At 49.6% G+C, this 46,619-nt stretch carries 43 protein-coding genes; 27 read left to right on the top strand and 16 right to left on the bottom strand.

The genetic code is table 11. The features are described from left to right. The first annotated feature begins 242 nt into the window (after window positions 1-242). The 4 genes from SU32_RS04310 (at window position 243) to SU32_RS04295 (ending at window position 3,402) form a co-directional block, all read left to right on the top strand. Window positions 243-566, top strand: a complete 324-nt coding sequence (locus SU32_RS04310; RefSeq protein ID WP_053998117.1) for a hypothetical protein — start codon at window positions 243-245, stop codon at window positions 564-566. Between the two features lie 37 nt (window positions 567-603). After that, entirely contained in the window at window positions 604-1,257 is a 654-nt protein-coding gene (msrA, locus tag SU32_RS04305; RefSeq protein WP_053998116.1) for a peptide-methionine (S)-S-oxide reductase MsrA, read from the top strand. Between the two features lie 196 nt (window positions 1,258-1,453). After that, window positions 1,454-2,440, top strand: a complete 987-nt coding sequence (locus tag SU32_RS04300) for a BMP family lipoprotein (protein WP_053998115.1) — start codon at window positions 1,454-1,456, stop codon at window positions 2,438-2,440. A 68-nt stretch (window positions 2,441-2,508) separates the two neighbouring features. Continuing rightward, complete coding sequence (locus SU32_RS04295; protein ID WP_053998114.1) at window positions 2,509-3,402, top strand: carbon-nitrogen hydrolase family protein; 894 nt, start codon at window positions 2,509-2,511, stop codon at window positions 3,400-3,402. Between the two features lie 48 nt (window positions 3,403-3,450). Here SU32_RS04295 and SU32_RS04290 read toward each other — a convergent pair whose 3' ends face one another. Beyond that, window positions 3,451-3,747, bottom strand: a complete 297-nt coding sequence (locus tag SU32_RS04290) for a hypothetical protein (RefSeq protein ID WP_053998113.1) — start codon at window positions 3,745-3,747, stop codon at window positions 3,451-3,453. Between the two features lie 105 nt (window positions 3,748-3,852). Between SU32_RS04290 and SU32_RS04285 the strand changes: the two genes are divergently transcribed. Continuing rightward, window positions 3,853-4,752, top strand: a complete 900-nt coding sequence (locus SU32_RS04285) for a LysR family transcriptional regulator (protein ID WP_053998112.1) — start codon at window positions 3,853-3,855, stop codon at window positions 4,750-4,752. Between the two features lie 11 nt (window positions 4,753-4,763). Here the strand turns inward: SU32_RS04285 and polA are convergent, their stop codons facing one another. Continuing rightward, a complete protein-coding gene (gene polA / locus SU32_RS04280; RefSeq protein ID WP_053998122.1) occupies window positions 4,764-7,703 on the bottom strand; it encodes a DNA polymerase I in 2,940 nt (979 codons plus the stop codon). A gap of 203 nt (window positions 7,704-7,906) precedes the next feature. On the opposite strand from polA, the gene SU32_RS04275 reads away from it, so the two are divergent. Continuing rightward, complete coding sequence (locus tag SU32_RS04275; RefSeq protein WP_053998111.1) at window positions 7,907-9,802, top strand: L,D-transpeptidase family protein; 1,896 nt, start codon at window positions 7,907-7,909, stop codon at window positions 9,800-9,802. A 58-nt stretch (window positions 9,803-9,860) separates the two neighbouring features. Here the strand turns inward: SU32_RS04275 and SU32_RS04270 are convergent, their stop codons facing one another. The 6 genes from SU32_RS04270 to SU32_RS04245 form a co-directional block, all read right to left on the bottom strand. Beyond that, window positions 9,861-10,235, bottom strand: a complete 375-nt coding sequence (locus tag SU32_RS04270) for a septal ring lytic transglycosylase RlpA family protein (RefSeq protein ID WP_053998110.1) — start codon at window positions 10,233-10,235, stop codon at window positions 9,861-9,863. A 21-nt stretch (window positions 10,236-10,256) separates the two neighbouring features. Continuing rightward, a complete protein-coding gene (locus SU32_RS04265) occupies window positions 10,257-11,138 on the bottom strand; it encodes an SDR family oxidoreductase (protein WP_053998109.1) in 882 nt (293 codons plus the stop codon). Next, window positions 11,135-12,295 carry a tRNA epoxyqueuosine(34) reductase QueG gene (gene queG, locus SU32_RS04260; RefSeq protein WP_053998108.1) on the bottom strand — a complete coding sequence of 387 codons (1,161 nt, stop codon included), beginning with the start codon at window positions 12,293-12,295 and terminating at the stop codon, window positions 11,135-11,137. Before queG ends, SU32_RS04265 begins: the two co-directional genes overlap by 4 nt. Before the next feature lie 17 nt (window positions 12,296-12,312). Further along, on the bottom strand, window positions 12,313-13,002 hold the full coding sequence (locus SU32_RS04255) for a glutathione S-transferase family protein (RefSeq protein ID WP_053998107.1): 690 nt from the start codon (window positions 13,000-13,002) through the stop codon (window positions 12,313-12,315). Between the two features lie 79 nt (window positions 13,003-13,081). Continuing rightward, window positions 13,082-14,026, bottom strand: a complete 945-nt coding sequence (locus SU32_RS04250; RefSeq protein ID WP_160316290.1) for a carbohydrate kinase family protein — start codon at window positions 14,024-14,026, stop codon at window positions 13,082-13,084. Window positions 14,027-14,061: 35 nt separating this feature from the next. Continuing rightward, window positions 14,062-15,171 (bottom strand): Gfo/Idh/MocA family protein, encoded by a 1,110-nt coding sequence (locus tag SU32_RS04245; protein ID WP_053998105.1) that lies wholly within the window; start codon window positions 15,169-15,171, stop codon window positions 14,062-14,064. A 131-nt stretch (window positions 15,172-15,302) separates the two neighbouring features. On the opposite strand from SU32_RS04245, the gene SU32_RS04240 reads away from it, so the two are divergent. Further along, window positions 15,303-16,070 (top strand): SDR family NAD(P)-dependent oxidoreductase, encoded by a 768-nt coding sequence (locus SU32_RS04240; RefSeq protein WP_053998104.1) that lies wholly within the window; start codon window positions 15,303-15,305, stop codon window positions 16,068-16,070. A gap of 62 nt (window positions 16,071-16,132) precedes the next feature. Here SU32_RS04240 and SU32_RS04235 read toward each other — a convergent pair whose 3' ends face one another. The 4 genes from SU32_RS04235 to SU32_RS04220 form a co-directional block, all read right to left on the bottom strand. Next, window positions 16,133-18,286: a malate synthase G gene (locus SU32_RS04235; protein WP_053998103.1), complete on the bottom strand. Its 2,154-nt coding sequence runs from the start codon at window positions 18,284-18,286 to the stop codon at window positions 16,133-16,135. Between the two features lie 115 nt (window positions 18,287-18,401). After that, entirely contained in the window at window positions 18,402-20,402 is a 2,001-nt protein-coding gene (locus tag SU32_RS04230) for a hydantoinase/oxoprolinase N-terminal domain-containing protein (protein WP_053998102.1), read from the bottom strand. Between the two features lie 61 nt (window positions 20,403-20,463). Continuing rightward, entirely contained in the window at window positions 20,464-21,852 is a 1,389-nt protein-coding gene (locus SU32_RS04225; RefSeq protein WP_053998101.1) for a cytochrome P450, read from the bottom strand. Window positions 21,853-21,880: 28 nt separating this feature from the next. After that, entirely contained in the window at window positions 21,881-22,522 is a 642-nt protein-coding gene (locus SU32_RS04220) for a glutathione S-transferase (protein WP_053998100.1), read from the bottom strand. 43 nt (window positions 22,523-22,565) lie between these two features. Between SU32_RS04220 and SU32_RS04215 the strand changes: the two genes are divergently transcribed. After that, a complete protein-coding gene (locus SU32_RS04215; RefSeq protein ID WP_053998099.1) occupies window positions 22,566-23,609 on the top strand; it encodes an aldo/keto reductase in 1,044 nt (347 codons plus the stop codon). 11 nt (window positions 23,610-23,620) lie between these two features. Here SU32_RS04215 and SU32_RS04210 read toward each other — a convergent pair whose 3' ends face one another. Further along, window positions 23,621-24,118, bottom strand: a complete 498-nt coding sequence (locus SU32_RS04210) for an acyl-CoA thioesterase (protein WP_160316289.1) — start codon at window positions 24,116-24,118, stop codon at window positions 23,621-23,623. Between the two features lie 219 nt (window positions 24,119-24,337). On the opposite strand from SU32_RS04210, the gene gyrB reads away from it, so the two are divergent. The 15 genes from gyrB (at window position 24,338) to urtE (ending at window position 40,550) form a co-directional block, all read left to right on the top strand. Next, window positions 24,338-26,788 (top strand): DNA topoisomerase (ATP-hydrolyzing) subunit B, encoded by a 2,451-nt coding sequence (gene gyrB / locus SU32_RS04205; RefSeq protein ID WP_053998121.1) that lies wholly within the window; start codon window positions 24,338-24,340, stop codon window positions 26,786-26,788. 216 nt (window positions 26,789-27,004) lie between these two features. After that, entirely contained in the window at window positions 27,005-27,424 is a 420-nt protein-coding gene (locus tag SU32_RS04200) for a hypothetical protein (RefSeq protein ID WP_053998097.1), read from the top strand. 273 nt (window positions 27,425-27,697) lie between these two features. Next, complete coding sequence (locus SU32_RS04195) at window positions 27,698-29,341, top strand: MFS transporter (RefSeq protein ID WP_053998096.1); 1,644 nt, start codon at window positions 27,698-27,700, stop codon at window positions 29,339-29,341. Between the two features lie 138 nt (window positions 29,342-29,479). After that, on the top strand, window positions 29,480-30,337 hold the full coding sequence (locus tag SU32_RS04190) for an urease accessory protein UreD (RefSeq protein ID WP_053998095.1): 858 nt from the start codon (window positions 29,480-29,482) through the stop codon (window positions 30,335-30,337). An 11-nt stretch (window positions 30,338-30,348) separates the two neighbouring features. Next, complete coding sequence (locus tag SU32_RS04185) at window positions 30,349-30,651, top strand: urease subunit gamma (RefSeq protein WP_053998120.1); 303 nt, start codon at window positions 30,349-30,351, stop codon at window positions 30,649-30,651. 9 nt (window positions 30,652-30,660) lie between these two features. Next, window positions 30,661-30,966, top strand: coding sequence for an urease subunit beta (locus SU32_RS04180; RefSeq protein ID WP_053998094.1), 306 nt, complete (start codon window positions 30,661-30,663; stop codon window positions 30,964-30,966). Beyond that, entirely contained in the window at window positions 30,966-32,678 is a 1,713-nt protein-coding gene (ureC, locus tag SU32_RS04175; RefSeq protein WP_053998093.1) for an urease subunit alpha, read from the top strand. Before SU32_RS04180 ends, ureC begins: the two co-directional genes overlap by 1 nt. Before the next feature lie 2 nt (window positions 32,679-32,680). Further along, the gene (locus tag SU32_RS04170; protein WP_053998092.1) at window positions 32,681-33,139 is read left to right on the top strand and encodes an urease accessory protein UreE; all 459 of its coding nucleotides are present in this window, start codon (window positions 32,681-32,683) and stop codon (window positions 33,137-33,139) included. Then, a complete protein-coding gene (locus SU32_RS04165) occupies window positions 33,129-33,794 on the top strand; it encodes an urease accessory protein UreF (protein WP_053998091.1) in 666 nt (221 codons plus the stop codon). Before SU32_RS04170 ends, SU32_RS04165 begins: the two co-directional genes overlap by 11 nt. After that, window positions 33,788-34,399: an urease accessory protein UreG gene (gene ureG / locus SU32_RS04160; protein WP_053998090.1), complete on the top strand. Its 612-nt coding sequence runs from the start codon at window positions 33,788-33,790 to the stop codon at window positions 34,397-34,399. Before SU32_RS04165 ends, ureG begins: the two co-directional genes overlap by 7 nt. A gap of 219 nt (window positions 34,400-34,618) precedes the next feature. Then, window positions 34,619-35,905 (top strand): urea ABC transporter substrate-binding protein, encoded by a 1,287-nt coding sequence (urtA, locus tag SU32_RS04155; RefSeq protein WP_053998089.1) that lies wholly within the window; start codon window positions 34,619-34,621, stop codon window positions 35,903-35,905. An 80-nt stretch (window positions 35,906-35,985) separates the two neighbouring features. Beyond that, window positions 35,986-37,935: an urea ABC transporter permease subunit UrtB gene (gene urtB / locus SU32_RS04150; RefSeq protein ID WP_053998088.1), complete on the top strand. Its 1,950-nt coding sequence runs from the start codon at window positions 35,986-35,988 to the stop codon at window positions 37,933-37,935. A gap of 2 nt (window positions 37,936-37,937) precedes the next feature. Further along, the gene (gene urtC, locus SU32_RS04145; protein WP_053998087.1) at window positions 37,938-39,107 is read left to right on the top strand and encodes an urea ABC transporter permease subunit UrtC; all 1,170 of its coding nucleotides are present in this window, start codon (window positions 37,938-37,940) and stop codon (window positions 39,105-39,107) included. Further along, window positions 39,104-39,853, top strand: coding sequence for an urea ABC transporter ATP-binding protein UrtD (gene urtD / locus SU32_RS04140; RefSeq protein WP_201454874.1), 750 nt, complete (start codon window positions 39,104-39,106; stop codon window positions 39,851-39,853). The genes urtC and urtD overlap by 4 nt, the downstream gene beginning before the upstream one ends. A 1-nt stretch (window position 39,854) precedes the next feature. Continuing rightward, on the top strand, window positions 39,855-40,550 hold the full coding sequence (urtE, locus tag SU32_RS04135; RefSeq protein WP_053998086.1) for an urea ABC transporter ATP-binding subunit UrtE: 696 nt from the start codon (window positions 39,855-39,857) through the stop codon (window positions 40,548-40,550). Between the two features lie 19 nt (window positions 40,551-40,569). Here urtE and SU32_RS04130 read toward each other — a convergent pair whose 3' ends face one another. Then, window positions 40,570-40,875: a DUF1294 domain-containing protein gene (locus tag SU32_RS04130; protein WP_201454873.1), complete on the bottom strand. Its 306-nt coding sequence runs from the start codon at window positions 40,873-40,875 to the stop codon at window positions 40,570-40,572. A gap of 108 nt (window positions 40,876-40,983) precedes the next feature. On the opposite strand from SU32_RS04130, the gene lysM reads away from it, so the two are divergent. The 3 genes from lysM (at window position 40,984) to SU32_RS04115 (ending at window position 43,427) form a co-directional block, all read left to right on the top strand. Beyond that, window positions 40,984-41,493 carry a peptidoglycan-binding protein LysM gene (lysM, locus tag SU32_RS04125; RefSeq protein ID WP_053998085.1) on the top strand — a complete coding sequence of 170 codons (510 nt, stop codon included), beginning with the start codon at window positions 40,984-40,986 and terminating at the stop codon, window positions 41,491-41,493. 162 nt (window positions 41,494-41,655) lie between these two features. Beyond that, entirely contained in the window at window positions 41,656-42,645 is a 990-nt protein-coding gene (locus SU32_RS04120; protein ID WP_053998084.1) for a complex I NDUFA9 subunit family protein, read from the top strand. Window positions 42,646-42,662: 17 nt separating this feature from the next. Continuing rightward, window positions 42,663-43,427: a sulfite exporter TauE/SafE family protein gene (locus SU32_RS04115; RefSeq protein ID WP_053998083.1), complete on the top strand. Its 765-nt coding sequence runs from the start codon at window positions 42,663-42,665 to the stop codon at window positions 43,425-43,427. Here the strand turns inward: SU32_RS04115 and SU32_RS04110 are convergent. After that, a complete protein-coding gene (locus SU32_RS04110) occupies window positions 43,424-44,230 on the bottom strand; it encodes an undecaprenyl-diphosphate phosphatase (protein WP_053998082.1) in 807 nt (268 codons plus the stop codon). The two genes, SU32_RS04115 and SU32_RS04110, sit on opposite strands and share 4 nt — an antisense overlap. A gap of 146 nt (window positions 44,231-44,376) precedes the next feature. Between SU32_RS04110 and SU32_RS04105 the strand changes: the two genes are divergently transcribed. After that, window positions 44,377-45,567 carry a BaiN/RdsA family NAD(P)/FAD-dependent oxidoreductase gene (locus SU32_RS04105; RefSeq protein WP_053998081.1) on the top strand — a complete coding sequence of 397 codons (1,191 nt, stop codon included), beginning with the start codon at window positions 44,377-44,379 and terminating at the stop codon, window positions 45,565-45,567. On the opposite strand, the gene SU32_RS04100 is transcribed toward SU32_RS04105, so the two are convergent. After that, window positions 45,568-46,341, bottom strand: a complete 774-nt coding sequence (locus SU32_RS04100; protein ID WP_160316288.1) for an alpha/beta hydrolase — start codon at window positions 46,339-46,341, stop codon at window positions 45,568-45,570. Between the last annotated feature and the right edge of the window lie 278 nt (window positions 46,342-46,619).

Below are 46,619 nucleotides of genomic sequence, written 5' to 3'. Positions count from 1 at the left end.
CCTTCAACCACTCGGCCACCTGTCCATTCCATTTATTATCCGACAATTTAGTCGGATAATACAACCGCCGCGAAAATTCTCGGAGGTCATTTGGTAGCGGACGTGTAGCGCGTGCTTTTTGTCGCTGCAAGAGTTAAGTGTGTGCAATAACGGATAAATCAGTTGTTTGTGTCGATTGCACTTTTCCCTAAGTCATCTATTTAATCTATATACTACTTGTTCAATCGCACCGTTGGGCTGGCATGTTTCGTTTTTTGATCCGTTTTATCGCTGTTATCTGCTTGGCTGTATCTGTCATGTTTCTAGTTTTGGATGCGACACGCTCTTTGGGGGTGTCCGAGCTTGTTTTTACACCGCTTGAGGTGAGTTGGAGACAGTTTTTCCCGGATACCTTGGACATGTTCTCGCTTTGGCTTACACAAAGCGTTCACTCATTTTTGAACGACCCCGTTCTTGTAACCTTGCTGACTGTGCCCACTTTCGCTGTATTCGCCGTTTTGTCGGCCCTATTTTATGTCATAGGTTATAGAAAAAGGCGGCACATGGATGGGTTTGCCAAAAGATAATCAACACTAAGCCGATCACTTGGAAAGGCGGAAAGCTATGTTTTTGACCGATATGTTTCGCAACAAGACCGACATGATTACTGCTGAAAAGGCCTTGCCGGGTCGTGATGAGCCTTTATCTCTATCTCCGGACCATTTCGTTAGCGGCGTCAATATGGTTGGTCCGCACCCCGAAGAAATGGAAGTCATTTATCTAGGTATGGGATGTTTTTGGGGAGCCGAGCGCATTTTCTGGCAGATGGATGGCGTCTATGTAACGGCCGTTGGTTATGCGGGCGGTTTTACAAAAAACCCGACTTACAATGAGACCTGCACCGGACAAACCGGCCATGCTGAAGTGGTCAAAATTGTCTATGATCCGGCTGAGATAAGTCTAGATGTGATTTTAAAAGAGTTTTGGGAGCAGCATGATCCGACACAAGGTATGCGGCAGGGCAATGACATTGGCACGACTTACCGCTCAGCAATTTATACCACGTCAGACGCACAGCTCGAACATGTGAAGAATAGTCGCGATAATTTCCAGAAAGCGCTGAAACAAGGTGGGCACCACGCCAAGATTACGACAGAAATTGCGCCATTAAACGCATTTTATTTCGCTGAAGATTATCATCAGCAATATTTGGCGAAAAATCCCGATGGTTATTGTGGCTTGCGCGGTACCGGCGTTAGCTGCCCTATTCCCCGTTAAACCGTCGTACGCTTACCTTTGCGGCATTTACGTTAATTTTCGATGCCGCAAAGATGCCTACATTTTTTGCGTGATTTTGCTGCAGCGGCGTGCCAAACTCTTTTTCAAGGCGAATAAAACGCCGCGAGGTTTCGTGCATTGTTTTTAGTGAATAATGCGCGGGGGAGAATAATAAACGTTTATAGGGTGATTTAGTATGAAGCGCATCGCTTTAGGCCTTTTGGCCGCAACAGCATTAACTTTTTCAGCACATGCCGAACCGGCAATCATTTATGATTTGGGCGGAAAATTCGACAAGTCGTTCAATGAAGCTGCTTACAACGGCGCTGAAAAATATAAAGAAGAAACCGGAACATCTTACCGCGAATTCGAGATTCAAAACGACGCGCAGCGCGAACAAGCTTTGCTGAAATTTGCTGAAGATGGCAATTCACCGATCGTGGTCGCGGGCTTTTCTTGGGCGCAAGCTCTAGAGCAAGTCGCGAAGGACTTCCCGGATACAAAATTTGCGATCATTGACATGGTTGTTGATCAGCCGAATGTACGTTCGGTTGTATTCAAAGAGCAGGAAGGCTCTTACCTTGCCGGAGTTATGGCTGCTAAAGCATCTGAAACAGGAACTGTCAGCTTTGTCGGCGGCATGGGTATTCCGCTTATTTCACGCTTTGCGTGCGGCTATGTTGGCGGCGTCAAGTCTGTCAATGCAGATGCCAAAGTGATCGAAAACATGACAGGTGACACACCTGCGGCATGGAATGATCCTGTTAAAGGCGGCGAGATTACCAAAGCGCAGATTGCTCAAGGGTCTGATGTTGTCTTCCATGCGGCCGGCGGTACGGGTGTAGGCGTTATTCAAGCGGCGGCAGATGCAGGCAAGCTTGCTATCGGCGTTGACTCAAACCAGAACGGTTTGCAGCCGGGCAGCGTTTTGACTTCTATGGTCAAAAAAGTGGATGTTGCTGTTTATGAAGCATTCAAAGACGGCGCTGAAGGCGGCACTTGGGAATCAGGTATCAACGTTCTTGGTCTGAAAGAAGGCGGTGTTGATGTTGCTATGGATGACAACAACAAAGAACTTGTTTCAGAGGAAATGATGAAAGCCGTGGAAGATGCGCGCGCTAAAATCGTTTCCGGCGACGTTGTTGTTCACGACTATATGAGCGATAACAATTGCCCGTATTAAGTTAAACAATATTGGACGATTCCAGCCGCCAGAGCTTTGTTCTGGCGGCTTTTTTATGAGGCTTTAAGATGAAACTTTTTCCGGATTATAAGTCGAAGATACGTGTGGCATCCGTACAAATGGCGCTGCTTCATACCTCTTCCTTTGATCATTTGTTCAAGCGTGTGCGTGCCTTTGCCGAAGAGGCGACGCGTCAAAAAGCCGACTTTATCTGTTTTCCTGAACATTTCACGCTTCAACTTTTGTCGGGAGCAGCGCAGAAAATGTCACCGGAGGCGTCAATCGAAAGTTTGACGGAAAAAACAGAGCGCATAGCTGCAGAATTTACAGCGCTGGCAAAAGAGCTCAGCATCAATATTGTTTGTGGTAGCCATGCAACGCGGACGGCTTCCGGCAAAACGGAAAATATCGCATTTGTGACACGGCGCGACGGAACAATGGCCAGCCAGCCAAAGCTTCACCCGACACCCGACGAACGGGAGGTCTGGGGCATTGAAGGGGGTGAAAGATTGGGGGCAATTGAAACAGATTGCGGCCCGATTGGCGTGCAAATCTGCTATGATAGTGAATTTCCGGAGCTTGGCCGTCGCCATGCAGAGCAGGGCGTTGGGTTGGTCTTTGTTCCTTATTGCACCGAAGCCAGAAGTGGTCATTTACGGGTGCGTTATTGCTGCCATGCCCGCACGGTCGAAAACCAGTGCTATATTGTAACGTCCGGTTTGGTTGGAACGATTGATAATGTAGAAAATCTTGACGAGGCCTATGCGCAATCGGCTGTTCTGACACCATCTGATGCCGGTTTTCCGCCTGATGGAATATTGACTCAAGCGCCTGTAAACGAAGAAAAGCTTATTGTTGCCGATCTCGATATGGCTTTGCTGGATAAAGCACGCACAGCAGGGTCGGTTCGAAATCTCGCAGACCGGCGCAGTGATCTTTATGATGTTAGGTGGAATTTATAAAGCAAACGCCTGCCGGCATATTCGCTGGCAGGCGTATAGAACACTGCATTACAAGTTCTTTCGGTTGCTTAATCTTATTTTTTCGAGCTCTCTGGCAGCGTTGACTTCAATTGGAAGTCTTGATGCCCAATAGACATCGCTTTCGCGAATGCCAATATCGTCATAAAGCCAGCTTTCCTGACCAACGAGATTCATAAAAGCCGCTCGATTTCGCCTTTGTTTGGCGCGTGCCACACGCGCGGCAAGAAAAGTTTTGAAGTAGGCTGAAATACCGAGCCAGCTGCGCTGGAGAATATTTCTGCGTTGATCAACAATGTCAAAATTCTGATTATCAATGCAAGTCATCTTTCCGTCTCCATTTGTGTGACTGGACATTGCGCGCGAATAATGCTTCAATCAAACGAATAGATATGTATTTATCATTCAAATATATTGATGATTGGAAATGATATGAATGTGCCGGACAAAAAATTTAATGCAGTGGCTCTTGCCGGCATTGATATTGATGTCTTGAAGACATTTGCCGCGATTGCAGAAACAGGCAGTTTTTCCAAGGCGGCGGAGAAAGTGTTTCGCACACCTTCAGCAGTGTCGATGCAAATAAAAAAACTGGAAGAGATATTGGGCGTATCGGTATTGCAGCGCGACAGCCGCTCCGTTGAACTTACGCAAGACGGTGAACTGCTTTTGTCTTACGCGCGGCGCATACTTGCATTGTCGAACGAGATGATGGCACGGTTTTTAATGCCTGATATTGAAGGTTCAGTCGTGCTTGGCGCACCCGATGATTATGGCAACAAGCTTCTGCCGACTGTTTTAAAACGCTTTGCTGAAACACATCCAAATGTGTCGGTCGATGTCGTCATGGATAGTTCTGCGAGCTTGCTCGAACGGTTTGATCGCGGTGAGCTCGATGTGGTCGTATATACATCTTCTGATAAACATGCGCTTGAAGATGGCGCGCATATAATGTTGGAAGAAGATCTTGTATGGGCTGGCCTTAAAGGTGGCTGTGCGTATGAGAAAGATCCTTTGCCAATTTCCATGTGGGAAAGCTCGTGTGCTTGGCGGGCCGGTGCGGTTGAGGCTCTCGACACAATTGGACGCTCTTACCGCGTTGCCTATAAAAGTGCTCAGGTGGTTGCCCAGCGTGCTGCGGTTTCTGCAGACCTTGCTGTTGCGCCAATGCCTTCATCGTTTATCGAACCGCCATTGATCGAATTAACGCATAAGAAACATGGTCTGCCGCCCTTGAAAAAATATCAGATACGCATGCGTTTAAAGTCCAACTCAGGCTGCTGTTCGCAAGCGGTGGCCGAGCATGTCATCGCCTGCTTTGAAGAGATGTGAGGCAAAGGCGCTTAATGCGCCTCATCCCAATTATTAGCAGCCTGTGCTTCCACGGCCAGTGGAACAGCCATATCGATGGCAGGCATAGCGGCATTTTCCATCACTTGCTTAACGCAAGTAATTGTTGCGTCGACCTCATTCTCCGGCACTTCAAAAATTAATTCGTCATGAACTTGAAGCAGCATTTGCCCCGATAGTTTTGCGGCATCCATGGCAGGCTCCATACGCACCATAGCGCGGCGGATTATGTCGGCAGCAGAACCTTGGATTGGGGCATTGATAGCCGCCCGTTCGTTAAATGCGCGTACTTGCGGATTGCTTGATTTAATCTCCGGATAGTGAATGCGGCGGCCGAAAATTGTCTCGACATAACCTTGTGCGCGCGCCGTGGCTTTTGTCTCGTCCATATAATCTTTGATGCCGGGAAAACGCTCAAAATATTTCTTGATATATTCAGAGGCTTCCGATCGGCTGATGCCGAGATTATTGGCAAGGCCAAAGGCGGAAATGCCGTAGATAATGCCAAAGTTGATCGCCTTGGCGCTGCGTCTTACATCTGACGGCATGCCTTCAACCGGCACGCCAAACATTTCAGAAGCAGTCATTGCATGAATGTCGATCCCGTCCGCAAATGCTTGGGTGAGTTGCGGAATGTTGGCAACATGCGCAAGCACACGCAATTCGATCTGGCTATAGTCCGCAGAAATGAGCGTCTTGCCTTTTTCAGCAACGAATGCTGTGCGGATTCGTCGGCCTTCAACTGTTCGAATCGGTATGTTTTGCAAATTGGGTTCAGACGAAGATAGTCGCCCGGTGGATGTTGCAGCCAGAGAATAAGATGTGTGAACGCGTTTTGTTTCGGTGTTGATATAGCCTGGCAAGGCGTCGGTGTAGGTCGATTTCAGCTTTGTAAGCTGGCGCCAGTCGACAATTTTACGTGGCAACTCATGGCCTTCCGCAGCAAGATCTTCCAGTGCCTGCGCGCCTGTTGCCCATTGCCCTGATTTTGTTTTTTTGCCGCCCGGCAGTTCCATCTTGCCAAATAGGATTTCGCCTAATTGTTTAGGCGAGCCGACATTGAATTTCTCGCCGGCAAGGTCGTAAATTTCTTCTTCATAGGCAGCTGCTTTCTGCGCAAATTCACCCGATAGCCGGCTAAGGATTTGCCTGTCGACAGATATGCCACGGCCTTCCATGCGTGCCAGAACAGCCATTAGTGGTCTTTCGAGTCGCTCATAAACAGATGCCAGTCCGTCGGCAATCAGGCGCGGCTTGAGCACCTGCCAAAGCCGGAGCGTAATATCTGCATCTTCAGCGGCGTATCCGGTAGCAACATCAATGGCTATGCGGTCAAAGGTAATCTGTTTTTTACCGGTACCGGCAATGTCCTTAAAGGCAATTGGCTGATGGCCTAGCCAGCGCTCTGATAAAGCATCCATACCATGTGCACCGCGCCCGCCATCAATGACATAGGACAGCAGCATCGTGTCATCATAGGACCGGATTGTGATGCCGTATCTTTGCATGATGAGATAGTCATATTTCAGATTCTGTCCGACTATCAGGATCGACGCGTCTTCGAGCAATGCTTTGAGTTTTTCAAGCGCGGTATCAAACTCGAGCTGGCCGCTGACGAGGCCGCCTTCACCAAGAAGATCGTCTTCGCCGTCACGATGTTGCAAGGGAATATAAGCGGCATGTCCGGCTTTATGACACAGAGAAAAGCCGACAAGATTGGCCTGATTTGCATCTAGTGAGTCGGTCTCGGTGTCAAACGCGACGACACCTTCTTCTATTGCTTTTGAAATCCATTCATCCAGCATCGCTGCATCGCGAATACAAACATAGCTATCGGCATCAAACTTGGCGCCTGACGCTTCTGCCGCCAGCTTTTCCGCAAGCGCTTGAGGTGTGTTGTCGCCGTTTTGTGCATCCTGCTGTTCAGGGTCAGCTTTGGCGTTTGAATCTGCGCTTTCCGGCACCGCACTATCAAGATCGGGACCACGCGCGCGTCCGGCATTTTCTACCGGTATATCAGCGGCATCAATTTCATTGGCTTCAACACCTGTCGCTTCGGCCACACGGCGGGTTAGTGTGTTAAGTTCCATTGCTTTGAGAAAAGCAACGAGCTTGGGGCCGTCCTGATCTTCCAGAATAAAATCATCTATGGTCGTCTCAACGGGCGTATTAACTTTCAGCGTAACCAGTTCGCGCGATAAACGTGCTTGATCGGCAAATTCAATCAGGTTTTCGCGCCGTTTATTTTGTTTAATTTCATGCGCGCGCTCAAGCAGCGTGTCCAGATCGCCATAGGTCTCGAGTAGTTGCGCCGCTGTTTTCGGACCAATGCCCGGAACGCCCGGGATATTGTCGGTTGAATCGCCGGTAAGCGCTTGCAGATCGATCATTTTGTCAGGCTTTACCCCGAACTTCTCAATGACTTCATCAATACCGATTTGTCGGTCTTTCATTGAATCATACATTGATACTTTTTCAGTAACGAGCTGCATCAAATCCTTGTCGGAAGAAATGATTGTTACTTCACCGCCCGCAGCTTCCGCTTGTGCCGCATAGGTCGCAATAAGGTCATCGGCTTCATACCCGTCGAGCTCAATGCAAGGCAGGTTGAAAGCACGTGTCGCTTCGCGAATCAGTCCGAATTGCGGACGCAGATCTTCGGGCGGCTCGGAGCGGTTGGCCTTGTATTCAGCATAAAGATCGTTGCGAAACGTCTTGGACGAATAGTCGAATATGACCGCAAAATGGGTAGGTGTTACACCGACATCGGTATTGCGCGCATCTTGCAGGAGTTTCCAGAGCATATTGCAAAAACCGGAAACGGCGCCAATGGGTGTGCCATCAGACTTCCGGGTTAATGGCGGCAGGGCATGAAAAGCTCGGAAGATATATGCCGAACCGTCAACGAGGAAGAGATGATCACCTTTTTTCATGCGCTGATATTTAGCGCCATCGGCTCGACCCGTCCATGAAAAACGCAGCATTTTGCAAAAACAGATAGCGTTGACGGCTGTTGTAAAAGCGTGACTCAAAAAATTTGATGTAAATCGTCAAGACATTATTCACTATGGCGCGGCTTTATAGGGGGCAGAAAACACGATAGATTGTTTTAACCGAACAAGCTTTGGAGAATAGAGTGGCTTACAAGAAATTAGCACGCGCATTATTGGCTTCGGCCGTTATTGTTACTGGAATGAGCTTTTCGGTTCCCGACGCATCGGCATTTCAATTACATGAGCTTCTGTTTAGTCGCGAAAAACGCAAGGAAATGCGCCAACGCCGCAATCCAGAGCCAGTCATACAGAAGCGCAAGAAAACGGTTAAGGCAAAACCGCGCAAACCCATAAAACGCATAAGCGGGCCGCAATATTACACATATAAAGCGCCGCAAATGGCTGTGTTTACGCTGGCGGGTCTGACCACAGCGTCCGTAGGGCAGTCAGGTGAACTCGGTTTACCGACCATGGATTTCGAAGCACAGCGCTTTAAAGAAGCTGTCCGTTATTCTCCAACGCTGAAAATTTCAATTGAAGAAGACATTGCCAAGGCAGTGACTGATTATTACAGCAAAAAGCCAGCCTTTGTGTGGTCCCGCGGCAGCAGCGTCACGACACATGCCAAAGACGTTGCCGCAATGCTCAATAGCGCTGACAAACATGGCTTGAACCCGGAACATTATGCAATTGAAGTGCCATCTGATGCCTTCTCGTTTGACGATCCGAAAGCAAGAGCGGCAGAACTATTATCGTTTGAAACAAAGTTGACGGCCTATGCTATCCGCTATGCGCAGGATATGAAGGACGGCGAAGTTAACCCGAACAAAATATCGGGCTATCACGATTTCACAAAAAACCGCTTATCTGCGAATGACGCGTTGGAGGGGCTGACGTCCGGAGAAATGGCGCCTGCCGATTATCTGACCAGCCTTGTGCCGAATCAGCCGCATTATGCGATGTTGCAGGATGAACTGGTTAAATTGCGCGGCAGTACGGAAACCGAGATCGTGCTTCCACCAGACCTCCTCATGAAACCCGGCAATACTGTAGAAGAATTGCCGCTTCTTATGAAGGCTATGGAACGCAAGATGGGCGACGAAACGCGCACAAAACATCAGGTGCTTTTAAGCGCTTACGCTGGCGAGACACTTTATAAAGGCGAACTGGTTGAATTGGTGCGCGATGTCCAACGCGATCTTGGCGTGGCACCGGATGGCATTGTCGGCCCCAAAACCGTTTCGCGTCTTGGCGGTCAAAGCCTTGCTTCAAAAATAGAACGGGTAAAGCTAACGTTGGAGCGTCTGCGCTGGCATCCGGAAAATTACGGTAAGCGTCAGGTTTTGATAAACCAGCCGGAATACCGTGTTCGCTACATGGAGGATGGCGAGACAAAACTTGCCATGCGCGCTGTCGTGGGTAAACCGGCGAATCAGACCAACTTCTTCCACGATGAAATTGAAACAGTTGTGTTCAATCCGTATTGGGGCGTGCCGCAATCAATTATCGTTAATGAAATGCTGCCAAAGTTACGTCGCGATCCGGGCTATCTCGATCGCGCTGGTTACGTTGTTTCAACGCATGGCGGCAAGCGGATTGCCTCATCCAATATCAACTGGGCGCAATATGCCGGGCCGGTACCATTTAATGTGCGCCAGAAGCCGGGGCCCAAAAATGCTCTTGGTGAATTGAAAATATTGTTCCCGAACCGCCATGCAATTTACATGCATGACACACCGGCGAAAAATTTGTTCCAGCGTGATAACCGTGCATATAGCCATGGATGTGTTCGCTTGGAAGATCCGCGCGCTATGGCTGCGGCCGTACTTGGCAAAAGCCGCGAATATGTCGCGTCACAATTGGGCGGAGGCGAAAAGGGTGAAAAAGTCTCAGAAAAGATACCGGTATTTATAAGCTATTTCACAGCTTGGCCCAACGATGCAGGCCAAGTGGAATATCATCCCGACATGTATAAGCGGGATATGTATCTTGGTCGGGCTTTAGAGGCCGTGGCGAAAGCGCGCGCCGCTTCAAGCTAACTTACAATCTTTTGAAGCATAACCCGCTGAAATTACATTCGGCGGGTTTGTTGCAAAATCAGGAAATGCGCCGAAAACAGATCGGCGCGTGACCACTTCTGATCATGCCGATTTTACCCGCAGCAGCTTTGGAAAGATCGACGATTCTGCCTTTGATAAAGGGGCCGCGGTCATTGATACGAACAATAACGGATTTTCCATTGTTCCGGTTTGTCACTTCGAGCTTGGTCCCGAAGGGTAATGTTTTGTGCGCCGCTGTTAATTTGGCTGGGTTCATCATTTCTCCGGATGCCGTGCGCGAATAAAGCGCATACCATGATGCCTTGCCGCATTGAGCCGCTGAAGCTTCTGCCTGATTGTTCGTAAATATTGACGTTGTAATAGACAAAGCAATAACGGCTCCCGCGCCAGCGAGACTAAATAATTTATACATTTAACACACCCTAGTTGACGTTTAACGCCAGTCGTTTTCGTCCCACATCTTCTTTAAAGATTGTCGGTAGTTCGAATATTGAAATTGAAAACCAGCGCTCTTCAACTTTGCGTTGGAGACGCGCTTGTTCTCGCCGTAAAAAGAGCGTGCCATGGGCGATAATGTGGCAGTTTCAAAATCAATTGGGGCAGGTGGATCAATTTTTGTTACCAAAGCGGCATATTCGACAACATCCTGCGGCGGTGAAGGCATATCGTCTGTTACATTGAAAATGCCGTCAGCGCGTTGATTTGCGAGAAATTTCAGGCTGGCAGCAATATCAGCAACATGAATGCGGTTGAAGACTTGTCCCGGCTTGATCAGCCTGCGTGCCTTTCCTTCAACCATGTTTTTTAGTGCGTTGCGCCCTGGACCATAAATGCCGGACAATCGCAATATGGCCAATGGAAGGTCTTGATTTGCGGCAAAGCTTTGCCATTCCGACTCAGCTTGCATGCGTTGCACAGAGCGCTTTGAGACAGGTTTGCAATTGCTTTCTTCATCAACCCATGCGCCATCATGATTGCCATAAACGCCGACCGTCGAAAGATAGCCAATCCACGAAAGTTTAGGGGCAACTGACAAGACTTGTGAAAGGGCTCTCAACACCGGATCACCGGATTCATTCGGCGCAATAGAAACCACCAGATCGGTTGCGCCCTCTATAGCTTCTTTTAAGGCAGGCGTTATTGTTACGCCGTCAAATATAACAGGTTGAATGCCCGCTTTATCAAGTGCATCTGCCTTATCGGGTGATCGGGTTGTGCCAAAGACACTGGCACCTTCACGCGCTATCAGTTCGCCGTAGCGTTTACCAGAAAATCCCGCGCCCAATATTAATGTCGTTCGTTGTTGGTCTGTCATAATTCCAAGCCAGTCGTTTCAAGCGCTGTCATCCATTCCTGGCATACAGATTGATCGCTTTCAGTTGGGTAGTATGTTTCATAGAGCACGCTAAATTCGTCTTTGTTCACATGCTGCGCCAAAGCCCAAACGGCAGTGCCGCGAACGACATTATCCGGATCGTTTAGATGGGTTTTGATCAAGGGCAAAAGTTCTTGATCACTGCTGTTTCCCGCTGCGACAAGGCAATTGCGAATAAAACGGTTTCTGCCAATGCGCTTGACCGGTGAGCCGGCAAACATTTTTCTGAAGGCTGTATCATCAAGCTGTAGCAGAGCAGCAAGCGGCGGGCTTTTTAAATCTTCACGCGCTTGTAGTTTTGCCTCACGCGCCTTTGTGGCGAACTTGTTCCACGGGCAAACCGCAAGACAGTCGTCACACCCATAAATGCGGTTGCCCATGGGCTTCCGAAACTCGATATCTATTGGTCCTGCATGCTCAATCGTAAGATAAGATATACAGCGCCGGGCATCGAGACGATAAGCAGACGGAAATGCGTTTGTCGGACAGCAATCAAGACACGCGCGGCACGAACCGCAATGGTCGGTTTCAGCGTCATCCAACGGCAGATCCATATCTGTGAAAATAGAGCCAATAAAAAACCACGAACCAATTTGCCGACTAACAAGATTTGTGTGTTTGCCCTGCCATCCCAGCCCGGCCTTTTGCGCAAGAGGCTTTTCCATCACTGGCGCCGTATCAATAAAGACTTTTACCTCAGCGCCGGTTTTGGCAACAAAACGGCCGGCCACTTGTTTTAGCTTGCCCTTGATAACATCATGATAGTCGCGGTTATGCGCATAGCAGGAGATTGTAGCCCTATCATCCAGTGTAGTGGCGTGCAGTGGATCATAATCATTATCCGGCGAATAAACCATTGCCGCAAGAATAATAGTTTTTGCATCTTCCCAGAGAACCGTTGGAGCGGCTCTTCGTTCCTGCGTGTCCTCCATCCATTGCATGGAGCCGTGGTAGCCGGCATCGATGAACTCGGAAAGAGCGCTTGTCATTTTGCCGGTATCATTGGCATCCATGAAGCCAACAAGCTCAAACCCTTCAGAGGATAAATCACTGATAAGAGATTGTTTCGCCTTTTCGGGGGACAAAGTTGTCGACATGGCTCAAACGGGCAGTGCTAAAAGTCGAGATCGGCATAATGCGATACGGGTGTAAGGGCGCGAACGCGGTCTTCCAAAATAGGTCTGAATGCGGGTCGCGATTTGACGCGTTGATACCATTCGGCCGCTTGCGGTGATTCAGGCCAGGATATTTCACCCATATAGTCCAGTACGGAAATACTGGCGGCTGCGGCAATATCAGCGGCAGTCAGGGTTTTGCCGCTGAGCCAGTTTCGGCTACCGGCTAACCAATTCAAATAGCGCATATGCTGCTTCACATTGTTGCGTGCTGCGCGCATGGCGGCAGAATCAGGCGCGCCTCCACCACTGTTGCGCGGCATTTCCACTTTGAAAATCCGCTCTCTCACAAGTGCTTTGGTTGCGTCCTGCTCCAAGCGCACACAAAACCAGTCAATGAGCCTGCGGACTTCTGCACGCTCAAGCGGATAATCAGGCATTAAACGACGCTCGCGCATCATGGTGCCGCGTGTCTCATCAATATATTCGCAAATGGCGTACACACCGCAGATTGCAACATCGGATTCCGCAATCAGTACCGGCAGCGTACCAGCTGGATTTAACTTGATGAATTCGGCTTCACGATCCCAAGGATTTTGGTGCACCAAGCTGTATTCGACACCATATTCGCCCATCAAAAAGCGAATAAAGCGCGAACTGGCAGACATGGGATGATGATAAAGCTGCATAGATTGATCCTGTGTGCCGAAACCTTAAGCCCTATTGATAGGAGACCTTTAGGGACTGTGCAACGTCATACAGTATTGTCTAGTTTGCAAAAGCCTCAATCTGCGAGAGTGTTGGCAAATCCGCACCGCGTCTTGTGCATGTCAGTGCCGCAGCATCAATAGCGAATTTGACAAGCGCTTCCAGATCAACCGTTTGGGCTTCACCTTTTCGTGCCAGTTTGCTTTGCGCTAAAAAATGTAGGCTGGCAGCCTGAAAAGTATCGCCCGCACCAACCGTGTCAATGACGTCAACTTTTCGGCCGGGCAGATCAACGCTTTGACCGTTTGCAGTTTTTGCGAACGCGCCATCGGGTCCGCGTGTGACACATGCGACATCTACCCCGGCGGCAAGGCAGCGATCGAGAAATGCTTCAATTGGCTGGCCTGGATAAAGAAAATCCAGATCTTCATCGCTGGCTTTAACAAAATTGGAGACAGGCAACATCTCGTCTATCATCGCGTGCCATGGCTCACGTTCCGGTATCACGATGGGACGCGCATTCGGATCAAACGCGATAAACTTTTTGCCTGCCTGCTGCTTGGCAAATTCCCGTAAAACTGCACCGCTCTTTTCGAGTGCGGTTGCAAATGATCCAAGATGAATGACTTGGTCGCACTCATCCAGCTTGGTGGGTATATCCGACATTTCCATCGAACAGTCGGCAGTGCCTTTTGTATATAGCGAATAGTCCGGTTGCCCGTCAGGCTTTGTCAGGATCATTGCCAGGGTTGTTTGCAGGTCGGTTGCAACGCAATAATCATCATGCACCCCCATTTCCTTCATGAAGGCGCGTATACTCCGTCCAAACATATCATTGGATAATCGTGTGAAAAGGCTGGCGCGATTGCCCATACGTGAAAGGCCAAGCGCAACGTTAAGCGGAGAGCCGCCCACGACCCCGTCAAACCCGATGCCATGTGGTGCACTGCTCTTTGAAGGCTGTGCAAAAATGTCAAAAAGCGCTTCGCCGCAAGTGATAAACATGCGCATTTCCCAAATCATTAAATCGATTTAGACTTTTAGCTTCTATTTTCCAAATGCACAACGGTTCCTGTGCGGATTGATTGCTCGGCAGCAGCGCCAAGGGCAACCGCATGGGCGCCATCACGCAGTGTCACTTCAGGTTTACCTGTCTTGGTTTTGCACAATTCAAAGAACTTTAAGTGCTGAAAATAAGTGCTGCCATGGTGATCGCCCGCCGCAAGAAGGTTCTCATCAACGTGTATCTCGGAGCGGGTTGGTGCGCGCTCTGCACGCGGTGAAATGATGACTTCTGACGCGCGCTCAATACCGCCTGGCCAAAAACGAGAAGGGCCGGGCACAAACGCTTCAACTTTTCCCGTATCTCCAACGACGGAAACCTGTTCCTGCCAATAAGAGCCCTCGGCAAACATGCACAAATCAAGCGAGGCGCGTACACCGTTTTCAAAATCAACAATCACAAATGCATTGTCGAGAATATCAGGTTTTTGACCATCATAGTTTTCATCAAAGAAATTAACGTCCTGTGCGCCGGATCCATAAACCTTCACGGCTTCCGATCCGGTGATGAGGCGCATGAGATCAAAAAAGTGGCAGCATTTTTCAACCATCGTGCCGCCGGTCCGCGCGTTAAATCTATTCCATGCGCCAACCTTGTTCAGGAAAGGAAAGCGGTGTTCGACAATGGAGATCATTTTGGTTTTGCCGATAGTGCCGTTTCGCACTTCATCGATGATGCGAGCCACTGGCGGCATATAGCGGTATTCCATGGCTACCCATACCGGCGCTGCACGGTTTTCAGCACTTTTAACAAGGCTCCAAGCGTGATCTGCGCTCGTGGCGCTGGGTTTTTCTAAAAGAATAGGCAGATTGGTTTGCAGCAGTTTCTGCATCATATCAAAATGCGTGTCATTTGGGCTGACAACGATCAATGCATCGGCTTTGTCAGATTGCAAAAGCGCGTCAATATCCGTGTATCGCTCCGGCGCTTTTATACCTGCATCGATTGCTGTTTGAACGGCTTTGGCGGCCATTTCATCGTTAGGCTCAACGATTGTACTGACATAGGCATCCGGCAAAAGAGCGATATTGCGTATATGTTCCTGGCCCATCATACCGGCCCCGATAATTGCGTAACGCAAAGTCATAATGGTTCTTTCCTGTCAGTGCTGCATGTGTCAGCTTTATGCTGGAACAACGCCTAATACGTTGCGAAATTACGCGCAATATAAATATAGTTCAATAGTGAATGAATTTGGCTGCATAGAAGGAAAAAGCGATGTCGGAAACTGAAAAAGTTGTTTTAATTACAGGCGCAGCACGCGGCATTGGCCTTGAGACAGTAAAGCGGTTTTTACGTGAGGGGTGGCGGGTTGTTATGCTTGACCGGCTGGCAGAAACTTTAAGCGCTGCCGCCCGCACTCTTGGCTCGAACCGTGTCTATGCAATTGAGGCAGATGTTTCAGACCCTGAGCAGGTTACAAAGGCTGTGGAAGAAGCTGCAAATAAGTTCGGGCGGCTGGACGCGCTTGTCAACAATGCAGGAATTGCCGACTTTGCCCCGGCAATGGAGCATGATTATGCTCTTTGGCGTCAGGTCATGGCAACAAATCTTGATGGGCCTTTTCTAATGACACAGGCCATTGTTCCTCATTTGATTACAGCCGGTGGCGGTGCAATCGTCAACATTACATCAATATCCGGCCTGCGTGCTTCGACCATGCGTGTTGCCTATGGCACGTCCAAAGCCGCACTTGCACATTTAACCAAGCAATATGCGGCCGAACTGGGTGAACATAAAATACGTGTAAACGCGGTTGCGCCCGGACCGGTTGAAACAGACATGGCAAAGAAAGTTCACAGCGATCATATCCGTAAGGCATATTATGATGTCATGCCCATACCGCGCCATGCAGAGGAAATAGAGCTTGCCAATGCGATCTGGTTTTTAACCTCGTCCGAGGCAAGTTATATCACCGGCCATGTTCTGGCGGTGGATGGCGGTTTTGACGCCGTTGGCATTGGTATCGACAAACTCAGACAATAAAGTCAAAAAATAAGCCGCCCTGATTTCTCAAGGCGGCTTCAAAGATCAGTTTATATGCTTGTTCAGCTTGCTTTAAGCTCCAAACGGCGGCGGTGCAGTACCGGCTCAGTGTAACCGGAAGGCTGCGCGCGGCCATCCAGCACGAGTTCCAGCGCAGCCTGAAATGCTATTGATCCGTCAAAATCATCGGCCATAGGTGTATAGGCCGGATCATTCGCATTCTGCTTATCGACGACCTTGGCCATCTTTTTCATTGTGTCGACGATCTGCTCTTTCGTCGCGACACCGTGATGCAGCCAATTGGCCATGTGCTGTGAAGATATGCGGCATGTCGCGCGGTCTTCCATAAGACCGACATTATTAATGTCCGGTACCTTCGAGCAGCCAACGCCCTGATCGACCCAGCGTACGACATAGCCGAGTATGCCCTGAGCATTGTTGTCAAGTTCGTGCTGAATGTCTTCCGGCGTCCAGTTTGGACGCGATACAACGGGGATCGACAACAAGTCATCAAGCTTTGCACGGTCACGATTGGCAAGCGTGGCCTGCACATCATGGACATCAACCTCATGATAATGCGTGGCGTGCAATGTTGCTGCGGTTGGCGAAGGTACCCATGCACAGTTCGCGCCCGCTTCCGGGTGTCCAATTTTTTGCTCAAGCATGGCATGCATTAAGTCAGGCATAGCCCACATGCCTTTGCCGATTTGGGCATGGCCCGCAAGACCGCATTCAAGGCCGATATCAACATTCCAGTCTTCGTAAGCGCCAATCCATGTCGCTTGTTTCATGTCGCCCTTACGCATCATCGGGCCGGCTTCCATAGAGGTGTGCATTTCATCGCCGGTCCGGTCGAGGAAACCTGTGTTGATGAAGACAACACGGTGTTTGGCCGCGCGAATACACTCTTTCAAGTTCACCGTTGTGCGGCGCTCCTCGTCCATGATGCCCATTTTTATGGTGTTTGGCTTCATGCCGATCGCCGCTTCAACACGGTCGAATATTTCTACTGCAAAAGCGACCTCTTCAGGACCGTGCATCTTCGGCTTAACGACATACATCGAGCCTTCGGCTGAATTGGCAAAGCGGCCATTCTCTCCGATATCATAAAGCGCTATCAATGCTGTAAACATTGCATCCATGATGCCTTCAGGCACCTCATTGCCATCGCGGTCATGGATCGCCGGATTGGTCATCAGGTGTCCAACATTGCGGATAAGCATTAATGAGCGGCCTTTAAGCGACATCTCACTTCCGTCAGGCGCCGTGAACTCCAAGTCGGGATGTAGCGCCCGCGTAATAGTCTTGCCGCCTTTTTCGAAGCTTTCCTCCAGATCACCGCGCATCAGGCCAAGCCAGTTGCGATAGACCAGCGCTTTGTCCTCCGCATCAACTGCGGCAACAGAATCTTCGCAGTCCATGATCGCGGTAAGGGCAGATTCCAGCCATACATCTGAAATATGCGCCGGATCTGTTTTGCCGATTTGATGATCCGCATTAATATGGATGCCAACATGCATGCCATTTTTGACGAACATCAAGGCACGCGGCGCATCAGCGTCGCCTTTATAGCCTGTAAATTGTGATGGATTGTCGAGAGCGGATTGGCCGTCTTCAGTCAGAATGACTAATGCGCCATCTTCGATCTTAAAGCCCGCAGCATTTGCCCATTGCGTATTTGCCAAAGGAACAGAGCTGTCGAGGAAGCCTTTTGCCCATTTGATGACACGGGCGCCGCGCGCTTCATAATATTCTTTGCTTTGAGGCAGGTCGCCGATTGCATCCGTACCGTAAAGCGCATCATAGAGCGAACCCCAGCGGGCATTGGCCGCATTAAGCGCAAAACGCGCATTCATGATCGGGACAACAAGCTGCGGCCCGGCGACCTTGGCAATTTCGGGATCGACATTGCGTGTATCAACGGAAAATTTTTCGCCTTCAGGCACAAGATAGCCGATCTCGCTCAAGAAGCTTTTATAGGCTTCCAGATCAGATGGAGCACCGTTTTTCTTATACCAGTCATCAAGCTGCGTTTGCAGATTTTCGCGCTTAGCCAGCAGTTCCCGATTTTTCGGGGCTAGGTCATGCACAATATCGGCAAAAGATTGCCAGAATGTATCAGAATCGATGCCTGTGCCCTTTAATGCTTCGTTCTCCAGAAAATCATGAAGAATGGGTGATACTTGAAGGCCGAACTTATCAATCGGTGCAGACATAATATTCTCCGTATTTGGCATTTACGCGCGTGTTTTACGATAAGTAGGCGAGCGCTGATTATGCGTCAATCACGCAAGAATGCTAAAGATCTTGTCTGATTTGGCAAAAATCAGTTTAGCTGGCAGGTCTGCCACTGGCGGTAGCTAATATGCTGGCCGAAACAAAATGGCGTTGTCCATCCAGAACCGTTGCACGAATATCGTCTTTGACCGCCACAGTGACATTGTTTGCCCCTGCGCGCTCGGCTTTTTCAGATGCAGCGCGTTCACAGGCGGTTTTCGCAGCAGATAGCGCATCTTCTTCTTCGGTGAACAGGTTTTCGGAAAGCTCGATTTCAGTTCCGGTGACAGCAAACTGCATATTATCGTTTTGGACAATTTCAGCGCTGACTTGAACCCTTACCTGACCGACAACAGCGCCGATAGCGTTCGCCACATCAGCATCGACCGGCACATGACATTGAAGTCCAACAATGTCTGCCGCTGCCGGATAATAGGCTGTTGCGCTCGCGCCGAGTCCGATAAGCGGCCTGTCAAGAAACAGAGCCATGCGGGCAATTCCCGGTGTCCGGTTAAGCGCGCGTTCAATCAGGGGAGATTTAACGATCGATGCACCATCAAGTCCGTCTTCGTAAAAGACACTTTCCAATATGTAGTTTGCAGATTGTTGAATTAGCCGGTTAATCACCATTTGGGAGAACGCTTCCGGCGTACCGCAAAGCGGATTGCCATTGCCATCGCGCTTACGTGTAAACAGTGCCGCTGCAAGTGTGGCCGCTTCACTATTCCAGTGCGTAAATGCACCGCAAACATGTTTGGCATCTGAGGGGGTAAATCCGGCAATCAGAACGAGACCTCTCGATACTAGCGCATCCAGTGTCGCAAGTTCAGCTGTGCCCTTTAAAAGCTTATCGAGTGGCTGCGGCACTTCGGTAATACGGGCAATTAGGGCGGCTTGTGACTTTGAAAGGCCAGCTGCCATGTTTTCCGGCATGCCGGTAACAAAAGCAAAGCGCCCGTCGAGGCGTGTCGGTATCAACTGATTAAGCTGGCGCTTGAGAACCGGCATAATAATGTCCGGATGGGCAATTGCTGTAAGGGAAATAGGCGATAACCTGCGCGGGCCCAATTGAATGGTGGCATGAAGAGCTGTTTCATCCAGTTTGACTTCACTATCGCCGCCAAGGCCGTGCGTTCGCATAGCGACGGCTTCAACCATTGTGCGATAACCGCCGACACTGGCACCGGCATCATCAATACGTGGCCGTCCTTCATCCAGAATGGCAATATCTGTTGTGGTGCCGCCAATATCCGCAATGATGGCCTCATCCATATCCGTCAGAAAGTGCGCCCCGACGATGGATGCGGCCGGCCCGGATAAAATCGTTTCGATTGGCCTTTGCAGTGCAAATTGAGCAGAGACCAAAGAGCCGTCGCCGCGGACCACCATCAACGGGGCTGTAATTCCTTGCGTGTCCAAAAAGCCTTTTGTCGCGTTGATTAACCGCGCGATCATATCAATTAGCCGAGCGTTCAGTAGCGTTGTCAGTGCGCGCTTTGGCCCGTTAAGCTTTGAGGATAATTCATGGCTGCATGTGACCGGCCGCTTTGTGCGCTTATGGATCAATTCCCTGACAGCAATCTCGTGGGCGGGATTGCGCACGGCAAAATATCCGGCAACAGCGAACGCAGAAACATGGTCGGCAAGCTCGTCGAGCGCGGTCTCCAATGCACTTAAATCAAGAGGTTTGGCGTTACCAAATGTGTCATGACCGCCGGGCAGGAAAATAACAGGATCATCGCGCAAGGCATTTTTTAAGCCGGCCCGCTCAATATCCTTCTCACCAAAACCAATCATGACGAGCGCTGTTCGCCCGCCCTGTCCTTCAACCAGTGCATTTGTAGCCAGCGTGGTGGATATCGATACAAGCGAAATATCACCTGCAGTAACACCGCTATTTTTTAGAACCTTGGCGGCAGCACCGGCGATCCCGACCGCAAGGTCGTGGCGTGTGGTGAGTGATTTTGCCTTTGCGGCGACACTGTTTTGCAGATTATCGAATATTACTGCATCGGTATATGTACCGCCCGTATCAAGACCTAAAGAGAATGACATGAAAATTCCGGCTCTGTGTGTGGTTTTGCTCTAAGTCACTTTGACGCAAATAGAAAGCGGATTAAGTGCGTAGGCTAACCTGCATCGGCAATCCGTTCTGCGGCTGGACAGTCAGTTTCTGAACCGGCCATGGTGACAGCGACGGGGTCGCATCAAAGCGGAATTCGTTGAGCAGCAATGCCAGTGCAATAACAGCTTCCTGTAGCGCGAAAGTTGCGCCAATACAGATACGGGGCCCTGCGCCAAAAGGAAGATATTGGTATTTATCAATTTTACTCCGGTTTTCCGGCCAGAAACGCGATGGAATGAATGCGTTGGGATTTTCCCAAAGCAAACGATTACGGTGAAGCGTCCAAGGCATCACAAGCGCTGTTGTACCCTTTTCAATCTCAACCTGATCACCGGACTTAAATGTGAAAATCTCCGGTTCAATGGCTTCGCGGTTAATGGAAGGCGCAGGCGGGTAAAGCCTCATCGCTTCTTCAAACACAGCGCGTGTTTTCGGCATAAGTTCCAGCCAGTCGACGGGGCTGGGGTTATCTTGGAGAACATTTTGGATTTCCTCTTCCACAAGCCGGCGCTCATGAGGAGCTTTGGCAAGCAAATAGAGCGTCCAACCAAGCGCGCGGGCGGTCGTTTCGTGTCCGGCACCGATAAATGTGATCAAATTATCTTCAATCTCATTCGCGCTTAAACCATCAGGTCTTTCCGCATTGAGAAGCAGCGTGAGAAAGTCGTTTTGTACATCATGCGGTGCGTTTTTAATTTTTTCACGCCGCGCATTCATCGTGTTGCGTACAACATTGCGGAACTTTTCCAACACTTTTCGTCCACGCATACGCCGGATACGCGGCAGCCATTCAGGAGCCTTTAGCAGGTCCAGCGGGTCAACCGCACCCATGGTCGACAAAAGCTCATCAACATCGGTTGCAAAATTAACGCCCTCAGTGACAACTTCATCCGAAAAGAGCGTTAAGGCTAATATTTCGAAAGTTAACGCCGTCATATCATGGCTAATGTCGTAAATGCCGGGATTGTTACGATACCGTTCCGAAAAGGTTTGTGTCCTTTCCCGCATCATATTGGCAAAGCCGTGTATATGGCGCGGTGTAAAAACCGGCGCCATAGCTTTTCGCGAACGTTTCCAGATTTCACCTTCTGCCGTCAGCAGCCCTTCGCGCAGTATGGGCTTGAGGATTAACTGCCGGATACGTGCCATCTGATAATTCTTGGCATTATCCACCAGTACATGGCGGATCAATTCGGGGTGATTGATAATGAGTGTTTTCTCGTTGAGAAACTTGGCCGTAATATGCGGTTCGCGGTAAGAAACCTCGCCCCAAAGCTCCAGCGGGTTGCGCATGACGGTTCGGATGACTTCCAGCCGGCTTGGCGGTTCGGTGCGCGGCGACGGATGCGGCGGAATAAACGGTACTGGTTTGGTATCCATAATGTATCCTTTGCACCTGATGTGGCGCTTATCCGCCGAATATCAAAGGTTCATCGCCTGTTTGCCACGGGGCATTTTTACGCATGATATAATCAAACCGCTCCGAGCTTAAAAAATGCTCGAGCCATTTTTGCAAATTGGGCCATGGCTGCGCATCAAACCATTCGCGGTCAACATTTGCGCATTGCCGCACAAAAGGGAATATGGCGTTGTCAGCAATCGTGGGTCTGTTGCCTAAAAGAAATTTTTGGCTTGTTAAGCGTTCTTCGTAACGCTTAAAGGTGCTGGCGCAAATCGCGCGCTGTTCATTCCGGTCAATCGTTTCGCTGGCGTATCTGTTCGGATATTTATAGCGGTCAAGTGCAGCTTTGAAGGGACCGTCATTGTGGGCAATGAGTTCGATTGCTTCTTCGGAGAGCCAGTTTTCAGGATCGCTCTGGCCAAGCGCCCAAAGCATAACGTCAAGGCTCTCATCCACGACAGTGCCGTCCGTATCGACGAGCACCGGTACCGTTGCCTTTGGTGAGGCTTCGACCATCTCGGAAGGCTTGTCCTTAAGTAAAACTTCCCGCAGCTCAACATTCAGGCCGGAAGAAATAATGCCCATGCGTGCGCGCATTGCATAGGGGCAACGTCTAAAAGAATATAAAATGGGTAGCGGTGCGCTCATTACTGACTTATCTCCTCATACATTGAGATATATGAGGGTAGAGATGAAATACAATCCGCTGGGACGCACTGACATTAAAGTGAGTGAAATTTGCCTTGGTACGATGACCTGGGGTGAACAGAATACTGAAAGCGAAGGTCATGAACAAATGGACTACGCTGTCGGTGAAGGCGTCAACTTCTTTGACACCGCAGAATTATATCCGGTCGTTCCAATTCGTGCGCAGACGCATGGCGATACAGAGCGTGTCATTGGCAACTGGTTTCAAAAACGCGGTAAACGCGACGATATCATTCTGGCAAGCAAGGTCGGCGGTCCGGGCCAAGACCATTTGATCAATGGTGCGGGGTTTTCCCGTGAAGGCATCAAGAAAGCATGCGAAGAAAGCCTCAAGCGTTTGAAGACAGATTACATCGATCTTTATCAAGTGCATTGGCCAAACCGTGGCTCGTATCATTTCCGTCAAACCTGGACCTTTGCGCCTGAGACTGAAGACAGTCAGAAATGTAAAGATGATATTGCGATGATCCTGGGCGCTTTGGGTGAGCTTGTTGACGAAGGCAAGGTCAGACATGTCGGGCTTTCAAATGAATCCACATGGGGAACAGCCCAATATCTTCGTCTTGCTGAAGAGCAAAATCTGCCGCGTGTTGTAACCATACAAAACGAATACAATCTGATGAACCGTATCTATGATCTGGATTTGGCAGAACTGTCCATCCATGAAGATGTGGGATGTATGTGCTTTTCCCCGCTTGCGGCCAGTATGCTGTCTGGCAAATACCAAAATGGTGCGCTGCCGGAAGGGTCACGTCGAACAATCCAAGAAGATCTCAGTGGCCGTTACACTGAGCGTTCAATGCCTGCATTGGAGGCCTATCTTGATGTCGCAAAACGCCATGGGCTAGTTCCGGCGCAAATGGCTATTGCATTTTGTATCAGCCGTCCTTTCATGACATCGACAATCATTGGCGCAACCAGCGTGGAGCAGTTGAAATGCGATATTGCTGCGAAAGATGTTAAACTGTCGGAGGCTGTGATGAAGGATATTTTTGATACATATCAAAAATGGCCGGTGCCGATGTAACGCGCCTTTGGTTAGGCGAGAGCTTGCTCATCAGCCGGATTAATTTCCGGCGATGGGCCGTCATAGCCAAGCCTGAGTGCAACCTCACTGCTGGGGATTTTATTGCCGTCTTTAAGGAAAATCGTCTTCACGATGCCGCGCGCATAAAGAACGTCATCAACGACAAACTCCTGCTCCAGATATATCCATTTTTCGTCCCAGCCATGGACACGCGTCTTTAGCTGGTATTTTTGAAATGGTGAAAGCGAGCGTTTGTACGACAGCTTGGACGAGCCGACGACCGGATACCATTTTTGTTCGCGCAAATGCTTGAGCATGCCGCTGCGAATAATGAAATCAACACGGCCAAGATCCATGATTGTGAGGTAGCGGCCATTGTTCATATGAATGTTGGTATCAAGATCATTGGGTAGGACGCGCAGCGTTATGACGCTTTCGTCCAACATGCCGAGTTTTGAACGTCTAAAAGCGCCAATGACAACCCATAGAAGGCGGAAAATAAGATTCATAAAACGGCAACGCTCCATTGTTCTTAGTCGTTTGACTATAGGCATATATTGCCGTTTACGTAAACGGCAAAAAGAGCAGTTTATAAACCCGGATCAGATTTGGTGTTTGCGACCAAAAAGCCTATATATTTAAGGGATTAAGATGTGTGATTCGCAAATGCGCTCACACATTGTATGAAGGCGCGTGTGGGGCGCGGACCTGAAAAGAGATTTTACTATATGAACGATATTCCTGAAAACGCCGATCCAGTAACCGCCGCTGACTATGGTGCTGATTCTATTAAGGTTCTCAAAGGGCTGGATGCTGTGCGTAAACGCCCTGGCATGTATATTGGCGATACGGATGACGGCTCAGGTTTGCACCACATGGTGTATGAAGTTGTCGACAATGCCATTGATGAGGCGCTAGCCGGCCATGCGGATCTTGTAACAGTGACGCTAAATGCTGACGGATCGGTGACTGTAACGGACAATGGACGCGGTATTCCTGTTGATATCCACAGCGAAGAAGGAATTTCTGCTGCTGAGGTTATTATGACCCAGCTTCATGCTGGCGGTAAATTTGACCAGAACTCTTATAAGGTATCTGGCGGTTTGCATGGTGTGGGCGTTTCAGTGGTGAATGCCCTGTCGATCATGCTGAAACTGCGGATTGGCCGCAAAGGCAAGTTCCATGAGATGACCTTCACACATGGCGTTGCAGATGCGCCGCTTGAGGTTGTCGGAGATGCAGGTGACTACACCGGTACCGAAGTCACTTTCACGCCTAGTCAGGAAACCTTCTCCAATGTCGAGTTTAATTTTGACACTCTGGAGCATCGCTTGCGCGAATTGGCTTTCTTAAATTCGGGTGTCCGTATCCTCCTGTCAGACAAACGGCATGCCGATGTCAAAGAAGTCGAGCTTGTCTATGAAGGCGGTCTAAAAGAGTTTGTGCGCTATATTGACCGCACCCGCAAAGCGCTCATCGATGAGCCCGTATATATTATTGGTGAAAAGGACGGAATTACTGCAGAGGTCGCCCTGTGGTGGAATGATTCCTATGCTGAAAATGTGTTCTGTTTCACCAACAATATCCCGCAGCGTGACGGCGGTACCCACATGGCAGGTTTTCGCGGTGCTTTGACACGTCAGGTTACCGGTTATGCCGACCGTTCGGGTATTTTGAAGAAAGAGAAGGTCAACCTGACCGGTGATGATTGCCGCGAAGGTTTGACCTGTGTGTTGTCGGTAAAGGTCCCCGACCCTAAATTTTCGTCCCAGACAAAAGACAAACTGGTTTCTTCTGAGGTGCGGCCGGTTGTGGAAAGTCTTGTCAACGAGACATTATCGGAATGGCTCGAAGAACACCCTAACGAAGCCAAGGTGTTGGTCTCAAAAGTTGTCGAAGCTGCTGCCGCACGCGAGGCTGCGCGAAAGGCACGTGAATTGACACGTCGCAAAGGCGCACTCGATATCACTTCGTTGCCGGGCAAACTTGCAGACTGTCAGGAAAAAGACCCGGCTTTGTCTGAAATCTTCATCGTTGAGGGTGATTCTGCCGGTGGATCAGCCAAATCCGGACGCAGCCGTAAAAATCAGGCGATCCTGCCGCTACGGGGTAAAATTCTAAATGTCGAGCGCGCGCGTTTTGACCGCATGCTCGGCTCCGATCAGGTTGGCACGCTCATTACTGCGCTGGGCACCGGCATCGGCAAGGATGAATTTAGCGCTGATAAGTTACGCTACCACAAAATTATCATCATGACGGATGCGGATGTTGATGGTGCTCACATCAGAACGCTTTTGCTGACTTTCTTCTTCCGTCAGATGCCGGAGTTGATTGAACGCGGTCACTTATATATTGCGCAGCCGCCATTGTATAAGGTCACGCGGGGTAAATCGTCTCAATATTTGCATGATGAAAGAGCGCTGGAAGAATATCTCATAGATGCCGGCCTTGAAGAAGCAACGCTTGAAATGGCAAATGGCGAGGTGCGCTCTGGCAATGATATCAAGCCGGTGATTGATGTTGCGCTTCAAATGCGCAGTCTTCTTGCAGGGTTGCACTCACGATATGATCATGCCGTTGTCGAGCAGGCTGTTATCGGCGGTGCAATGGATGCTTCCAAACTGGAAGATATGCGGGCAACAGAAGAGGTTGCTGCTAAAACCGCCGAACGCCTTGATATGATTTCAGAAGAAACAGAACGCGGCTGGACCGGACGTTTAAACACGTCCAACGAAGGTGTAGGCGGATATATTTTCGAACGCACCGTACGCGGTGTAAAAGAGGTGCAAACACTTGACGCCAGCCTGATACAATCATCTGATGCGCGCGCACTCAACAAGCTTGCACCACAATTGAAAGAGGTCTTTGACCAAGTGCCGACACTGCGCCGCAAGGATCGCGGTGACAGGCTGACAGGCCCGACAATGTTCATTGACATGCTGTTTGCAACCGGCCGCAAGGGTTTGACGTTGCAACGCTATAAGGGGCTTGGCGAAATGAATGCAGAGCAGCTTTGGGAGACCACGCTGGATCCTGAAGAGCGTTCATTGCTTCAGGTTCGTGTGAACAACGCAATTGATGCAGATGATCTGTTCAGCCGTCTTATGGGCGACGAAGTTGAGCCGCGCCGTTTGTTTATTCAGGAAAATGCATTGAGCGTCGCCAATCTGGACGCATAGTCATTGCCAGAAGCGGCTAGCTTACGACAGGAAAATTCCGTTGCGAACGATAATAACCTGCCCGATTCGCGGGCAGGCTACGTGTTCGTTGTGTTTTAGGATGTAGCTTTCTTCTCGTTGCCAACTATATGAAATCGGTAGCAAAAAATGCCATAAAGGCTTTGTTAACCATAAATGATGCTGAATAAGGGGTAGCTTTTTATTCAGGACAACATCATGCAGCTGGCTAAACAAGTAGAAATAAATGAGGATCAAAGTCCTTTACCGGACAAGGTAATTGGCGAGCTCCACAACTCCAATCCGACAGAGGCGGCATTGATTGCTTCAACTCTACCTGAGGCGCAACGGGCGCAACTTGCGGCTTTTTGTTATAAGCGGAAACATTTAAGCCATTTGGCGATTATGATTGCTGCAAGCTGCCAGCGTCAGCAATTGATAAGCGCAATGGGCCCGGCTGGAGAGGCATTGTTCAATCAATCTCGGGATCCGGAAAGGGCAATTCGTGAACTGCGCGAAGCCGCAGGGGAAACAGCGCGCAAAGCAATAAGTCTTGCGACATTTGGCAATAAAGCCAAAAATTTCGCTGATGACAGTTCAGACAAGTCGCAAAACACGGTCGTTTCCCTGCGCCGTTAAATATTCCGAACTATAGATGTCTGCTTAATTGCTATGCACTTCTCGGTGCCTGTAGCCTATCTGATAGGGCAGATTTGCGGATACTACTCGTTAACGTGACGACTTTTATTAAGGCGCAAAAGGATATGTTTGGCCAATTATGCCGTTTCATGGTCGGTGCTCCCAGTAATCGGCTATTGGTTAAGTGCTTTTTGTGACTTGGTTGCATATGACCAAAAGCATAGTCTAGTTAGACGAATGACAAAGTCAGTTTCCATGTATACGAATCCCTAAATGCCCACACAATCCGCATTCAGCATCCCAATATTTCGCGCAATCTGGCTTGCCAGTATGAGCTCGAACTTTGGTGGGCTGGTGCAGGCTGTTGGCGCATCATGGCTGATGACGACATTAACTGAATCGCCTCAGTTCGTAGCGCTTGTGCAAGCTTCGACTGCGCTGCCAATAATGTTTTTCTCACTGTTTGCTGGTGCAATCGCCGATAATTTAGACCGCCGTCTGGTTATGATAACCGCGCAATTCTTTATGCTGGTTATTTCTGCGTTATTGGCGGCATTTGCCTGGTTCGAACTTCTCAACCCATGGCTACTCATTAGCTTTACCTTTTTGATTGGCTGCGGGACAGCGCTGAACAATCCTGCATGGCAGGCCTCTGTCGGTGATATGGTGCCGCGTAATTTATTGCCCGATGCCGTGGCGCTAAACTCCATGGGTTTTAATATTGCGCGCAGTGTAGGGCCGGCTCTTGGCGGTTTGATTGTTGCTGCCGGTGGCGCGGCAGCTGCATTTGCAACAAACGCGGTGAGCTATTGCGCTTTGCTGGGCGTATTGCTGCGTTGGAGACCGGATAATAAACCATCCGAACTGCCAAAAGAACGCATACTGATAGCGATGTCAGCGGGTATCCGCTACGTTGCAATGTCGCCTGAAATACGTGTTGTCATGGCACGCAGTTGTCTCTTCGGAATGGCGGCGGCAGCACTGCCTGCCTTGTTGCCTGTGGTGGCCCGTGTTCTTATTGGCGGCGGCCCGCTTGTTTTTGGTATACTTTTCGGATCGTTCGGTGTTGGAGCTGTCGTCGGCGCGCTCTCAAGCCGGTGGTTGCGTGCACATATTTCAACTGAATGGATCGTACGGTTGGGCTCGACATGTGTTCTGATCGGCGCGGCGGTCACAGGCACGAGCAATTTAATGGCGGTGACAATTCCGGCTCTTATGGTCGCCGGTGCAGGTTGGGTTTTATCACTGTCTACATTCAATGTTGCCGTGCAAATGAACTCGCCGCGATGGGTCGTTGCCCGCGCGCTCTCCCTCTACCAGATGTCGACATTTGGCGGCATGGCTTTTGGCAGTTGGTTTTTCGGTTATGTGGCATCGCATCAAAGCATTACCATAGCGCTTCTTTCAGCCGCTGCATTGATGGCGTTAAGTATATTGCTGGGTATCGTGCTGCCGGTGCTTCAGGTTGAGGATATTGATTTGGCGCCATTGAACAGATGGAGTGAGCCTGCAACTGCTGTTGATGTCGAAATGCGAACTGGTCCGGTTGTTATTACAGTGGAGCACAGGATCGCGGAAGAAAACATAAATGCCTTCTTGCATGTGATGAGTGAGCGTCGGCGCATTTGTCGGCGTGATGGCTTCCTGCGATGGACATTGTTGCGTGATTTAGGCGATGCAGAATTGTGGATTGAGCGGTTTCATGTGCCGACATGGCTCGACTATCTTCGTGATTCACAGCGACGCACAAAGGCGGATGCTGAAAATTTTGAAGAAGTACGTCGTCTGCATATTGATGGTAAGCCCGCAGTGGTACACCGCATGATTGAACGCCAGCCAGGATTGCCGCCATCAAGCCGCCTGCCAAGTGCCCGTGAGCTGGCCGATCCGATGACCGATGCAACAAGAGCGTCATAACCTTTTCTGGTGAGTGACTGCCTCATAAAACCGGTGCCCTTCTAGGTTGCCGTGGGTCGTCGCTATCGCGTTTCCAATATTGCATTGTGGACTTTGATACTCATAGTGCACTCGATATGTAAATTATGAGGGTTATCGATGCTTACCGAGGCGGCAACTGATCAAGCTGGACACACACCGCAACGAAGCCGCGGATCGGCAAGGGTAACTGTTAACAGACAGCAATCGCGCACAAAGCTTGAAGATCTTTTTCAACAGGGATGCGCCCGTGTGCGGTTTCCGAAAATTTTTGATGAGCAGCGTCTTGAGGCGGTGATGATCAACACCGCTGGCGGAATAACCGGCGGTGATGAATTAAATTGGGCGTTTACCGCAAAGCGCGATAGCAGCCTTACCGTCACCTCACAGGCATGCGAGCGCTTATACCGGTCATCTGGTGGTGTGGCGCAAATCGATGTTCATCTAAATGTGGAGAGCGGTGCAAAGCTTTGTTGGGTGCCTCAAGAGACAATACTCTTCGATGGCTGTTCGGCCCACCGGAAAATTAAAGTGGATATTGAGGGCGATGGGCGTATTTTGCTCGTTGAGCCTGTCGTTTTCGGACGGGCAGCGATGGGAGAAGCGGTTAAATCCGGAAGCTTTAGGGATAATTGGCAAATAAGGCACAACGGACAATTGGTGCATGTTGAAGCCAATTGCTTTGAAGAAGACATCAAAAATCTTTTGCAGGAAAAAGCTGTGCTGGATGGAAATATAGCCATGGCAACGGTTCTGTTGCTTGCCCCTTCATCAGCAGCCGATCTGGAAGGTAAAATCAGCCGCGCCCAAAAAATTGTAGGCAGTCGAGGCGGGGCCTCTTTGTGGACGGTAGGTTCAACTGGCAAGCTTCTTGCAAGAGTTGTTGCTGGGAGCGGGTACGACCTTAGGAAAATACTGGTTCCTCTTATGGGACTGCTCAATGATGATGCAGCGCTGCCTAAATCATGGGCATTTTAGGAGAGGCATTTGTGCATTTAACACCGCGTGAAAAAGATAAGCTGCTTATTTCTATGGCAGCACAAGTGGCGCGTAAGCGCCTTGAGCGTGGCGTAAAGCTGAATCATCCAGAGGTGATTGCACTGATAACGGATTTCGTTGTTGAGGGCGCACGCGATGGGCGTAGTGTTGCTGATTTAATGAGCGCAGGCGCAAAAGTAATCACACGTGATCAATGCATGATGGGTGTGCCTGAGATGATCCATGACATTCAGGTTGAAGCGACATTTCCTGATGGCACGAAATTAGTAACCGTGCATGAACCTGTAAGGTAGGAGCGCGGTATGATTCCCGGTGAAATAATCACGCCTGACGGTGACATTATTTTTAATGAAGGCTTGGAAACAGTCTCGCTGAGAGTTGCCAATAAAGGCGACCGGCCCGTACAGGTTGGTAGCCATTATCATTTTTATGAAACCAATGCTGCACTGAGTTTTGACCGTGAAATAACGCGGGGTATGCGCCTTGATATTGCACCCGGAACGGCCGTGCGTTTTGAGCCCGGGCAGGAGCGTGATGTAACGCTTGTTCCGCTTGGGGGCAATAAAACGGTCTATGGCTTTAATCAAAAAGTGATGGGGAAACTCTGATGGCAGCCAGACTTTCCAGAGCCGCTTATGCGGACATGTTCGGTCCGACCACAGGGGATAAAGTGCGTTTGGCTGATACCGACCTGTTTATCGAGGTCGAACGCGATCTGACCTCATATGGTGAGGAGGTAAAATTCGGCGGCGGTAAAGTTATCCGTGATGGTATGGGACAAAGTCAGGTAACGCGCGCAGAAGGGGCCGTTGATACGGTTATCACCAACGCGCTGATTCTTGATCATACCGGCATCTACAAAGCTGATATCGGCTTGAAAGACGGACGAATTTTCGCCATCGGCAAGGCGGGCAATCCTGATACCCAGTCCGGTGTCGACATAATCATTGGTCCCGGCACGGAGATTATTGCCGGAGAAGGCAAGATCATCACTGCCGGCGGCTTTGACAGCCACATCCATTATATATGTCCGCAGCAAATTGAAGAAGCATTGATGTCGGGCATTACGACTATGATGGGCGGTGGCACTGGTCCAGCTCACGGGACACTGGCAACAACCTGCACACCCGGGCCATGGCATATAGGACGGATGATTCAGGCAGCCGATGCGTTTCCTATGAATCTCGGGTTTTCGGGCAAGGGTAATGCCTCTGTTCCCGCGCCTCTTGAGGAGATGATCATAAGCGGTGCGTGTGCTTTAAAACTGCATGAAGACTGGGGCACCACGCCCGGCGCTATTGATAATTGCCTTTCTGTCGCCGATGCGCACGACATTCAGGTGATGATCCACACGGATACGCTCAATGAAAGCGGGTTTGTGGAAAATACGGTTGCCGCCTTTAAAGGGCGCACTATTCACGCATTTCATACCGAAGGTGCCGGCGGCGGACATGCGCCGGATATTATTAAAATCTGCGGCGACATGAATGTCATTCCGTCATCGACCAATCCAACGCGGCCCTACACGGTCAATACGCTCGAAGAGCATCTGGATATGCTGATGGTCTGTCATCATCTGGACAGCAATATTCCGGAAGATGTTGCTTTCGCCGAAAGCCGGATACGTAAAGAAACGATCGCGGCCGAAGACATCTTGCACGATATGGGTGCGTTTTCGATTATTGCTTCCGACAGCCAGGCGATGGGCCGTGTTGGTGAGGTCGTTATCCGCACGTGGCAGACCGCCGACAAAATGAAGAAGCAGCGCGGAAGCCTGCCGGAGGAAACCGGAGATAATGATAATTTCCGCGCGCGTCGCTATGTTGCAAAATACACGATCAATCCGGCTATCGCGCAAGGCATGAGCAAGGAAATCGGTTCTATTGAAACCGGAAAGCGTGCTGACATTGTTATTTGGTCGCCCGCCTTTTTCGGCGTCAAACCCGATATGGTATTAATCGGTGGTTCGATTGCAGCCGCACCGATGGGAGACCCGAATGCTTCCATCCCGACACCGCAGCCGGTTCATTACCGGCCTATGTTTGGCGCTTATGGAAAAGCGCTGACGAATTCTTCGGTCGTCTTTGTATCCAAAGCGGCAAGTGAAACGGATCTGGCAGAGCGTCTTGGCGTTGAGAAGCAATTAATTGCAGTTGAAAATACACGTGGCGGCATCACCAAAAAGTCGATGGTTCTCAATGATGCCACGCCGCAGGTAAAGGTTAATCCGGAAACTTATGAGGTGCGCGCAGACGGTGAATTGCTGACATGTGAACCGGCCAGCGATCTGCCGATGACCCAAAGATATTTCCTGTTTTGACCATGTTAACCTGCAATCAGATCACAAATAACGCTGAGACTGTAAGCGACACAATCACACTGGATGAAACGGGTCGTCACCGGCGGCGCATGAAGATGGTGTCCGATAATGGTATCGCCTTTTTGCTGGATTTACCGCACGCAAGATTGCTTCGCCATGGGGAAGGCTTGTTGCTGGAAGACGGGCGCGTGATCGAAGTGCGTGTCGCACCTGAAAATCTGTATGAGGTGACTGCAAAAGACGGCCGGCATTTACTGGCTCTCGCCTATCAGATTGGTAACCGGCATCTGCCATGTCAAATAAGTGATGACCGTTTGCTCATTCGTCGCGACCATGTCATCCGTGAAATGCTTGAAGGGCTGGGCGCGCAGGTGAACGAAATAAGCGCGCCCTTTAATCCGGAAGGCGGCGCCTACGAGCATAGCCATCGCGTTTCCCATCATCACGCGCATGACCATTGACCACTCGCAAAATCCTCAAGCTTTGTTGCGCTTGATGACATGGCTGTCACCTGCGTTCCCGATTGGCGGATTCAGCTATAGCCACGGCCTTGAAGCGGCTATCGCGAATGGGACGGTTATAAATCGTGTGGGCTTACACGACTGGATAAAAACGCTGATCTCAGTTGGATCGGTATGGAACGATTGTGTTCTTCTCGGTCAAGCCCATAGCGCTATCATGCCTGAAAACCGCGCTTATTGTCTGGCGATGGCCGAAGCGCTTGCCGGTTCAAAAGAACGGCATCTTGAAACAATGAAACAGGGCGCGGCTTTCCTGTCTGCTGCGCGTGAATGGCTATCAGAAGACTTGCCGCAAGTGGCGGCGCTTCCGGTTGCGGTCGGTTTTGCAGCGCAGCTTAATGGCATTTCAAAACACGAAACCCTTGTCGCGTATCTTCAGGCTTTTGCAACAAATCAGTTGCAGGCCGCTCTGCGGCTTATGCCGCTTGGGCAGACAAACAGTCTTTGGGTGCAAAAAACATTGGAAGAGGCGATCCTCAATGTCGCGGCTAAGGCTCTGAATTCTTCATTCGATGATTTTGGAAGCAGCACGGTGTTCGCGGAAATCGCAGCAATGCAACATGAAACATTAAGGTCAAGGATATTTAGATCATGAGCAGAAACGGTCCTTTGCGCGTTGGTATTGGCGGTCCTGTCGGCGTGGGAAAGACGACACTGACAGCGCGGCTTTGCGAAGCCATGCGCGGCGATTATTCTTTGGCTGTCGTTACCAACGACATTTACACAAGCGAGGACGCTGAAGCGCTGGTAAGACTGCAAGCCTTGCCCTCTGATCGGGTAGTCGGTGTTGAAACCGGAGGGTGTCCACATACCGCAATTCGCGAAGACGCTTCGATCAATCTTGAGGCCATTGCCACGCTCAACAAACGGCACCCTGATCTCGACATAGTCTTCATTGAGTCGGGCGGCGATAATCTTGCCGCGACGTTTTCGCCGGATTTGGCTGACATAACATTATATGTAATTTCGGTATGCCAAGGCGGCGATATTCCGCGCAAAAGCGGCCCCGCCATAACACGTTCCGACCTGCTGATCATCAATAAGGCAGACCTTGCGCCGCATGTCGATGTAGATATTGAGCAGATGAAAGCTGATACGCAGACTGTGCGCAAAGGTGGGGCGCATCTTTTTACAAATTTGCGCAAGGGGGACGGGGTCGAGGAAGTTGTTGCGTTTTTGAAAGATGTTGGCGGATTATAATTATTGAGGGCGTGTCTATTTTTTAATCAGGGCGGCGGTGAAGATTAAAAAATAGACATTTTTGCTAATTGCTGGGACTGCAAATACATCACTCACCTTCGCTCAGTTTAAGCTAAGTATTTGTTATAAAATATTTAAAATAGCCATCGGAAAAACTGGCACGTCGGTTGCAATAACCAAATCGTTATTAACGCATTTGGAGCTAAGCAATTGAATAAGATGACACGCCGGTTTGCCCTTCTAGGAGCAACATCCCTGATTTTGGCCTCGCAATTGGTTGGCAGCGCTACTGCACAAGAAGAAACCATTAAAGTAGGTGTACTGCACTCGCTATCCGGCACGATGGCGATTTCCGAAACCACTCTTAAAGACACGATTGAAATGCTGGTCGATCAGCAAAACGAAAAAGGTGGCTTGCTTGGTAAACAGCTTGAAGCCGTAGTCGTAGACCCCGCTTCCGACTGGCCGCTTTTTGCAGAAAAGGCACGTGAGCTCTTAACCGTTTCAAACGTCGATATTATCTTTGGCTCGTGGACATCTGTCAGCCGCAAGTCAGCGCTACCGGTTCTGGAAGAGCTTAACGGTTTGATGTTCTATCCGGTTCAGTATGAAGGCGAGGAATCGTCCAAAAACGTGTTCTACACAGGTGCCGCACCAAACCAGCAGGCGATCCCGGCGACAGATTATTTTCTGGAAGAATTGGGCGTCGAGAAGTTCGCACTGCTGGGTACAGACTATGTTTATCCGCGCACAACGAACAAAATTCTCAATCAGTACCTGCTTGATAAAGGCATTGCCGAAGAAGATATTTTCGTAAACTACACACCATTTGGCCACTCCGATTGGTCAAAAATTGTTGCCGATGTGGTCGCGTTGGGCGCGGATGGTAAAAAAGTTGGTGTGATCTCAACGATCAATGGTGATGCAAATATTGGCTTCTATAAAGAACTGGCTGCGGCAGGTGTGTCTGCCGATGATATTCCGGTTGTTGCTTTCTCTGTGGGTGAGGAAGAGCTGTCAGGCTTAGATACATCAAACCTTGTCGGCCATTTGGCGGCTTGGAATTACTTCCAGTCCGCTGACAATGAAGCCAACGCCGAGTTCATCGAAACGTGGAAAGCCCGTATGGGCGAGGAACGCGTGACCAATGACCCGATGGAAGCCCATTATATTGGCTTCAACATGTGGGTTAATGCGGTAACAGAAGCTGGCACAACAGATGTCGATGCTGTTCGCACGGCCATGTATGGTCAGAAGTTTCCAAACCTGACTGGTGGCACAGCGGAAATGTTGCCTAACCATCACCTCACAAAGCCAGTTCTGATCGGTGAAATTCAAGCCGACGGTCAGTTCGACATCATCAGCCAGACTGATCCGGTTGCCGGTGATGCCTGGACGGATTTCCTGCCGGAATCGGCAGTGCTGGAATCCGATTGGAAAGATCTGGAATGCGGCATGTACAACACCGAAACCAAAACCTGCGTACAGATCCAGTCTAACTACTAAACAACTGTCCTCCCAGGACGTGTATGGCCGGGGCTGCCTAGGCGGCTCCGGCATCGAAGGATCATCGGATTTTAAACCTTATGCTTCGTATTTTGACTGTCATGGTGATGCTTGTAATCGCCACCTTACCCGTCGCGGCTCAAACCGGGCAATTACAAACTATATTGCAGGAAAACAGCAAGGATGTGGAGCGTGCATCACGCAAAACCATTTCTGCAGTGCTGGATGCGCTGTTGGCAAGCGGCAATGAAAATGTGCCGGTACTTCTGGAGAACTGGCAGAACAAACAACTTTGGATGCGTAAGGCCGATGGGCTTTTCTTTTATGTCCTCAAGCCAGGCGCTAAGCCGATAGAGCTCATCAACATTGATACCGGTGCTGTCGAAGGCACAGCGGAAAAATCTGATTTAAAAGAGCTGAGGCCGAATAGTGGCGTACGCTCGGTTATGGCTGCGGTGCTGGTACAATTTCAGCTAAAAAGCAGCGATCCGATGACACGATTGGGCGCTCTGAGCGCCATTGAACGCAGTGCCGAGGAGAGCCATTTTACCGCTTTGCGCGCGGCAGTCGCTAACGAAACCGATGATGCAATTCGTGCAAAAATGCAGCGACTTGAACGTCTGCTGACAATTCAATTCGATAAGCAAAGCACTGCGCGTGTCGAGGCAATTGAAAGTTTTGCCGGTGATACCAGTCTTGATGTGCGCGCTGTACTCAACCCTATTTTGATAACACGTACCAAAGTTGCCGAAAGCATTCCGGAAACCGACAATCTGGCCAAGAGACTTTCGGTCGGCGATGATATAGCGTACGCAGACGCATATCAGATGTTGGTTGATAGTGAGCGTGCACCTGCGCGCATATCCAAGCAAGCCCGCGATGCAGCACTTGTTGAAAATATAAGCAACGGTCAAGTTGGCGGCTTTGAAGTCGCGTCGTTAAATACGGAGGCTGCACGCATAAAAGCCTATCAGGCATTGGTCGCAGAAAGCGATGTGCCACCTTTTATCACCAATGAAGCTGTTCAAGCCGCCATCGATAATCATGTCTTTTATGACGCCTACATAGAGCCGGAGGCAACAGTAACGGACGCCGCGCGCAAAGCTGTCCGTGCCATCAATCTCAGTGTCAGTGCCTATCAGATTGCCGATCTCGGACTTGATGCGGTTTCATTGGCATCGATTTATTTTTTGGCCGCTATCGGGCTTGCGATCACTTTCGGCGTGATGGGCGTTATCAATATGGCGCATGGCGAGTTCATTATGATCGGAGCGTATACTGGTTACGTTGTTCAGCAAATTATACCCGATTACACGATCTCAATAATTGTGGCACTGCCGCTCGCTTTCATTGTTGCTTTTGGCGCGGGCGTGGTTCTGGAAAGATTGGTCATTCGCCATTTGATGCATCGACCGCTTGAAACATTGCTTGCGACCTTTGGTATTTCGATTGCACTCCAGCAATTGGCAAAAAACATTTTTGGAACACAGGCGCGACCGCTCACCTCTCCCGACTGGCTGGATGGTGCATGGATTTACAATGACATTGTTTCCATCAGCTACATTCGCATTGCGATCTTTATTCTGGCGCTTCTGTTTCTCGTTTTGCTGCTTTTCATTTTGAACCGTACACGACTGGGATTGGAAGTGCGTGCTGTAACCCAGAACCCGCGCATGGCATCTTCGATGGGCATCAACCCGGACAAGATCAATATGCTGACTTTCGGTCTGGGCTCCGGCATTGCAGGTATTGCCGGTGTTGCTATCGGCCTATTCGGTCAGGTCACATCGGAACTTGGCTCCAGCTATATCGTGCAAAGTTTCATGACTGTGGTTGTCGGCGGGGTGGGCAATATCTGGGGCACATTGGCCGGTGCAAGCATGATCGGATCGTTGCAGAAAGTCATTGAGTTCTTCAACCCGTCAAACACGCTGGCGGCGCAAACCTATATGATTATCTTCATCATCATATTCATCCAGTTCAGGCCAAAAGGTATCATTGCACTTAAAGGCCGGGCGGCGGGAGATTGATTATGCAAAACACTTTCCTGATTCGCCGCCAGTCGGTTCTTGTCTTCATCGGCTTGCTTGCACTCTTCACTATAGGCGCGACACTGTTATCGGAAGGTCTTGGCATTGGTCTGGTCTCAACCAGCTTTGTCAAAACACTTGGTAAAACACTTTGCCTGTGTCTTGTTGCGCTGGCGATGGATTTGGTCTGGGGGTATTGCGGTATTCTCTCATTGGGCCATTTCGCCTTTTTCGGCCTTGGCGGTTATATGATTGGTATGTGGCTAATGTATGCACGCACTGAGCAGATCGTCATCAACTCTCTGGCCAACGCATCGCTGCCGCCAACGCCTGACGAGTTGAGTGATGCAATCGGTACGCAGATTTTCGGCGTTGTGGGCGGTAGTGACATTCCGGCTGTCTGGACATTTGCCCATAGTCTGCCTTTGCAGCTAGCATTGGTTGTGCTTGTTCCCGGAATACTTGCACTGGTGTTTGGCTGGCTCGCATTTCGAAGCCGTGTGACAGGTGTTTATCTTTCAATTTTAACGCAGGCGATGACACTCGCGTTGGCGCTGTACTTGTTCCAGAACGATAGCGGACTGCGCGGTAATAACGGGCTTTCCGGTCTGCAAAACATTCCCGGTGCTGCAGCTGTTTCCCAAGATCTGATCTCAATCTGGTTCTTATGGGCTTCGGCTTTCGCACTTGGCCTTGGCTATCTTTTCGCCGTTTGGCTTGTGTCTGGAAAATTCGGCAGTGTTATCCGTGCTATCCGCGATGATGAAACGCGGGTGCGCTATCTTGGCTATTCGGTGGAAGCTTACAAATTAGTGGTGTTTGTCATTACCGCAGTCATTGCTGCGATTGCCGGCGCGCTGTATTACCCGCAAGCCGGCATTATCAATCCGGCGGAAATCGCGCCAATTGCTTCAATTTACCTTGCTGTTTGGGTTGCAATCGGTGGTCGGGGACGACTGTATGGTGCGGTTGTCGGTGCGGCATCTGTGTCGCTTATTTCAAGTTGGTTCACATCCGGGCAGGTGCCCGATCTGCCGCTCGGCTTTTATACGGTCAAATGGGTAGACTGGTGGCTTGTATTGCTCGGTTTCGGCTTTGTGCTTGTTACGCTTTACGCGCCGCAAGGCCTCGGCGGCCTGTTTGACCGTCTTGTACGGAGGCAGAACCCATGAGCAAAAATCCCATGTTACTGGAAGTTTCGGGCGTGTCGGTGACTTTTGACGGATTTCGCGCGATCAATAATTTAAGTTTCCAGATAGCCAGCGCGGAACTGCGTGCCGTTATCGGGCCCAACGGTGCCGGTAAAACCACGATGATGGATATCATCACAGGCAAGACGAGACCTGATACGGGTAAAATCACCTATGGAAGGCCGGGCAAAAACCTTCTGAAAATGAGCGAAAGCGCGATTGCCCGCATTGGCATCGGCCGCAAGTTTCAACGCCCGACCGTATTTGAGAACCAAAGCGTTTTTGATAATCTTGTTATGGCGCTCAAGAAAAACCGCTCTCCGCTTGATGTTGCTTTTTACAGACGCAGCCAGGAAGACATCAAAAAGGTTGAGGACCTTGCTGCAGAGATCGGTCTGACAGAACAGTTGCACAGAATGTCGGGCGAATTATCACACGGCCAAAAGCAATGGCTGGAGATCGGTATGTTGCTGGCGCAGGACCCCAAGCTTTTGCTCGTTGATGAACCGGCTGCTGGCATGACGCCTGAGGAGCGCGAAAAAACAACGGATATTTTGCGCAAAGCGGCAAAAACCCGCGCGGTCGTTGTGGTTGAACATGATATGGAATTTGTGCGCCGTCTAAACTGCCGCGTGACTGTTTTGCATGAAGGTTCGGTACTTGCCGAAGGCAGCATTGATCACGTTACCAAAGATCAATCGGTCATTGACGTATATCTGGGGCGCTAAAGTGTTAAAAGTTGAAAATCTCGATCTGCATTACGGTCAGTCCAAAATTCTGAAAGACGTCTCGATCGATGCGTCCGCCGGACAGGTAACCTGTATCATGGGGACAAACGGTGTTGGCAAGACCAGCTTGCTCAAAGCCATTTCCGGCGTGCACCACCGTTCGGCAGGCTCCATTGTATTTGACGGGCAGAACATCGGCAAAATGCAGCCCTATAAGCTGGCATCGATTGGTCTTGGATATGTGCCGCAGGGACGTGATATTTTTCCATTGCTGACAGTGCGTGAAAATCTGGAAACCGGATTTTCATGTTTGCCGCGTGCGAAGCGCATGGTTCCGGATGAAATTTACGAGTTGTTTCCGGTTCTCAAAGACATGGAAAACAGGCGCGGCGGTGACTTATCCGGCGGACAGCAACAACAGCTTTCAATTGGTCGCGCGCTTGTTACCAATCCAAAATTGCTGCTGTTGGACGAGCCGACAGAAGGCATTCAGCCAAATGTAATTCAGCAAATTGGCCGTGTAATCGAATATTTGCGCGACCGTGGCGACATTGCGATTGTCCTTGTCGAACAATATTTTGAGTTTGCATACGCTTTGGCCGATCAGTTTTACGTGTTGAGGCGAGGTGAAGTCACAATGAGCGGCAGCAAGCATCAGTTCAACAAGGCTGAAATGCTGGATGCTGTTTCAGTATAGAATATTCCCATACACATGGTTATTGGTTCAATACATAGGCTGCCACTGCCAACAAAAGGACCGTTTCAACGCCAGCAATTATATACAGTAAAGTTGAAAATGGTTGCTTAGTCGTCTTGTGGCGAAATAAACGACGGGCCAATAGCGCCGCCGGCCAACCGCCAATCAAAGCCAGTTGCAGTAATTTGCGCTCAGATATGCGTTGCGCGTTTTTCTGCTGCGCGCGCTTTTTGTCTATCCGGAATAATAGCAAAGTACTCAACCAAATGATGATTAAATAGACGAGCACTATGCTTGTAATACCTGTCATATTTGGCTCAATCATTTGCTTTTCAGGCAGAACGCCTGCCTAATGTCTTGCTATTGTTATGTCTGCTTTCTATTTCATAGATAGAAGGTAGCGAAAACAGTGATTTTTCACGGAGGAAGTAAAATGGGTTTGTTTGATTTTGTAAAAAACGCCGGAAAGAAACTGGGCTTTGGCGACGATGATGAAAAAAATGCGCAAGAGCTTAAAAAGGAACTCGATTCCCATAATCTTGGCACGGAAGCCGTTCAGATTGAAATGAAAGGCGACACAGCCGTCATTCGTGGCGCGGTTGAAGATCAATCAATCTTTGAAAAAGCAGTCGTTGCCATTGGCAATACTTTAGGTGTTTCTAAAGTTGAAGCCTCCGAGTTGAAGGTCAGCGTTCCGTCAAGTGGTTTAAAACTTGATAGCAATGTTGATATTAACAGTGTGATCGCTGCGGCTGATCCAGCCAAGGAACCCCGCTTTCATACAGTAGAAAAAGGCGACACCCTCTCCGCGATTTCGAAAAAAATGTATGGCACAGCCAACAAATATCAGGTGATTTTCGAAGCGAACACGCCAATGCTCTCCCATCCTGATAAAATTTATCCAGGTCAGGTGCTACGCATTCCGGACATTGATGCTGCTTAAATTCTAAAAACTATAAATCCGGCGGGAATGTCTGTTCTCGCCGTTTTTTATGAATAGTTTCACCAGAAATGGACTTTCTGCTTCAAATCGTGCCGAATGTTGATTAGACAGCGTTAAATTGAATTAGTCCGGCGGCTTCGTGCCGCATTTACGGAGAAGAAAATGCCACACTCATCCCGCAGTCCCAAGGTCATAACTGTATTTGGCGCATCCGGCTTTCTTGGTCGTCATGTGACAAGTGCATTGGCAAAGCGCGGATATCGCGTTCGTGCCGCAGTACGTAGGCCTGATCTTGCCGGACATCTCCAGCCTTTGGGTGATGTCGGACAGATTGCGGCTGTGCAAGCTAATTTGCGTCACCGCTGGTCCGTCGAGCGCGCGCTTGATGGTGCGGATGCTGCGATCAACCTCGTTGGTATTCTGTTTGAGGGCGGCAAGCAAAGCTTCAATTCCGTTCAGGAGTTTGGCGCAAAGGCAGTAGCGCAGAGCTGTGCAGAGCGTGATATTCCGTTGGTGCATATTTCGGCGATTGGTGCGGACGAAAACAGCAATGCGGAATATGCGCGCACCAAAGCACGCGGTGAAAAGGCAGTGATCGATGCGCTTGGTGAGAAGGCGATCATTATGCGCCCGTCAATCATTTTTGGTCCGGAAGACAATTTTTTCAATCAGTTTGCCAATATGGCACGCTTCTCGCCGGTTCTGCCTTTGATTGGCGGCGGCGAAACAAAATTCCAGCCTGTCTATGTCATTGATGTGGCTGAAGCGATTGCAAAAGCGATTGATGGTGAATTGAAGGGTGGTCAGACTTATGAACTTGGCGGTCCGGAAGTGATGAGCTTCAAGCAATGTCTGGAGGAAATGCTTGAGGTGATCGACCGCAAGCGAATTCTGGCAACGGTACCGTGGGCACTGGCACGCATTCAAGGGTCTATCCTCGGCATGTTGCCAAATCCGCTTCTGACGAAAGATCAGGTCATTTTGCTGGAAACAGATAACGTAGTTTCCGAAAATGCCCGGTCAGGAGGGCGTACGCTGGAAGCTATAGGCATTAAACCGTCAAGCGTAGAAGCGATCTTGCCAACCTATCTTTGGCGTTTTCGTGAAACCGGACAGTTCCGCAATCCAAATGCGTTATCCAAAGATAGCTAACAAGAGCGGCTGCCAACATGCAGCTATTTGAGTTTGCGCATTACCTGCCGGAAAATCTAAGCACTGCATCAGCCTTGCTTTTGATCATCGCCAGTTTTTTCACATCGGCTATGACCGCAGCTTTCGGCATCGGCGGCGGCCTTGCCATGCTGGCATTGATGGGAATTTTAATGCCAGTCGCATCGCTCATACCGGTGCATGGCCTCGTTCAGCTCGGTTCAAATACTGGTCGCATGTGGCGCATGCGTGCATTTCTGAATCACCAGATTTTATTGATTTTTACGCTGGGTGCCGTTCTCGGCGCATTCTTGGGCGGCTCTTTGGTTTTCACTATTCCCGATGCTGTTCTCAAATTGATTTTGGGAATATTCATTCTGATTGTAACTTGGCTGACATTACCCAAGTCGGTCAGCAATTCGAAAACCATTATTGGCATTGGTGGTTTCGTCACCACAACGCTAACAATGTTTTTAGGGGCGAGTGGCCCGCTGGTCGTGGCTCTTTTATCGAAGACTTTTGATGAGCGACAACAACTCATTGCCAATACTGCGGGAGCAATGTCCATTCAGCATGCGCTGAAAGTTATTGCATTTGGGTTTTTTGGTTTTGCTTTTGCTCAATGGCTGCCGTTGATCGCGGCGATGATCGTGATCGGTTATCTTGGCACGATCATCGGCGGTAAGCTTCTCGGCGTGATGAACGAAGATTTGTTTCGCATCATATTTAAAATCAGTGTCACGCTTTTAGCGCTTGATATGATCCGGCGGGGGCTCGGCTTCTAGCCGATCAACCAAAGGCCGATCAGGCCGGCACTGCCGACAAAAATGCGCCACCATGCGAACAGTGCAAAGCCGTGTTTGGAAACATAATCAAGCAAATAGCGCACAACAATTACCGCAGAAATGAAGGCGCTGATGAAACCGGCAACAATCAATGTGACATCATTGGCGGTGAGTACATCATAGTTTTTATAAAGATCGAGCGCGAAAGCACCGGCCATTGTTGGCATGGCGAGAAAGAAAGAAAACTCTGCCGCAGAGCGCTTGTCAGTGCCCATGAGCAATGCGCCCGCAATGGTTGCGCCGGAACGGGATGTGCCCGGGATCATGGCAAGACATTGGAACAGACCGATTTTGAAGCAAAGCGATGGCGGGTAATCCATCACGTCCTCATATTTGGGCTTGAGCGGCAGCTTGTCGATCCATAGCAAAATGACGCCGCCAACCAGGAGGGCGATGCAAATTGTCATCGGCGATTCAAATAAAATCGTCTTGATAAAGCCGTGCGCCAGTCCACCAATGACAGCGGCTGGCAGAAAGGCAAGCAAAATACCGGCAACAAAACGTTGTGTTTTCGGGTCAGAAGGCAGGTCTGTTGCGATCTTCCAGAGCCGTGCAGCATATACTGATAGGATCGCAAGAATGGCGCCAACCTGAATAAGAACTTCGAAAGTTTTGCCTGTTGAATCAAATCCGAGAAAATGGCCGGCAAGTAGAATGTGTCCTGTAGAAGAAACCGGAATGAACTCTGTAAGCCCTTCCAACACACCCAAAAGCAGTGCCTGCACTATCGTCTGATCGGCCATGATCTAATCCCAATTTCAGCTTTGCCAGCATCCCTTAAACGGCAAGTTATAAATAAGCACCTAAAATTTTTGTGCGCGGTAAATCACAGCCATTTTTGCTCAAGCATATTGTCGCTTTTTTGTGATTGTCGTCGTAATGAGCTAACATGAGAAATATAACGAATTATGACGTCCTAATATTGGGCGGCGGCGCTGCTGGTTTGATGTGCGCAATTGAGGCTGGAAAACGCGGGCGGCGTGTTTTGGTGATAGACCATGCGAAAAAGCCCGCCGAGAAAATCCGCATATCCGGCGGCGGCCGGTGCAATTTTACCAACCTTCATTGTGGTCCGGGAAACTTTCTTTCTCAAAATCCGCATTTTTGCAAATCAGCTTTAAGTAACTATACCAGTGCCGACTTCATTGAGCTTGTGCGACGGCACCAAATACCGTTTCACGAAAAAACGCTCGGCCAGCTCTTTTGTGATACCTCCGCCAAAGACATTATAAAAATGTTGTTGGTTGAAATGGCTGCAGTCAAGGCCGAGCTTTGGCTGGAAACAAATATCAGTCAGGTCACCAAAATAGATGATGGTTTTCGCGTTGAAACATCTAAAGGCTCATTAGAAGCACAAAGCGTGGTCGTTGCCACAGGCGGCAAATCCATTCCCAAGATGGGGGCAACAGGTTTCGGGTATGATATTGCCGCGCAGTTTGGCCTTGCTGTTATCGAGCCGCGGCCGGCGTTGGTCCCGTTTACTTACACGTCAGACATTGCTGAAACTTGGGGGCAAATGTCGGGAGTAGCAATGGATGTGCGCACATCGATTGCAAAGACGCGTTTTGAGGAGGCGATGCTTATCACCCACCGTGGACTGAGCGGGCCTGCGATTCTTCAAATTTCCTCTTATTGGCGCGAAGGCAATGCTGTTGAAATTAATATGGCCCCCAATCATGAAATTGGAATCGAACTTGCGGGTGCGCGCCATGAAAGGCCTAAGGCAACTGTGGCAACTGTATTGTCGGATTTCCTGCCCAAAAGATTTGCTCAGCATATTGCCGAGCACCTGAATATTAGTGAGTTAAAGCTGGCGGATATGTCCAAAAAGACAATACAGCTTTGCGAAGATTATATCCATAAACACAGTTTCATGCCGGGCGGTACAGAAGGGTATCGTACAGCAGAGGTGACCTTGGGTGGCGTTTCAACATCAGAACTTTCACAAAAAACGATGGAAGCAAAATCGGTGCCGGGACTGTTTTTTATCGGTGAGGTCGTCGACGTGACAGGCCATCTCGGTGGCCATAATTTCCAGTGGGCTTGGTCATCCGGCGTAGCCGCAGGTCAAGCGGTATAATTATTCACAACGCGGATATCCATTGCTGCGCTCTTGCAAGATGAACGCAATAACATCTTCGCGCGTTGGTGCTTGCGCGGTGAGCACACGGGACGTCGCGGCAATGATATTAATGTGCCCGGCGTTTTTATACAGTTTGGTTTCTGAACGGTTGCCTGCCGAACGTAAAGCTGCCGCCAAGTCAATACTGTTGTCTGCCTCTACTGTTTCATCCGCCAATCCATGGATTAACAGTGAAGCTGGTTTTTTAGAATTTGCGAAATTGATAGGCTGGCTTTGTGCGCGCATCGAAGCAGGAAAGACCTCTTTCAAAGCTGGACGGGTCAGCGGCAGAAAATCATAAGGACCGGATATGCCTATCAATCCGGCAACGTCGCGGCAGTTGTTCAGATTAACTGCATTTAAATAACGCGGGTCTAGCGAAAGTAGTGCAGCAATATGTGCGCCTGCAGAATGACCCATGATAAATACAGGTCGATCCGGATAGCGCTTTTTAAGTGCTGCAAACGCTTTTGCCCCGTCATATACGAAATCGGGAAATTTTACTTCCGGATAAAGGCGATAGTCAGCAATCGCAGTTATGATGCCCGATGAGGCGAAACTGTCGCCTAAAAAGGGATACAGGTTACGGCTGCCCATTTGCCACGTACCACCATAAATGAATAACATCACAGGCGTATTGTCGGTAATATTTTCGGGTAAATAAAGATCGTACTTTTGGCGCTGGTTATCGCCATAACTTATGTCTTTAACGCGCGATTCTTTGCCGCCCATCGCCGCAACATTCAAAAGAGATGTTGCTGAGCAAGCACATAGCGTTATCGCTAAAAAACAAACGACTAATAGGCGGCGTAATATATTTATCATCACAGTTAGTACGCTTCCGAAGTAGGAACGGTTTCACGAAACTCGATTTATTTACGTATGTGACTGGCAGTCATGAAAGAAAGTTCTACTTGTCATGTTTCTGCAATTGCGGCGGGCCATAAGCTTTGCTAAAGCTTTTTCGTGCTGTGATATTATCACGCTCAGGCACCCGTAGCTCAGCTGGA

The organism is Ahrensia marina (assembly GCF_001293565.1).
Classification (GTDB): Bacteria; Pseudomonadota; Alphaproteobacteria; order Rhizobiales; family Rhizobiaceae; genus Ahrensia; species Ahrensia marina.
This window is presented reverse-complemented; position numbering and strand designations above follow the sequence as displayed.

Excerpts from the sequence above, each read along its gene's own strand:
- SU32_RS04310 (WP_053998117.1), top strand. The coding sequence starts at position 243 with ATGTTTCGTTTTTTGATCCGTTTTATCGCTGTTATCTGCTTGGCTGTA.
- msrA (WP_053998116.1), top strand. The coding sequence starts at position 604 with ATGTTTTTGACCGATATGTTTCGCAACAAGACCGACATGATTACTGCT.
- SU32_RS04300 (WP_053998115.1), top strand. The coding sequence starts at position 1,454 with ATGAAGCGCATCGCTTTAGGCCTTTTGGCCGCAACAGCATTAACTTTT.
- SU32_RS04295 (WP_053998114.1), top strand. The coding sequence starts at position 2,509 with ATGAAACTTTTTCCGGATTATAAGTCGAAGATACGTGTGGCATCCGTA.
- SU32_RS04290 (WP_053998113.1), bottom strand. The coding sequence starts at position 3,747 with ATGACTTGCATTGATAATCAGAATTTTGACATTGTTGATCAACGCAGA.
- SU32_RS04285 (WP_053998112.1), top strand. The coding sequence starts at position 3,853 with ATGAATGTGCCGGACAAAAAATTTAATGCAGTGGCTCTTGCCGGCATT.
- polA (WP_053998122.1), bottom strand. The coding sequence starts at position 7,703 with ATGAAAAAAGGTGATCATCTCTTCCTCGTTGACGGTTCGGCATATATC.
- SU32_RS04270 (WP_053998110.1), bottom strand. The coding sequence starts at position 10,235 with ATGTATAAATTATTTAGTCTCGCTGGCGCGGGAGCCGTTATTGCTTTG.
- SU32_RS04265 (WP_053998109.1), bottom strand. The coding sequence starts at position 11,138 with ATGACAGACCAACAACGAACGACATTAATATTGGGCGCGGGATTTTCT.
- queG (WP_053998108.1), bottom strand. The coding sequence starts at position 12,295 with ATGTCGACAACTTTGTCCCCCGAAAAGGCGAAACAATCTCTTATCAGT.
- SU32_RS04255 (WP_053998107.1), bottom strand. The coding sequence starts at position 13,002 with ATGCAGCTTTATCATCATCCCATGTCTGCCAGTTCGCGCTTTATTCGC.
- SU32_RS04250 (WP_160316290.1), bottom strand. The coding sequence starts at position 14,026 with ATGTTTATCACTTGCGGCGAAGCGCTTTTTGACATTTTTGCACAGCCT.
- SU32_RS04245 (WP_053998105.1), bottom strand. The coding sequence starts at position 15,171 with ATGACTTTGCGTTACGCAATTATCGGGGCCGGTATGATGGGCCAGGAA.
- SU32_RS04240 (WP_053998104.1), top strand. The coding sequence starts at position 15,303 with ATGTCGGAAACTGAAAAAGTTGTTTTAATTACAGGCGCAGCACGCGGC.
- SU32_RS04235 (WP_053998103.1), bottom strand. The coding sequence starts at position 18,286 with ATGTCTGCACCGATTGATAAGTTCGGCCTTCAAGTATCACCCATTCTT.
- SU32_RS04230 (WP_053998102.1), bottom strand. The coding sequence starts at position 20,402 with ATGTCATTCTCTTTAGGTCTTGATACGGGCGGTACATATACCGATGCA.
- SU32_RS04225 (WP_053998101.1), bottom strand. The coding sequence starts at position 21,852 with ATGGATACCAAACCAGTACCGTTTATTCCGCCGCATCCGTCGCCGCGC.
- SU32_RS04220 (WP_053998100.1), bottom strand. The coding sequence starts at position 22,522 with ATGAGCGCACCGCTACCCATTTTATATTCTTTTAGACGTTGCCCCTAT.
- SU32_RS04215 (WP_053998099.1), top strand. The coding sequence starts at position 22,566 with ATGAAATACAATCCGCTGGGACGCACTGACATTAAAGTGAGTGAAATT.
- SU32_RS04210 (WP_160316289.1), bottom strand. The coding sequence starts at position 24,118 with ATGAATCTTATTTTCCGCCTTCTATGGGTTGTCATTGGCGCTTTTAGA.
- gyrB (WP_053998121.1), top strand. The coding sequence starts at position 24,338 with ATGAACGATATTCCTGAAAACGCCGATCCAGTAACCGCCGCTGACTAT.
- SU32_RS04200 (WP_053998097.1), top strand. The coding sequence starts at position 27,005 with ATGCAGCTGGCTAAACAAGTAGAAATAAATGAGGATCAAAGTCCTTTA.
- SU32_RS04195 (WP_053998096.1), top strand. The coding sequence starts at position 27,698 with ATGCCCACACAATCCGCATTCAGCATCCCAATATTTCGCGCAATCTGG.
- SU32_RS04190 (WP_053998095.1), top strand. The coding sequence starts at position 29,480 with ATGCTTACCGAGGCGGCAACTGATCAAGCTGGACACACACCGCAACGA.
- SU32_RS04180 (WP_053998094.1), top strand. The coding sequence starts at position 30,661 with ATGATTCCCGGTGAAATAATCACGCCTGACGGTGACATTATTTTTAAT.
- ureC (WP_053998093.1), top strand. The coding sequence starts at position 30,966 with ATGGCAGCCAGACTTTCCAGAGCCGCTTATGCGGACATGTTCGGTCCG.
- SU32_RS04170 (WP_053998092.1), top strand. The coding sequence starts at position 32,681 with ATGTTAACCTGCAATCAGATCACAAATAACGCTGAGACTGTAAGCGAC.
- SU32_RS04165 (WP_053998091.1), top strand. The coding sequence starts at position 33,129 with ATGACCATTGACCACTCGCAAAATCCTCAAGCTTTGTTGCGCTTGATG.
- urtA (WP_053998089.1), top strand. The coding sequence starts at position 34,619 with ATGACACGCCGGTTTGCCCTTCTAGGAGCAACATCCCTGATTTTGGCC.
- urtB (WP_053998088.1), top strand. The coding sequence starts at position 35,986 with ATGCTTCGTATTTTGACTGTCATGGTGATGCTTGTAATCGCCACCTTA.
- urtC (WP_053998087.1), top strand. The coding sequence starts at position 37,938 with ATGCAAAACACTTTCCTGATTCGCCGCCAGTCGGTTCTTGTCTTCATC.
- urtD (WP_201454874.1), top strand. The coding sequence starts at position 39,104 with ATGAGCAAAAATCCCATGTTACTGGAAGTTTCGGGCGTGTCGGTGACT.
- SU32_RS04130 (WP_201454873.1), bottom strand. The coding sequence starts at position 40,875 with ATGATTGAGCCAAATATGACAGGTATTACAAGCATAGTGCTCGTCTAT.
- lysM (WP_053998085.1), top strand. The coding sequence starts at position 40,984 with ATGGGTTTGTTTGATTTTGTAAAAAACGCCGGAAAGAAACTGGGCTTT.
- SU32_RS04120 (WP_053998084.1), top strand. The coding sequence starts at position 41,656 with ATGCCACACTCATCCCGCAGTCCCAAGGTCATAACTGTATTTGGCGCA.
- SU32_RS04115 (WP_053998083.1), top strand. The coding sequence starts at position 42,663 with ATGCAGCTATTTGAGTTTGCGCATTACCTGCCGGAAAATCTAAGCACT.
- SU32_RS04110 (WP_053998082.1), bottom strand. The coding sequence starts at position 44,230 with ATGGCCGATCAGACGATAGTGCAGGCACTGCTTTTGGGTGTGTTGGAA.
- SU32_RS04105 (WP_053998081.1), top strand. The coding sequence starts at position 44,377 with ATGAGAAATATAACGAATTATGACGTCCTAATATTGGGCGGCGGCGCT.
- SU32_RS04100 (WP_160316288.1), bottom strand. The coding sequence starts at position 46,341 with ATGGGCGGCAAAGAATCGCGCGTTAAAGACATAAGTTATGGCGATAAC.